Here is a 57,362-nt window from a genome sequence, read left to right as displayed (position 1 = left end):
GCCATTGCGCCACCTATATTCACTTCGCGGAGTGAACCGCGAAGGGTAATTGTTAATACGAGGCTATTCATGATGGCGGATAAATAGCAGACTATTTATCCGCTGAGATGAGATATTGATTATTTGACGTCAGCGACGGCTTTAATCAGATCCTGATATTTGGCACCAAATTGATCGCGTACGGGCTGCGTGGCTTTGAAATAGTACTCGGTATCAATGTCATGGAACTGCACGCCACCGGCCTTCATTTTATCCAGAGATTGCTGAGTATATTCATTCCACAGCACGCGCTGTTCTTGCTGTGCTTCTTTCGCCAGCTTCAGGATAAGATCCTGATCCTCTTTAGAAAGTTTGTCCCATTTGGTTTTGGAGTACAGGAACAGTTCAGGAATAATGAAGTGGCGGCTCCAGGTATAGTTTTTCACGACAGGCAGGTAGTTGTGTGCGACAAACGTTGGTGGGTTATTCTCGGTGCCGTCAATGACGCCGGTTTGCATGCCACTGAAGACTTCACTAACGCCCATCGCGATCGAGTTGGCGCCCATGGCTTTTAGCGTGGCGAGCGCGACCGGACTGCCCTGGACGCGAATTTTCATGCCCTTGAGGTCTTCCGGTTTCACCACTGGCTCTTTGGTGATTAAGTTACGCGTTCCCGCGTCCATCCAGCCCAGAAAAACCAATTTTGATTTACTGCTTTGGGTAATTTTGTCACCAATTTCCTGGCCGATTTTTCCATCCAGTACTTTATGCATATGATCTTCATCACGGAAAATATAGGGCAGCGTGAAGACTTCTATTTCCGGTAAAATCGCGGCAACGGGCGTCATTGATACACGGATAATATCAATCGCGCCGATCTGCGCCTGCTCAATCATCTGCTTCTCATCACCCAATACGCCGCCGGGGAAGGTTTTAATTTCCAGCCTGCCACCTGTGGCGGCTTTTAATTTCTCTCCCATTTTCTGAACTGCGACGACATTAGGGTAACCTTCAGGGTGAACATCAGAGGCTTTAATTTGTTGTGCCTGAATCGCGTGGCTCATCAGGAGTGCAGTAGAACCCAGACAAACGCCGATCAATGTTTTCGACAGCTTCATTGAATTATCTCCAGAGGTGGGGTGGAATTATCGATAATCAAATGGTGATGTTAAAAATATAAACCCATGAAAAATAGAGTAATGAATAACGGGTTTAATGATGAGAAGACGGCGACCATTAGATATTGTTGTGGCGCTCGTCGGTATTCTCTACGAGTTAAGCTAACCTATTATACAACTTTGTAGAATGACTCGTGTCACAAAAGAAAAAGCTAATATGAAATACTGTTTTATATGGATTTTATACCTATCATCCTAATAGATAGATGCATAACATTATGTTTTTAATTGTCTTATCTTCTTTCTATGTATCTAATTGTTTCAATAAACTTATCGTCAGTCATTGTGAAATGGTGTGATAACTTAATGTTGATCACAAAAAGCCGATAATAAAAATTCGATCATAAAACCTGGGATATCCCGCCGTGTTTTAGCGCTATCTCGCCTGAGATATTCCGTAATGCACTCCTTCTTTCTTGTTTTTATGCTTTTTCTGCCGATATGCAGGCAATACCCCCAAAAACCCTGTCAGAACGCAAGAAAAGTGCGTTATCTGGTGTAAATAATAATGAGAACGACTATCAATTCGTTCAGGGTTTGGTATCATTTCAGGCTGCGTTATTGCGGCATCATACCTGTGGGTATGTGCGGGTATTGTACAGAACACATGATTGTACAGAACGAATGGTGGAGGCACAGCGTGAAGACGGCTGTCAGTAATACAACTCAACAGGTGTTATCAACCTGGCAAAAAAAACGTGGCGCGTTCAGCGCATTTTCCCGTAGCGTGCTGGTTATCCTGCTGTGTACGGCGGGACTAAGTGGAAATGCGTTTGCGGCTCCTGCAACGGCACCGTTATCAACAGAGAATGCTGCTACTGCCTCTCAGCCTGCTGTGGCGTCTCCTGCTGCCCCTGTGACTGCTGATGTACAGGCACCTGCGTCCGCACTCGCGCTGCCTGCCAGTGCGGCACCGGGCACCAATAACCTGATGAAAACCGATTTATCCGTCTGGGGTATGTACCAGCACGCTGATGCCGTGGTGAAAACGGTGATGATCGGCTTGCTGCTGGCCTCCGTGATTACCTGGGCGATCTTCTTCAGTAAAAGTGTTGAGATGTCTGGTGCGAAACGCCGACTGCGCCGTGAGTATCTGGCGCTGGAACAGGCGAAAACGCTGGATGATGCGCTGGAAACGGCGGACGCGTTCAAAACTGGCAGCGTTGCACAGCAACTGCTGGTGGATGCGCAGAACGAACTGGAACTTTCCGCACGTTCTGATGACAACAACGGGATTAAAGAACGTACCGCATTTCGTCTGGAACGTCGCGTGGCGGCTACTGGTCGTCATATGGGGCGTGGTAACGGCTATCTGGCAACGGTCGGTGCGGTTGCGCCGTTCGTGGGGCTGTTCGGTACGGTATGGGGCATCATGAACAGCTTCATCGGTATTGCACAGACGCAAACCACCAATCTGGCGGTGGTCGCACCGGGGATCGCAGAAGCCCTGCTGGCGACGGCGATTGGTCTGGTTGCCGCAATTCCTGCGGTGGTTATCTATAACGTCTTTGCACGTTCGATCGCCAGCTACAAAGCGATGGTCGGCGATGTGGCTGCACAAGTGCTGCTGCTGCAAAGCCGCGATCTCGACGTGGCTGCCAGCAACGACAACCGGGCGTCTTCAGCAGCGCATAAACTGCGGGTGGGTTAAGTCATGGCGATGCATTTGAAGGAGGACGTGAGTGATGACGGTGAAATGCATGACATTAACGTCACGCCGTTCATTGACGTCATGCTGGTTCTGCTGATTATCTTCATGGTGGCGGCACCGCTGGCAACAGTGGACATTCGTGTCGATTTGCCTGCGTCATCGGCAGCGCCGCAGCCGCGACCGGAAAAACCGCTTTATCTGACGGTAAAAGCGGATAAGCAAATGTTTCTGGGAGAAGAGGTCGTTAGCGAGCAGTCGCTGGCTCAGGTGCTGGACGCGAAAACCAGTGCTAACAAAGAAACGACGATCTTCTTTCAGGCAGATAAAAGCGTCGATTATGAAACCATCATGAGCGTGATGGATTCACTGCGTAAAGCGGGCTACCTCAAGGTTGGCTTGGTTGGTGCGGAAACCGCTGCCGCTAAATAACGGCTGAAGGTTGTGTGTTAAGAAGGAATGCGGGATGAATGTCCAACCCGCATTCCTTTTTTTACGTCTATAGATTGATGTCGAGATGATGGCAGGATGCTGGGCGTTAAGCCTATGCCCGCGAGTCAGGGTGACGCCAGTGAATCCGTGTCGGGATGTAGCGTCGATCTTCTTCAAGCGGCTGCTGTGCAATCAGGCTGGTTACCATCTCAAAGCTGTTGCGTGCCAGATTTTCACAATCCTGCGCCACGGTGTCGATTTTCAGCGGTAAACAATCAAACAGATAGTGATCGTCAAAGCAGCATAGTCGGATGCCGCTTTCCATCAGGTTATGTTGGTTCATATAACGCAGCACGCCTTCCATTAGGCCACAGGCGGCGACAAACAGCGCTTTTGGCGGACGACCCAGCGTTGCACACAGTTGGGCAAACATTTCATAACCCGCGCTGGGGTGATAGCTGCCATGAATAATCCATTCCGGCTTGCTGTCGATGCCTGCGCGTGCCAGCCCGAGCTGGAAGCCTTCCAGACGGTGGCGAGTTGGAGAGATTCTCGGCTGGCCGCCAAGGAAATAGAACTCGTCACGATGTTGGCGAGCGATACGTTCGACCATTTCTGCCGTGGATTCTACCGCTTCGGAAATCACCATCGGCAGCGTGGAATCACCAATCACCCGGTCAAATTGTATGACAGGTAACTGCTGATTAATTTTCTGATATTCGATATCGCTCAATAGGCTGGAGGCGACAATCAGACCATCGACCTGACGCTGAACCAGACTGTTCACCGCCATCATCTCCTGACTGGCGTTTTCGTCGGTGCAGGCAATCAGCAACTGTAGCCCTGCTTCTCGGCACAGCATCTCCAGCTCGCGGGAAATCACGGCAAAGCCGTAGTTGGTCATTTCTGGCACCACCAAACCCAGCGTGTTGCTGCGTGAGGAACGCAGCGAACGGGCGTGAATGCTGGGCTGATAACGCTGCTCATGCGCGACGGCCAAAATGCGATCGCGGGTTTCATCAGAAACGCGAAACTCTTTGCTACGTCCGTTAAGTACCAGACTGGCGGTGGATTTTGATACACCGGCCAGCGCGGCGATGTCACTGATTGTTATGCGTTTAGTCGGTTTCACCGCGAGGTCTGCTATCAGAAAAAAGGAAAGTTATTCTATCACGCATGGCGCTAACAGCCAGTGCTGTAGCGTTAATCGCCCAGAGCCGCTGAACGTCATGGTCGCTTCACTTTCTGGGAAATAACGCGCAGACATCACGGCCTCACCGTCGTTGATGAAGATTTCAACGCTGGAGCGATCGCACAGTATCTGCAATTGGCTCAGCTCGCCGCGCCAGTAGCGGTGCTCGGGTTCGCCAGTGCGGCGGTTGCGACGGCTCAGCGTGACGCGTTCTCCATCCCAGCAGAGAACCAACTGAGAGGCGAGGCTGAGCTGGAATTCTCCCTGAACGGTGATAAGGATTTCCGCGCTGTTGGCATGGAGCGGAGAGGCGTAGTCTGCGGCACCGTGCCAGGTGTAATGTTGCCTGCGTAGCTGCTGCAGTTCATGCGCGGGACGTTGATAAACGCGATCGCCACGCAGCGTGAGTTCGCGTGGGCAGGTCATGGTATGGATCCAGCCGTATTCGATCGTCGGTTCAAAAAATTCATTCTCATCGGGAATCGACATCCAGCCGAACAGCAGGCGTCGCCCATCTTCACTCAGCGTGGTTTGTGGGGCATAAAACTCGAAGCCGAGATCCAGTTCGTGGAAGTCCTGATGCGGGTAAGCACCATTGTCGTAATTGAGTGAGCCGATAACATAGCCAGCCTGAAAGGTATTCAGGTAGCGCTCTTCTTCGGCGGGAACGCCTTGCGGACAACAAATCAGTACGTCTTTTCCATCTAACGGTAACAGGTCCGGGCATTCCCACATGTAGCCAAAATCCCCGAGTCCGCCTAGACGGGAACCGGCGATCTCGCCGATCTTTTCCCATGCCAGCAGATCGTCAGAACGGTAGAGCAGCACTTTCCCCTGTAGGTCGAGATCCTGTGCACCGAGCACCATGTACCAATGGTCGTCATGACGCCACACTTTGGGATCGCGAACGTGTCCGGTGTAGCCGTCAGGGAGAGTGAGAACCGCTCCCAGCTTGTCATATTCACCGTTAGGATTCTCACGGGCGAGGCACTGAAACGCGGTACGCGAGCCGTCGTCGTATTTCACGTTACCCGTATACATCAGCATGATCGCACCCTGATCCACCACGGCAGAGCCAGAGTAGCAGCCGTGGCTTTCATAGCTTTCGCTCGGCACCAGTGCGACGGGCTCATGTGTCCAGTTCACCAGATCGGCAGAGCTCCAGTGCCCCCAGAACTTCGCTCCGTGGGCACAAGACAAAGGATTCCACTGATAAAACAGATGGTAACGCCCCTTGTGATGAATAAATCCGTTCGGATCGTTGAGCAGACCAACACAAGGGGACAGATGCCATTCCGGGCGATACGGGTCTTCCTGTTTCCGTGAGTGACCTGACATCAGGGCGTGCGCCATGCGCTTTAATAAGTGGACTTCCTTCATTATTCGCTATCCGTTTTATATTTCAGCAATAAGGACAGGGTAAAGGCGGCACCGAACGCAATGAACATCCCAATCAGGTAGTTAAGCATCGATCCTCCTTGCACAATGGCCAGACCTGGAAAACCGGTCAGCCCGACGGCCGTCATATTGACGTGATTGAAGACGACCCACGCGCCACCAAGCGCACCGCCAGCCAGTGCAGCCAGGAACGGTTTAATGAAGCGCAGATTTATACCAAATATCGCGGCTTCAGTGATGCCCAGCAGGCAAGACAGCCCTGCGGGAACGGCAATCGCTCGGGTTTTGGCATCACGCGTTTTGAAGTATACCGCCAGACACGCGCCGCCCTGTGCCACGTTCGCCATCGCCCAAATTGGCAGCAGGAAGTTGACACCGATATTAGGGTTGCCCAGCAGGCCGGCTTCAATGGCATGGAAGCTGTGATGAACACCAGTGATGACGATGGCGGAATAGAGACCGCCGAACAGCAATCCGGCCAGCCAGCCCGCGTGAGTAATCAACGTGCTGAGTAAGAAAGAGATGCCGTCGCCCAGCGCGCGCCCAGCCGGACCGATGATCAACATCGCAACGAAACCGGAAATGATGACCGTAAGGAAAGGCGTGACGATGATATCCAATGCGTCAGGGACGATTTTACGCAGGCGCTTTTCCACGATGCTCATGAACCAGACGGCCAGCAGGACCGGAAACACGGTACCCTGATAGCCGATCATGGCGATGTCCATGCCGAAAAAATGCATGGTCTGGAAGCCACCCGCGACGCCCCAGGCGTTGGTCAGCGCTGGGTGGGTCAGAATGCCGCCCAGCGTCGCGCCCAGATAGGGGTTACCGCCGAATTCCCGCGCGGCAGTAAAACCGATCAGGATGGGCAAAATGATAAATGCAGCGGAGCTGAACATATCCAGCATCACGAAGATTGCGCTGCTGGCATCGACCCAGCCGTAGGTCTTGATCATGCCGAGCAGCCCCATCAACAGACCGGAAGCGATAATCGCCGGCATGATAGGGACGAAGATGTTTGATAGCAGGCGCGCCAGACGTTGCAGTGGGTTCAGCTTTTTCGCTGCGATGGAGGCCGCTTCGGACTTGCTCGATTCGCTGATGCCTGCCGCTTTGATGAACTCGGCATACACCTTGTTAACCAGTCCCGTACCGAAAATAATCTGCATTTGTCCGGCGTTCTGGAAGCAGCCTTTCACGCCGTCAACGTTCTCGATGGCTTTCTTGTCTGCCAAATTGTCGTCATTCAGTACCAGACGCAGACGAGTCGCACAGTGAGCCGCGCTGGCGATATTCTCTTTTCCGCCAAGAAGGGGGATGAGCGCGGCGGCGGTTTTGTTGATATCCATGTTATTCCTCTTTTTCAATCGGATATGCAGTGTCTTTGGCGTCGATTAGCGTGTAATCGACGCCAAGGCCGGGCAAGGGTTAGAACCAGGTTTCCATCTGGATACCGAAGTTCCATTCGCCGCCTGCTTTAAAGCCGGTGGAGCCAAACGTATCTTCACTGGAGTAATTATCCAGTCGTTTATCCCAGTCCATGTAGCTGGCAAACACGCGCAGTTCAGGACGGCTAAAGAAGTTACCGATATCGCCAACCTTGAACGTCGGTGCGAAGGTCAATTTGTAGAAGCCGCCGCTCACCTGATTCAGGCTGCGATAGCCGCGCGGATCGAGGTCCATGTATTGATAGCTGCCTTCATAGGCCAGTGCAAAGTTTTCGGTGATTTCCTGAATCAGGCGCGCATTAAACGTCACCCATTCGTAGCTATCGCCGTTGACGTAACGGTCTTTACTGGTTTGCGCCAGAATGGATGGAGCAAAGCTCCAGGTTTTGTTCAACGCGGTCGTACCGTAAGTCGCAAACCGCCAGGTGTTGGCGTCGTTGGTCAGGTTGCCGTCGGCACCGATGTTCTTCACTTCGCCGCCCAGTCCGTGACCGTAGAGGATCGCGGTTTTCGATGTCCCGTCGCGTAAGCCGTAGAAGCTGTCGCCGTGGTAAGCCACCATGGCGTGATAGCCTTTATCGCCCGCATTGGTATTGGTAACGAAGGTGTTATCGCGGCTTGTACCGGTATTTTGTTTTACATCGTTGTTCTTCGCGGTTAACCCGCTCAGCATGAACTGGAAGGGCCCGATGTAGTTATTCGCGGTAAAGACGTAGTTTTTGATGTCGTTATCCAGCGAGGTAATTTCGCCGAGGCTGCGGCCATACAGCGAGAAGTTACTCTTGGCGCTATCCGCCCATTTCACGTCATAGATCCCGCCACCGGTGCCCGCGAGGAAAACCACGTCGCTGTCCAGCCAGTGAATATCGAAGTTATCGCGATCGAAGCGTTTACCCGCCCACAGCGTGGTGTCCTTAAAGGCGCCGGTGAAGGTCGGTAATGAACCCAGCTCGACGAAGGCTTCGCGGATATTCAGGTCGCTGGTGGTTGCCGTCCAGTCGTTATAGCTGCGCTGGCCGTCCGCCATCATCACCTTGAAGCGAGTGGTCGCGCCGTTATCCAGCTTCTGTTTGTGTTCCAGTTTGATCTCGACGTAGGTGTCGTCCTCATTGCCTAAACGACCAATATGTCCGCCAGTCTGACCCGCAGGGGACATGCCCGGCCCGATATCGGTTTTGGAACTGGTGGCGGAATCATTGATCGACAGGCCGGAACGCGCGTAGCCGTGGAATTCAAATCCATCGGCGAATGATTTTTGCTTAGCCAGCGCCGTCGTGCGCTGCTCCACCTGCTGGGTTTTCTGTTCGGTTTGCGTCGTGCGAGTGGCGAGCTGTTGGGTTTGCTTTTCCGCGGCGTCAGCTCTGGCCTCGGCGGCCTGAGCACGGGCTTCCGCCTGTTGCAGTCGTTGCTCCATGGCGTTCAGGCGAGCTTCAATACTATCGGTGTTGGCAGCAGAAACATAAAACGGGGAGGAGAGTAATAATCCTATCGTCACAGCAAGGTGGCTTGGTTTCATTTTTTCGTTCTCGTCGTGAAGGAGATTTATTGTTTTTGGATTTTCCTTGTTTAGCTAAATTGCTAAACCGGTTTTTCATGAGGAAAATAAAAGCCAGCAGGAGGGTTAGCAAGAAATTTCACTCGCCCGATTCTGTAACTGTGATCCTGACTACAAAACCGGGCGGTAACCGTATTAAACGGAGGGATTAGGGCTGGGCTAAGGGAGTGCGTGCAATTGCTGAGCGTAGGGAAGTGCGGTCATTGCGCCTTTTGCTGTGGTGGCAAGTGCGCCACACCGCTGTGCCTGCGCGATAATCGGATCCCAGCTAAGCGGCTGTGACAGGTCGTCATACTGCGCCAGGCCATGCAGTAAACCGGCAACGAAAGCGTCTCCTGCCCCTGTAGTATCGACAGGGGTCACCGATGGTGCGGCAAAATGTCGTAGCTGGTGGCGATCGTGCAGCCAGACGCCTTCACTGCCTAGTGTCACTAGCAAGAGCTGTGTGGGGTAGCGCTGCATGAACTGCTGAATCCCTGCTTCAACGTCCGGTGTTGAACACAGAAAAGCCAGCTCTTCACGCGACAGCTTCACCACGTCGGCCAGCATCAGCGCCTGTGTCAGGCAGTCGCGCAGTTCCTGCTCGCTTTGCCAGAGATCGTCACGGATATTCGGGTCGAAGCTGACCCGCCCCTGCGCGGCTTTTATCTGCCGCATTGCCTCAAAGGCGGTACTGCGTGAGGGTTCCTGTGAGAGTGCGATAGAGCAGAGGTGCAGCCATTCTCCCCGGTTGAATATCGGCAGGTCTTCCGGCTGTAAAAACAGGTCGGCACTTGGGCGTACCATAAATGTGAAGGCACGTTCCCCTGTTTCATCAAGGCTCACGACCACGGTTGAGGTTCGGTGGAACCTGTCGTGCGCCATGTGATGGGTATCGACGTTTTCCTGTTCCAGCACTGTTTTGAGAAAATGGCCAAAAACATCGTCACCGACGCGACCGATAAACGCGCTGTTTCCGCCCAGTCTGGCAATGCCAACGGCGACATTCGCCGGTGCTCCACCGGGGCATTTCAGATAGCGTTCCGCATCTTCCGGGATGAGATCGACAACCGCGTCGCCCATGACCCAAATTCTATTTGCCATAACGTTACTCTTATCAACGAGAATTAGACTGTTTGCTAAAATAGAAGAATCGGTTTAGCTAAGCAATACTCTTCACTGTAGAGACGCACCCACATCAATAAAACGCACTTTTCCCCATCGCGTTGGTGAAAATTTATGCGATAGTCATCACGTTGCCATGGTCATCGGACTAAATAAAAGGGACTGTCATCCGATAGTTATTGAGCGTGGCTGAATTAATCTGGGATTCAAGCTGCAAAAAGGACGAATGGAGAAGGATATGCATTACCCCACCTCTTTCCGGGGCTACCCCGGTGCGTAATTACAACCTGCTTTGGGGAATATGGGCGTTATGGGCTTTGTTGGTCGCCGCCTGGCTTATTGATATTTATAGCGAATTCCCCCTTCGATATTACGGTCAGGGAGTGGCTGCCGTACTAGCCGCGAGTGTCGCGATCGCATTTTTCTATACTGTTAAAAGGAATAACACGATGTTTTCATTTGATAAAAACAAAAAAGACGCAAAAGAACCGCAAGAGCGCAGTGAAATAAACAGCTCCCCCGCGATCAGCCCATCGAACGAGTTGATTAATTCAGTGAACCCTGTACGCGTGAAAAAAGACACCTTCATTTCTCAGGGCGCACGCATGACGGGATCTCTGGTGGTGGATGGCAATATCACCGTCGAAGGCCGGGTAGAAGGTGATGTGCAGTGCGATAACACGATTAAAGTGGAGCACACTGGTCAGGTAAATGGCGAAATGAAATCGCAGCAGATCATCATCAATGGTCGCGTTGAAGGACGCATCGCTGCCAGCGTCGTTGCTATTCTGGCGCAGGGAAAAGTATTCGGCGATATCTTCACCGATGAACTCTCCATCGAAAAAGGCGGCGTCTTCACCGGCCAGTCCCACCCGCTGACCCCACCTACGCAGAATCAGGAAAAACTGACCTACGTGGACAAGAAAAAAGAGAAAGCCGCTAAGGCGCCCGCAGAACAAGAAAACGTTGTCGCACTAGCGGGTAATGTGCCAACGGCGTGAGGCTCGTTCTTAATATCTGAATGCCTGAGTACTCCCCGCGTCAGCGGGGTAAATCCCGCTTCTGGCTGGCGTGATGGGGGATTGCGTGTCAGTATTAAAGCACGCCGTTTTTGCATTCGCCGTCACGGTGATGCGCGATGCCAATCATTTTTGTCTTCCATACGTTACCGTAAGGAGGTGATATGAAAGTTGAAGCCGCAGAGTCGTCCGTCTTTGCCAGCCAGCAGGTGATGGCGAAGCGTTCCACAGAGCATGCTGAGAAAGCTGCACTGTCCGAACAGCTTCAGTCTTATCAGGCGGGTAGCGGTGCCGTTCCTGTTGGTCAGACGACGCGGTATGATTTCACCCGCATTAGCCCCGCCGAACTGTATGAAACGGTAGAAGGCCTTGTCAGCAGTGGGCGGTTGGGGCGTGAAGAGGGTTCCGCGCTACTGGGTTTTATCTCGTCGCCGCGCGAAAATGTCGGCAGTGTGCCGCCTTCCAATGTCTTTCAGCCGATTAATGTTTTCGACACCATTCAGCAAGGTGTCGCGGGTGCATCATCCCGTAGCGAAGTGCAAAATACCGAAAGCCTGCAACGTGCGGCCGAGGCGCTGAACCGCTTTCAGGGGCAGGTCTCCAGCATTAGCGTTTACGTCTAGCGTATTTCAGTGCGCCGTAGTCTGATGACGTCTCCCTATCCCCGCGTTTGCGGGGATAGTTGTTTTATACCGCGCTCAGTGTGGGGTTCGAGCTTTGATTTCCGTCAGCAGCGTGATGAGCGCCTGCACGTTGTCGTCCTGCGTGCGCCAGGATGACACGCTGATGCGCAGTGCCGGACGCCCTTGCCACACCGTGCCGCCAAACCATGCTTTGCCCGACGCCTGCAACGCGTCTCGTATTGCTGTCGTCTGGCCGTTGGTTTCCCCACGCAGCAGAACCTGATTAAGCACCACCCGATTCAGTACTTCAAAACCCGCATGGCGCAGGCCGTCGGCAATGAATGCTGCCTGTCGGCAGTGTCGTTCGACCATCTCTGCCACGCCGTCGCGCCCCAGCGTACGCAGTGCCGCCCATACCGGAATGCCGCGCGGCCGGCGGGAAAATTCGAGTGTCAGGTTCTTCTGGGCATCGCGTGCTGCACTGGAATAGACGGCATCCGCGTTCATCGCTTCGGCCAGCGCATCCGCATCGCGGCAAATCGCCATCGCGCAGTCGTAGGGGGTATTCAGCCATTTATGCGCGTCTGTTGTCCAACTGTCGGCCAGTTCGATGCCCTCGGTGAGCGCCGCGTGGGACGAGGCTCTGGCCCACAGTCCGAAGGCACCATCAACGTGAACCCAGGCACCTGCCGCTTTAGCGATTGGAATGATCTGCGCAAAGTCATCGAATTCCCCCGTGTTTACCTCGCCCGCCTGCAAACAAAGAATGGTGCGGTCGTCCAGAGGAGGAAGCTGTGCCACATCGATCTGCCCAAACGCATTCACGGGCGCGATACGTAAATGGCGTAGCCCAAAGCCGAGTACGCGTAGCGCTTTCTTCACGGTAATGTGCGTCAGTTCCGAAATCACGACCGTAATTTCAGGCGCACCGTTCAGTCCATCGTTGTCAAAATCCCAGCCCTGTTTTGCCAGCAGAGCACGACGTGCGGCGGCCAGGCAGGAAAGCGTGCAGGCGGTAGCGCTGGTGCCGAAACCCACGGCGCTTTCTTTGGGCAAGTTCAGCGCATCGAGTACCCAGCGGCTGGCGAGACGTTCCAGCGTGGCGGAGACTGGTGAGTTATCAAAGGTGGAGGCGCACTGATCCCAGGCGATCATTAATCGCTCGGAAGCGGCGGCGACCGGCAATGAGGCACCGATAACAAAGCCAAAATAGTTTGGGCCATTGGAGGCGGTGGTAGCTGGTGAGCCGACCTCATCCAGCAGCGTCAGCGTGCTTTCGGGCGAGAAGCCCTGTTGCGGCAGCGCTTCATCAAAACGTGCCAGCGCGGCGAGGGCAGCGGCATCGGGGAAAACCCGACGCTGTGCATTCTCAGCCAGATAGCGTCGGCCGCGCTCGTCGGCATCAGCCAGTAATGTCAGTTCGCTCATGCTGTTTCCCTTATCAATAGGATGGTGTGTTTATCAAGAAGCGTTGCTCCGCTATCACTATGGCGTGGAAGCGGCCGGTGACGGCGCTGAGGCGTGCAGCGTCACTTTCCAGAAAAGCAGCGCCGTCAGGCTGACGGCTGCGCCAAGGAGGCACACGCCTGACCAGCCCGCAGCGTCATACGCCGCTGTCGTTGCCATCGCGCCAAGCCCGCTGCCGATGCTATAAAACAACATATAACAGCCAACCAGACGGCTGTGCGCATCGGGATGCGTCTTGAAAATCATGCTTTGGTTGGTGACGTGAATGGCCTGTCCGCCCAGATCGAGAACGATGATGCCGACCACCAGCGCGAGGAGAGAATAGGGGGCTAACCACAGCGGCAGCCACGATGTCAGCAGCAATAACAGGGCGATGCCGCTGACCCACTGTTCGCGGCCTTTATCGGCCAATGAGCCCGCTTTTACCGCCGCCAATGCGCCGAGAATCCCCACCAGACCAAACGCACCGATAACCGTATGAGAAAAGAAATACGGTTCGCGACTCAGCGGCAGAACCAGTGCGCTCCAGAAAATGCTCAGGGCAGCAAACATCAGTAAAGCGATGGTGCCGCGTATTTGCAACACCCGTTCTTGACGCAGCAGGGTCAGCATAGAGAGCAGCAACGCGGAATAGTGCGGGCGTTGCCGGGCAAGCAGCTGATGCGGCAGTGTGCGCCATAAAAGCACGGCAAGCAGGAGCATCAGCAGCGCGGAGAAAAAGTACACGCTGCGCCAGCCTGCGACATCGGCGATAAAGCCGGACAGCACGCGCGCCAGCAATAGCCCAATCACCACGCCGCCCTGTGCCGCACCCACCACGCGCCCGCGCTCCTGTGGTGCGGCAGCCGTCGCGGCATAAGCAATCAGCCCCTGAGTCATTGCCGTGCCGAGCATGCCCACGGCCAGCATGCCGATCAATAGAGCCAGGGACGTGGTGGATAGCCCAACGGCGATCAGCGCCACGATGAGCGCACCCAACTGGGCGAGCATCAAATAGCGTCGATTGAGGATATCACCCAGCGGTACTAGAAGAATTAACGCCAGCGCACAGCCAAGCTGTGTTGCGCTCATCACGCCGCCAACGGCAGCGATGCTGATGTGAAAATCTACCGATAATGCATCCAACAGCGGCTGTGCGTAATACACATTGGCGACGCTGAGGGCGCTGGCACAGGCAAACAGCAAAACTAACGCGCGCGGCAATGTCGTCTGCGTGCTGTAAAGATCGCACTCAGTGACGGATGACGTGGTATGAATAGGGCTGGTTTTCATAATATTAGCTTTTACTACTCATTGTTGGTTTCAAAATAAAACCAGTTGAAGCATAAACACTCTGGTTTTATTCTGCAACCAGAAACGCACGGTCAGCTTTTCAGCCTGTAGGTAAGGCAAGCTGAACAGGAAAAAGGGGAAGAAATCGTCATGGTGAAGCGCAAAAGTCTGAAAGAGGATGCGTGTCCCGTCGCCCGCGCGCTGGATGTGGTTGGCGATCGCTGGGCGTTGCTGATTATCCGCGATGCCTTCGACAATCGTCGCCGTTTTAGCGATTTTCAGCGTAGTTTGGGCGTTGCCAAAAATATTCTGACCGACCGCCTGCGCACGTTGGTTGACGAAGGTATTTTGTCCGTTCAGCCTGTTTCCGACAGTTCGGCTTATCAGGAATATGTCCTGACGCCAAAAGGCGAGCAACTGTTCCCGCTTGTTGTGGCGTTACGCCAGTGGGGGGAACAGCAACTGTTCGCGGAGGGGGAACCTCACTCGCTGTTATTGGACAGACACACTGGTCAGCCTCTGCAAGCTATGCTGCCGCATTCTGCGCAAGGCCAGCCAGTGGTCGGGCAGGATACATTCGTTCAGAAAGTGGATTGAGGTGCCGTCATGCAGAAAGAACCGAAAGAAACAGGCAGCGATCTTGAGGCAATCTCCCGTTATCTGAAGAAGCTACACGTTCTGACGTTATGCGTGGGTGAAAATTCGGAATTATGGTGTGCGAGTTGCTTCTATACTTATGACGATAAATTAATAGCCTTCTATCTGATGACAGAGTTGCAGACGCGCCACGGTGAAATGATGGTCAGGCTGCCACAGGTAGCGGGTACGGTCAGCGGCCAGCCGAAGAGTGTGATGCTGATTAAGGGCGTGCAGTTTCGGGGACAGACGGTGCTGTTAGAGGGAGATGAAGCCCAGCAGGCCAGAGCGCGGTATAACACGCGTTTTCCGATTGCCCGAGCATCGCAAGCGCCGATCTGGCGGCTCGATCTGACAGAAATCAAGATGACGGACAATGCGCTGGGCTTTGGTAAGAAACGCTACTGGCAGCGCGATGAGTAGGTTCAGTAGAGATAACATTTGTCATAAATAACGTTTGTCATTAATAACGTTTGTCATTAATAACAGCAGAAATCGAAAAAGATGAGATAGCGCAAGACGTAGAACAAGGGGGAAACCGATGAGCCGGGTATTGTTATTAGGTGCAACGGGGTTAGTGGGGCATGAGTTGTTACAGCTGTTGAAAGCCAATAATCGGGTCGAAACGATCTATGCACCGACCCGTAAGCCGCTGGCGTCTTCAGAGAAAGTGGTCAATCCGCACGATCCCGATCTGTCTGCCGCGCTGGCGCAATTGACCGATCCTGTCGACATCGCATTTTGCTGTCTGGGGTCGACGCTCAAGACGGCGGGCAGTAAGCAGGCGTTCCGCTACGTGGATTACACGCTGGTGGTGGAAGGATCAAAAGTGGCACTGGCGCTGGGCGCGACGCACCTTTTAGTGGTTAGCTCGCTGAGTGCGAATGCAACATCGCCTTTCTTCTACTCGCGGGTGAAGGGAGAAACGGAAAGATCGCTGCGGCAGCAGGGCTGGCAACATCTGACATTGGCGCAGCCGTCGATGCTGCTGGGGGAAAGAGAAGACAGCCGCCCGCTGGAAAGCCTGGCCGCTCCGCTGTTCCGCCTGTTCCCGGCAAAGTGGCGGGCAATTGAGGGAAAAACGGTCGCGCAGGCATTGCTGAATCAGGCGTTCTCGCCCGAACCAAAAGCGCGGGTCACCGTGCTGGAATCCGATCAATTACGTTCGTTGGGTAAGCTGCCGGCGCTTCAGTAGACTCTTATCAATTACCGTAGGCGGTGGACAACCTGATTGCTGCTGCCGCGCCAAATCAGTGCGGGATCTTTCAGATCTTGCACAAATTTTCCATCGACCAAGACGTTGATGAGATCGACCACCCGCTGCTGCTCCGGCGTCAGTTCCGCCAGCACGTAGCCCGTCCAGACCCAGATATCTTTGCCCGGGCATTCCGCGCGTATGCGTTCGACCAGCCGCAGGATATCAGGCACATTCCGTGGGTGAAGCGGATCGCCGCCAGATAATGAAATTCCCTGCCGGGGAATCACTGTATCCTGAAGATCGGCGATGATCCTATCTTCCTGCTCCTGCGTAAACGGCTGACCGGAATTCAGTCGCCAGGTGCTTTTGTTGTAGCACCCGACACACTCATGCACGCAGCCAGCGACAAACAGCGTGCAGCGGGTGCCGGGGCCGTTGACGACATCAACGGGATAATACTGGTGGTAATTCATACGGTAGAGCCCATGTTATGAAGCGGGCGTGTGCTAACGGTGCCGCGAAAGGTGGGCCGCATTGCGGCGGCCCGAAAGGGATTACCCCAGTTGACCGTTGCCTAAATGCTTGATTCTACGCTTAACTTCTTCCTGTTTACCGGCGTTGAACGGGCGAGCATCCGGGCTGCCGAGATAGCCGCACACGCGGCGCGTGACGGAAACGCGTGCCGAATCGTGGTTGCCGCATTTCGGGCAGGTGAAGCCTTTGCTGGTGCACTCGAATTCACCAGTGAAACCACACTCATAGCATTCGTCGATCGGCGTGTTGGTGCCGTAGTAAGGCACGCGGCTGTAGCTGTAATCCCACACGTCTTCCAGCGCTTTGAGGTTGTGTTGCAGGTTCGGGTATTCGCCGTAGCAAATGAACCCGCCGTTAGCCAGTGGCGGATAGGGCAGCTCGAAGTCGATTTTCTGGTAAGGGTTTACCTTCTTCTCTACATCGAGGTGGAAGCTGTTGGTGTAATACCCTTTGTCCGTCACGCCCTGCACGACGCCAAACTCGGCGGTATCCAGACGGCAGAAGCGGTCACACAGGTTTTCACTCGGCGTGCTGTACAGGCTGAAGCCGTAGCCCGTTTCGTCTTTCCACTGCTCGGTAGCATCTTTCAGACAGGCGATGATGGCGATGGCTTTGGCACGCAGCGTTTCGTCATCAAACACGTGCGTTTGGTTACCGAAGAGGGCATTAATCGTTTCATGCAGGCCGATGTAGCCTAGCGAAATGGAGGCGCGTCCGTTCTTGAAGATGTCTGCAATGCTGTCGTCTGCTTTTAAGCGCACGCCGCAGGCACCTTCCATATACAGGATGGGCGCAACGCGGGCTTTCACACTTTCCAGCCGTGCAATACGTGTCATCAGCGCTTTCTTCGCCAGCGCCAGACGCTGATCGAGCAGTGTCCAGAAGCGGTCTTCATTGCCTTCGGCTTCCAGCGCAATACGTGGCAGGTTCAGGCTTATCACGCCTAAGTTATTGCGACCGTCATGAACCTGCTGGCCGTTTTCCTCATAAACACCGAGGAAACTGCGGCAGCCCATTGGCGTTTTGAACGAGCCGGTGACGTTGACGACCTGATCGTAGTTCAGGATATCCGGGTACATACGCTTGCTGGCGCACTCCAGCGCAAGCTGTTTGATATCGTAATTCGGATCGCCTGCTTTGTGGTTCAGGCCATCGCGAATGGCGAAGACCAGTTTCGGGAAGACCGCCGTTTTGTGGTTTTTACCCAGCCCGGCAATGCGATTGCGCAGGATAGATTCCTGAATCAGACGCGATTCCCAACTGACGCCGAGCCCGAAACCAAAGGTGACGAACGGGGTCTGGCCGTTAGCGGTGTGCAGCGTATTGACTTCGTATTCCAGAGACTGAAAAGCGTCGTAGCACTCTTTTTCCGTGCGGGTCAGGGCATAGTTGTCTGCATCTGGAATCTGCCACTCTTCTGCTACGGCTTTATGTTTTGCATGGCTGGCGGTGACGAACGGCGCCAGAATTTCATCAATGCGGTTAATCGTGGTGCCGCCATAAATGTGGCTGGCGACCTGAGCGATAATCTGCGCGGTGACGGCGGTCGCGGTTGAGATCGACTTCGGTGGCTCAATTTCCGCGTTACCCATTTTGAAGCCGTTGGTCAGCATGCCGTTCAGGTCGATCAGCATGCAGTTAAACATCGGGAAAAAGGGCGAATAGTCGAGGTCGTGATAGTGAATCTCGCCGCGCTCGTGCGCCAGGACCACATCACGCGGCAGAATGTACTGCTTGGCGTAATGCTTGGCGACGATACCCGCCAGCAGATCGCGCTGGGTGGGAATGACTTTACTGTCTTTGTTGGCGTTCTCGTTCAGCAGCGCCATGTTGCTCTGCTCGACCAGACCGCGAATTTCCTGATTCAGCCGACCGTGGCGTTCACGTGCGATGTCTCTGTCGTGGCGGTATTCGATGTAGGTTCGCGCCAGTTTTTTGTAATTGCCGGACATCAGCAGGTTTTCGACGGCGTCCTGAATCTCGCGGATATCTACGCGCGATTTGTCCTGCATTTGTTGAGCGACCGCACAGGCCACAGTTGCGCAGTAATCTGCATCATTGACACCGGCTGCATGTGCCGCGCGTTCGACCGCCTCTTTGATACGCACTTCATCAAAAGGCACCTGGCAACCGTCCCGTTTAATCACAACTGGTTTCACGTTTTCTTCCTCTGGAAAGGTTATCCACAGGCAAAAGCCCTACCCGACAAGGGTTACAGAGGGCTGTGGATGACATTGTGGATAAACACTATATGTAGGTCGTGTTTATAGGATAGGCACTATATATTGAAATTGCGTAGGGGTGTTTGCGCTTTTATCGCTGCAAAATTGATGTAGAGCAAAGAAATTCCCACCTAGTAGATAAATCGAACTTGAACAACATTTGACCAGATTGAGTGCGGGGGTCGCGAAGGCTTACACGGCGTGCTCTGACGGTCTGTCGGGCATTTTTTTATGGTAAGTGAGAGGGGTGATACAGAAATATCTGAAATACCCGATACCGTTTTCGGCATTCGTCGTCATGCGTGACGCTGACTATCGAATGCCGACGAGGAGGTGCATATTACGGTTGAATATCGGGGAACGGAGGAAGCTGGCGGAAAGTATTCAGTAGCCCTTCCGACCAGGCTTTACGGATCGTCGTGAAGTAGGCATTGTTTTCCGTAATGCGTTGCTGTTCAGTGCTGGCAAAACTGCCGGTGCGGTAAATCATGACATCCAGTGGCAGACCGACCGACAGATTACTGCGCAAGGTGGAATCGATAGAAATCAGCGCACAGCACATGGCTTGTTCCAGAGGGGTATCCATCGTCAACACGCGATCGATGATCGGTTTTCCGTACTTACTCTCGCCGATCTGGAAATACGGGGTATCCGGCGTGGCCTCAATGAAGTTACCTTCAGGGTAAATATGAAACAGCCGATGTGTTTCACCGCCAATCTGGCCGCCTAGCAGCAGGTTGCAGCCGAAATTGGTATTGCTGCCGTTCTGCTGAACGCTGCTATCGCGGTGAATCACTTCTCGCACGGTTTCCCCGAGCAACATCGCGGCGTCATACATGGAGTTAACCTGCATGAGATTTGGCGTATGCTGCGCGTCAATACGGGCGTTGAGCAGGCTGATAATGCTTTGCGTTGTCGCCAGGTTTCCCGCGCATTGGATCACTAACACGCGTTCATTCTCATGCTGGAAAACATAGAGTTTCTTGAACGTTGCAATGTGATCGACGCCCGCATTCGTGCGGGAATCGGAGGCAAAAACCAGGCCGTCAGACAGACACATGGCGACACAGTACGTCATAAGGTACCTTTTCGTTAAAAATTCTACTGTTGCTGCTGTACCTGCTGTTGCCGTTCAAACAAGCGGACTTCAGCTTCTGAAAACATCTCTTCGCATCCCCCTCCCAGCCGCGTACCGCGAACCGGGCAGGCATCCATATAATCCATTCCTACGGCCAGCCACAGATGCTGATGGAGCTGTCGGGTACTGTTGGTAATATCAAATCCTTGCCAGTATCCGTTTAACCACACTTCCGCCCAGGCGTGCATGGCGACATGGTGGGTATCCTGACTGTACACGTAGCCGCTCACATAGCGTGCTGGAATACTCAGGCTACGGCAGCAGGCGAGAAACACATGGGTGTGATCCTGACAAACGCCTTTCTGCATGGCAAATGCCGCCGCCGCGGTATCCTGCACCTGCGTTGCGCCGGGAGTATACGGCATTTTCAGCCGTAATTCCGCCATCAGCGTATTCAGGCTTTCCTCCGCAGCATCTGGACGGTAATAGCGTTGTGCAAACGCTCGAATCTCGCCGTCAGCTTCGGTCAGCGGCGTCGAGCGTAAAAAAACTAACGGTGACAGCCCATCCTGTATTTCGGGACTTTCTGCTGCGCCGCTGTCGAGAAGATCGACAACACCTTCCGCATGAATCGTAATGTCCTGATGAGGGTGATCGAGTGTCAGCACATGCAGTACATTACCATACGCGTCGGTGGTTTGAACCGCTGAGGTGGGTAGTGTCAGCTTCCACTCCCGTATTTTCTGATGGGCAGAGTTTTGCGGCGTCAGGCGCAAATACTGGGTGCTGAACTTCACTTCTTCATCGTAGCGGTAGTGGGTGAGATGGTTGATGGTGAGTTTCATAGCGCCTCCAGATAGGTATGACGAATGCTGTCTGCCAGTTCGTTGATTTTAATAATGAAATTGTTGAGGTACGTGGATAAATCCTGCGCCAGAATGTCGTCCAGCGTGCTGAAACGTAGCTCGACGTGTAGCAGATGAGCGAGCCGATGTGGCACTTTGGCGCGTTGGCTGCCGATGGCTTCCAACTGAAGCACCAGATCGCCGATGCAGGCGTGCAGCGAACGTGGGACGTCCTCGCGCAAGACCAGCAGTTCGGTGACAGTTTCTGGGCTGATCGGCTGGCGATAGATGCTGTGGTACGCCTCGCGTGCGCTCACTGCACGCAGCAGGGTATCCAGACGATAATACTCGCGTACCGGGTCGGGATCGTTATTGAGCTGTTGGTGTTTCACCTTCAGCAGTTGTGCGGTCGCATAGGCGCGCTCAATCAGTGTGCCAACGCGAATGAAGCACTGGGCGTCATTACGCAGCAGGGTGCCGAACATCGCGCCGCGAAACAGGTGGGAGCGCTCCTTCACCCAGTCAAAGAACGCATCGATCCCGACATTATCTACCCCCTGATGCCGCAGATTACGAATATCGATGCGGGTTGCGTTAATACATTCCCAGACCTCGGAGGACAGGCTGCCGCGCACGGCGTGTGCGTTGTTCCAGGCCATTTCGATGCAGTTGTAGATGCTGCTGGGGTTCTGGCTGTCCAGCGCGAAGAAATTCAACAGGTTATTCATTGAAAAGCGGGTGTAGCGCTGCTGAAAGAGTTCGTGTGTGGCGGTCAGATTCAGGGGCAGAGCCAGATCGCGCTGCTGCTGGCTGTGGCGCGGCATCATCGAAAGCTTGTAGGTCACATCCAGTACACGGGCGAGGCTTTCTGCCCGTTCCAGATAGCGTGCCATCCAATACAGTTCACTGGCAGTACGGCTTAGCATGATTCATCCTCCTCCATGACCCAGGTATCTTTGGTGCCGCCACCCTGTGAGGAGTTGACGACCAGAGAACCTTCCGTGAGGGCGACACGCGTCAGACCGCCGGGAACCAATCGGATTTCTTCACCGCTCAGGGCGAAAGGCCGCAGATCGATATGTCGGGGAGCCAGACCGTCCTCGATGAACGTTGGGCAGGTGGAGAGCGCTAAGGTTTCCTGACCGATATAGTTGTTCGGGTTTGCGAGCAACCGCTGGCGGAACGTTTCGATTTCCCCACGCGTGGCCCGTGGGCCGACCAGCATGCCGTAACCGCCTGCGCCGTGAACTTCCTTCACGACCATGCTATCCAGATGATCGAGTACATAGCGCAGATCGCTGGGGTTGCGGCACTGCCAGGTCGGAATATTGTGGAGGATCGGTTCTTCAGACAGGTAGAAACGGATCATCTCAGGGACATAGGGATAGATGGATTTATCGTCGGCGACACCGGTACCGATGGCATTCGCCAGTACGACGCCGCCAGCACGATACACGGACAACAGGCCGGGTACGCCGAGCATCGAATCCGCGCGAAACGCCAGCGGGTCGAGGAAGGCATCGTCCACGCGGCGATAAATCACATCCACCTGGCAGGGGCCTTCCGTGGTGCGCATATACACGGCCCCCTCTTTCACGAATAAATCCGCGCTTTCCACCAGCTCGACACCCATTTGCTGCGCCAGAAAGCTGTGCTCGAAGTAGGCACTGTTGAAGCGCCCCGGCGTCATCACGACCACGGTGGGATCGTCAACGAGCGTGCTTTCACGCAGCGTCTGAAGCAGATAGCTGGGATAACGTTCAACAGGCGCGATATGTTGGCTGGCAAACAAATCCGGGTAGAGCCGCATCATCATTTTGCGATTTTCCAGCATATAGGAGACGCCGGATGGGGTACGCAGGTTGTCTTCCAGCACGTAGTAATGGCCGTCGCTGTTGCGCACCATATCAATCCCGGTGATGTGGGCGTAGATGTTGTTGTGTAGGTTCACACCCTGCATACAGGGCTGGTACTGCTCATTGGCCAGCACCTGTTCACTGGGGATAATCCCGGCCTTGAGTATGTGCTGATGATGATAAATATCGTAGAGAAAGGCGTTCAGTGCCTGTACCCGCTGACGGATGCCGCGATCGAGCAACTGCCATTCGTGGGCAGGAATAATGCGCGGTACGCTGTCGAAGGGAATTAAGCGCTCGGTGCCTCCTTCCTCGCCATAAACGTTAAACGTAATACCCACGCGGTGAAACAGCAGTTCTGCCTGCTCTTTCTTCTGTTTAATGGCCTGTTGGTCGGTTTGCTGAAGCCATTGCCAATAGGAATTGTAATGTTGACGTTGTTGGCCTTGTGACGAAAGCATCTCGTCATAATAAGGCGCAGATGGAAGTTGCATTTTTATCATTGTCATCCCCAGGCAGCACGCTTAATAGCGATAATAGGACAATGCATAAAATGCGCCATTTTGAGAAAAGCGTGATCTAGCCAGAGGGGAAGAGGATTTTTTCCTCTAATTGGTGCGTAGCAAGGAAAGTCTGCACTGAGGGGGGAGAATAAAGACGCTAAAAATCAGCAAGACGCAGCCATAATGGTGCGTCTTGAGAAGAGAACGATCAATGATGGTGCTTAGCGACGGACGGCGATCGCTTCGATTTCGATTTTCACATCTTTTGGCAGGCGGGCAACTTCAACGCAAGAGCGAGCTGGGAACGGAGCGTCGTGCTCGTTGAAGAAGGCTTCATACGCGGTATTCACCAGGGTGAAGTCGTGCAGGTCTTTCACAAATACCGTCGTTTTCACGATATCGGAAACTTTCAGGCCAGCGGCTTCCACAATTGCCTGTACGTTTTCCAGCGACTGACGCGTTTGAGCAGTAATGTTATCTGCTACCAGACCGCTTTTCGGGTTCACTGGAATCTGACCGGACGTGATGATCATGCTGCCGAGGTCGACGCCCTGAACATAAGGGCCGATGGCGGCAGGGGCGTGCTCAGTGCTGATAGTACGTGACATGGTATCTCCTTGATGGGGGCGTAAAAGGAACGCGGACGCAGCCATTATTCAAAAAAGCCCCGCCGCAGGCAATGTTCATCGCGGGGCAAAGCAGAAAACTAGCGATCTTGCAGTACGGCCTGACGCTCAAACTCTTTCTCGCAGTACTTACACTTCAGGTGAACATCGCCATCGCGCTGTTTAACGCTGAACGACGACGACACCGGTTCGCTGCGGCTGATGCAGTTGCTATTCGGGCAAGTGAGCACGCCAGTAATGTGTTCTGGCAGCGTCGGCACCAGTTTGCGCACCACGTCATAGTCATCAATCTGATTGACGGTCGCCTGCGGTGCGTAGATCGCCAACTGGTTCGCTTGCTCTTCGGTCAGGAAGATATTTTCGATCTTGATCAGATCTTTGCGCCCAAGGTGGTTGGACGGCAAGTTCAGGCCGATGGTGATGCGCTGGTCTGTCGCGGTCAGTTTAAACAGCGTCAGCAGTTTAAAACCTACCTGTGCGGGAATATGGTCGATCACCGTGCCACGTTTGATCGCTTCAACCTGTAATTTATTATCGTGTGTCATGATGGTTTCTTCCTCTTACAGAACCAGTTCGCGATTCAGGACCAGCGCCAACAGCGCCTGACGAGCGTAAATACCGTTGCCCGCCTGTTGGAAATAATAAGCGTAAGGCGTGGTATCCACATCGATGGTGATCTCATCGACGCGCGGCAGCGGGTGCAGCACTTTCAAATTCGGGCGGGCGCTGTGCAGGTCAGCCGCCCGCAGGACAAACTGGGATTTGATGTTGATGTACTCGGACGGATCCAGACGCTCTTTCTGCACGCGCGTCATGTACAGAATATCCAGCTCACCGACGACTTCGTCGATGCTGTTGTGCAGGCTGTAAGCAATATTCTTCTCTTTCAGCATGCTCAGAATGTAGTCCGGCATCGCCAGCGCGTCTGGAGCGATGAAATAGAAGCGGTTGCCTTCAAACTTCGCCAGCGCCTGCGTGAGTGAATGCACGGTGCGGCCATATTTCAAATCACCGACCATCGCGATGTTGATGTTGTTCAGGCGCCCCTGCGTTTCCTGAATGGTGAACAAATCGAGCAGCGTTTGCGTCGGGTGCTGGTTCGCACCGTCACCGGCGTTCAGTACCGGAATGCCGCCGGAAAACTCGGTCGCAAGGCGGGACGCGCCTTCCTGCGGGTGACGCATCACGATGGCATCAACATATTGGCTGATAACGGAGATGGTGTCGGCCAGCGTTTCGCCTTTTTTCCCCAGCGAGGTGTTGTTGCTGTCGGCGAAGCCGACGACGGAGGCACCAAGACGATGCATCGCGGTTTCAAAGGATAAACGCGTCCGGGTTGAGGCCTCGAAGAAACAGCTGGCAATCACTTTATGTTTTAACAGCTCAGGCTGAGGCTTGGCTTTCAGGCTGGCGGCAACACGCAGCGTCAGTTCCAAATCTTCCCGACTGAGGTCGTTAATCGAAATAATATGCTTTTGATAGAGCGGATTGACCATGGTGTCTTTCTCCTCACGAGTAAACAGGAAATGTCGTATCTGACTGCCCGAGCTGTCGGCAAAAATGCCTGATTCGCTTTTTGATGCCACAACGTGACGACCTGTAAAGGTTGCCGTCGTGGACGATAGGGCACAAAAAAAAGCCCCTCATTGAGGGGCTTTCTTAATGAAATAATTGAGCAACGGAAAGGAAAACGCTGGCTGGCTGCCGGATGGCAGTTGTGGTTGAGAACCAACATAAGCAGCGGATTTTTTGGTGTAACGGTGCATGACCCCTCCCGGCAAACTGTCGGGAATTATACGCGCCGACTAGGCTATTTCAAGCAGAAAACGTGGTTTTTTACGCATCGCAATCGGTTGCGGATAGGGTGCGGTATGCATAACGCTCGCGGGTGGAAGAGGGGAGACTGAGAAGAGTGATGGGCAGTTCACTTTTTCGTATTAACGCGCTGGCGGGTGTCACATTTGGAGAGTATAAGGATTATAAAACAGAGTTTCATTTTTTCTATCAACGAGGTTTTTATGATTACTGGCAATGTCCACCACCTTGAACTGGTTCCTTATCTGCCTGCCAAACTGCGTGAAGCAATTGAATACGTGAAGAAAAACATTACGGCGGATACCCCGCTGGGCAAGCATGATATCGAGGGCAACAGCGTGTTTGTGCTGATCTCCAACGACAGCACCGATCTGCTGGAAAAACGCCGCGCCGAGTATCACGCCAAATATCTGGACATTCAGATTGTGCTGTCCGGCGTGGAAGGGATGACGTTCAGTAACCTGCCTGCGGGCAAGCCGGATACCGATTGGTTGGCGGATAAAGATATTGCCTTCCTGCCATCGGGTGAACAGGAAAAACAGTTTGTGATGCAGGAAGGGGATTTTGTCGTCTTCTTCCCAGGTGAAGTACACAAACCGCTGTGTGCTGTTGGTGAACCGGCACACGTACGCAAAGCTGTAGTGAAAATCGACGCGTCGCTGGTGTAGGATTTTTGTGAACAAGGAACGTTCAGCCATAAAATGGAAGAAAATGATGCCTCAGATGCCTCTCGGTGGTTTTCCCCTTCTACAGAGTGGTAAAGGAAAAACTACGTAAATACCGCAAGGCATAGAAAAAAATAGCCAGTCAGTTGCTTAACTGACTGGCATTATTAAGAAAATGATTTTCTTGCTAGAAAACCTTATGACCTTTCGATTATAGGTATATTATTACTTTAATTTATGTAGGATGTTTTCCCTGGCATTGGCCTGTCACAGACTTTTTATTCTATTTCAGTTTTTATAAACAGGTGCATATCAGGTACGGCATATTTTATGTAGGGTAATTTTAATGTAGGGTAATTTTAATGTAGGGATACACTGATGACACAAATTACGTTACCTGACAGACTAATCGCAATGTTTGAAAGCGATCCTCTTGTCGGCTGGGCAATAAAAGACACAAATTCCCGTTTTGTTTATGTCAATAACACCTTTAAAACCTGGCAAACCATATCAACTCGTTATGATTATGAAGGCTTGAACATTAGGGATATCCCTGTTCCTGTCGCCGAATTTTCAGACATTTTTAATCAGCAGGAACGAGAGATAGAGCGTACTGGTAAGGCGGTGAGAGCCATTACAACGCATATTCAAGGCACGGAAAAAATAATGCAGCCTGCCTACAATATTCAGGAGCCAATCTATGATGAACATCGCAACTGTATAGGCACAGTTATCAGCGTCAGGCATGTTAGGATCATCACACCGACCTCGTTGCTAAATGGAACCATAATTCAACACTCCACCTTCGAGCCCCCTTCTACAATATTTACTGAGAAGGAATGGGAGGTTATTTACCTGCTTGTCTGTGGGATGATGCTTAAAGATATAAGCAGCATCCTCTCAATCACCGTCGATGCTGTTAACAGCAGACTCAGAAGCTGCTACAGAAAAACAGGTTTGAATTCAGTATCAGGCCTAAAGGAATACTGTAGAGATAACCGATTTGATAACTACATCCCGCTGTTCTTTCTGAAAAAAGGACATATCATTATCAGAGGTTAACCTGATGGACCCAGATTTGACTCCTGTTGAGTATTACTTTGATAACTCTTTGTTTGGCTGGGCAATAAAGGACTGTAACTCTCAGTATGTTTATGGCAATAAGATGGCATGTCAGTATTTCGGCGTAACAGAAAATAAACTTGTAGGCTGTCTCGACACTGACTTAACGCCCGATATCAGCGAGCACTACGGTCATATACTGTATGACGACCAAAAAATATTGACCACAAATGAAATGAGTATTGTCCTCAAAACATTTGATTACGGAAGACGAAATAGACTCAGGTCTTTTCTGGTGGAGAAGCGTCCTTGGCGGCTCAATGATGGCAATGACGGGATTGTTTGCACCTACATAGAAATCACCAATGTTTACTTTTCAACCTTTCTTATGCCATGCGAAAGGAAGCCCATTGTGTTCACCCGACCGGCAAATATTTTTACAGACAAAGAGTGGGAGGCCGTTCTTTTACTGCAGAGCGGGGTAAAGCAGAACCGTATTCCGGACATACTCGGTATAAGTTCCTCAACGCTTCGTAACAGGATAACGCGTTGCTGTGATAAAGCAGGAGTGGCAAACAGCACCGCCCTGATCCAACACTGCAACCAAAAAGGATGGGATAACTACATACCTCCTTTTTTTCTGATAAAAGGGCATGTATCGATTACCTGAGGGGCTGTGGTTCGAGCCTCTCATGTCAAAATTACGGGAAAGGACTCTAAGCCGAGCAGTTAAGGAGCAGTTGAACGATCCAACTACTGTGTAAGAATCCACAAACGTGCCTTGCTTTCGGATTTTTTATGTACATTGCTTAGGCTCTCGACCTTGTTTCCTGCTACGACGCTACCCGTAATCCTCTGACCTCTTTCGGTGATTTTCTTGAGCCTGAATTGATTGAGCCTGAATTGATTGCGCATTGTCCCGCACTCACTGGGGCTGCTAAATGCCCGGAGTCAGGCGAGAGAACATCGACACGGGATAATCCCACTGAAAAAGAGCCTTCCCACCTCTGATCTGTTTTTAAAACATATCAAAGGCAGGATAAATCTTAATCTTGCGCTAGCGTAGCGACCATCACCGCTTTGATGGTGTGCATACGGTTTTCCGCCTGATCGAACACGATGCTGTGCGCGGATTCAAAGACCTCGTCCGTGACTTCCATTCCACCGTGCAGACCGTATTGTTCTGCCATTTGTTGGCCCATCGTCGTCTGATCGTCGTGGAAAGCGGGCAGGCAGTGCAGGAATTTCACCTGCGGATTGCCCGTCGCAGCAATCATCGCCGCGTTCACCTGATACGGCTTCAGCAGCGCGATGCGCTCCTGCCAGGTCTCTTTCGGTTCCCCCATGGAAACCCAGACGTCGGTATAAATGAAATCTGCGCCTGCGACGCCCGTAGCGATATCTTCCGTCAGTGTGATGCTGCCGCCAGTTTGCTCTGCCGCGGCCTGACACTCTGCCACCAGACCAGCATCTGGCCAGCAGGCTTTTGGCGCAACGAGGCGTAGATCCAGCCCGGTCAGCGCTGCTGCTTCCAACATGGTGTTGCCCATGTTATTGCGCGCATCGCCCACGTAAACGAGCGTCATTTCTGACAGCGGTTTACCCGGCAAATGTTCCTGCATCGTCAGCAGATCCGCCAGTAGCTGCGTAGGGTGGAATTCGTTCGTCAGTCCGTTCCAGACTGGCACACCGGCGTATTGCGCCAGCGTTTCGACAATCTGCTGGCCATAGCCGCGATATTGAATGCCGTCGTACATTCTTCCCAGCACGCGAGCGGTATCTTTGATGGATTCTTTATGGCCGATTTGGCTACCGCTTGGGCCGAGATAGGTCACTTGCGCGCCCTGATCGTATGCAGCAACTTCGAAAGAGCAGCGAGTACGAGTCGAATCTTTTTCGAAGATGAGTGCGATGTTTTTACCTTGCAGGCGGCGGACTTCTGTCCCGTTTTTTTTATCGGCTTTCAGTTTCGTTGACAGGGCTAAAAGATTGGCAATTTCTGCGGGTGTAAAATCCATTAACCTTAAAAAATGACGCTTGTAGAACGGTTGCATGATGTACATCTCCATGTGGCTCAACATCATTGGTTGAATTAAAATTCACTTTATATGTGTAATTATTCAAATTCAAGTGGTGATATCAAACTTTGTGGTGGAGCAAGCCGCAGGGCTGTGGGACAATAAGCAATATTACGTCGATTAATGAGGACTGAGGCATGGCAAACCGCGAATTACTGGAAGAGCAACGGGAAGAGACACGCCTGATCATTGAAGAACTGCTGGATGATGGCAGCGATCCTGACGCGCTCTATACCATTGAACACCATTTCTCTGCTGAAAAGTTTGAAGTGTTGGAAAAAGTCGCTGTAGAAGCCTTCAAACTGGGCTACGAAGTGACGGATGCGGAAGAACTGGAAGTGGAAGATGGCGTGTTGCTGATGTGCTGTGATGCCATCAGTGAAGTTGCGCTGAATGCGGAACTGATCGACGCACAGGTAGAACAACTGCTGGCGTTGGCAGAACGCCACGGTGTGAATTACGACGGCTGGGGTACCTACTTCGAAGATCCAGATGGTGAAGGCGAAGAAGACGGGGATGATGAAGATTTTTATGACGAAGACGATGACGGCAAGCGCCACTAAGTCATTCATCTCAAAGTACACGCCTCACTGAATGCCGCAGGAATACCCTGCGGCGTTTTTATTTGCTTTTACAGCACCTTCAGCATCGTTACTTCACAGTCGGTGTGGCCTGTGTTGCCCATTGAGTGGGGAATCGGCTCGAAGCCCAATGATTCATACAGGCGGATCGCGCTGGTCAGGTGACCCGTCGTTTCCAGATAACAGCGGCGAAAGCCGTGCTGACGCGCAAAATCAAGCGCTTGTATCGCTAATTGGCGCGCCAGCCCTTTGCCCCGCGCGATGGGTAAGAAATACATTTTCTGCAATTCACACACATCTTCGTCACCCGCGACCAGTGGTGCAATGCCGCCGCCGCCCACGACACAGCCTTCGTATTCAATTACCCAGTAAGCGCTTTGCGGCTGGCTATAGAGGGCAAACAGCGCGTCCAGATTCGGATCGGACACGGTGTAGCCTTTATCAGCCGTCAAACCAAATTCAGCAGAAACCTGACGGATGACCCGAGCGATAGCGGCATCGTCCTGCGCAGTGATTGGGCGTACCTGAAGCTTGGCGGAGGTCGCGGTTGTCATAATACGTACTCTTGTTCTTACGGTTTACGAGGGGAATGATCCTGGCCGATTGTAATACCATTTCAGACCACATTGATGCAACGTCTATACCTGTCAGGCCGACGTTACGGATATGTGAGTTTCTCTATGGCTTTCCCTATTCCTTGTAATTTACAAGTATATAAACTTGTTTAATTGCTGTTAACTTTTATTGTTGTGATTAACAGGACATGCTTAAATAAGCCGCTTTTTGTATGCCCATAACGTGTCGAATGATGCGTCTATGAGGCTTATTTCTTTTAGGATGAAAGGTTTATGACAATCAATACTTCAGAAAATAACACGCAGCATCGCGTGAAGTTTCATGGTAAGGCCGGGGAATATTTTGCAATTTGGTTGGTGAATGCGTTATTAACGGTCATCACTCTGGGAATTTATTCTGCCTGGGCTACCGTACGTCGCCGTCGTTATTTTTACGGCAACACGGAAATTAACGGTGACCGTTTTGATTACCATGCAGATCCCATTCAGATTCTCAAAGGGCGTTTGCTGGTTATCGCTGGAATCATTCTGTTTTATATCATATTGGCGATGTCACCCACGCTCGGTACTATTATCGCACTGGCATTTGCGGCACTTATTCCAATTATTGTGATCCGTAACTGGCGTTATAACGCCATTATGTCCAGCTACCGTGGCGTCCGTTTTAACTATGATTGCCAGACTGGCCGCGCGTATTGGGTATTGCTGTTTTGCCCTATTCTGCTGATGCTGGCTTTTTATATCGCTCTGGTTGTTGTGGTCATGATCGGTATGCAGAGTAATAGCCCTATTCTGATTGGGTTCATTGCACTGGCGATTGCTATTCCAGGGTTTGCTGCGGTAAACGGCATCATGAAAATGATGCAGCTTGATTTCTATGTGAATAACCTGTCCTTCGGGAAAACCGCGTTTAAAGCGGAATTGACGAAAGCGGCATTTATTAAATTCGCCTTGGTTAGCTTGCTGATTTTTGTGCCTTTCCTGATCGCAGCGCTGTCGTTCATGAGCTCCTTCATTTTCACGCTGTTCCAAACCATTATGATGGGCGGCGGCAATGAAGATCTCATACTGATGATGCTACTGAGCAATGCCTTTAATTTTATTATGATGTTCATTGTGGCGCTGCTGGGCGTGCTGGTTTCCAGCAGCTATCTGGTAGTCGCACAGCGTAATTATCTGTTTAACCAGACGTCGCTGAATGGTGATGTGAAATTGCACTCTTCCATGCAAACGCTGTCTTACATGGGGCTGCTGATAACCAATAGTCTGATCACTATTTTCTCTTTGGGTTGGGCTGCGCCAGTAGCAGAGATTCGTCACGCTCGTTATATCGCGAATGCAACAGCGGTTGAAGGCGATCTGGCACTGCTGCACGTTCAGGCACATCAGGACACGGCAAACAGCGCACTGGCCGAAGAAGCTGTGCAGGCGCTCGATTTAGGCGTCGGTCTGTAAGTTATATACTCTAAATAATTCGAGTTTCAGGAAGGCGGTAAGGGAAGGAATCCCGATGAGCTTACTCAGGTAAGTGATTCGGGTGACAAATCTGCCGGGAGCAGATTTGAACGCTGCGTGCAGCGGCCCTTCAGGGCGAGGCCCACGACGGGCCGAGTATTTGAGCGTAGCCAACGCACATGCAACTTGAAGTATGACGAGTATAAGGCAGGAATATGAATATTGAGGGGCATTATCAATACCCCGGATTGGCGGCCCGCGTGGCCGCTTCTCTTCATTTAGCGGACAACGGTTCGATGATGGTGCTGAACACCGGGTCATCAAACACGACATTTTCGCTGGAGCAGGTTACGGTTTCCGATGCGTTGGGTTCCATTCCTCTGACGCTAACGTTTCCTGACGGTGGCCGCTTTGTGCCTGCCGACGATCCCACCTTTCGTGCATGGTATTCCGCCCGCCGCCGTCCGGGGCTTGTCCATCGTCTGGAGCGCCATAAGCGTGGCGTCATTCTCACGCTGTTCGCCACGATCCTGATAGTCATCAATTACGTTTATGTCGTGCTGCCGTGGGCGAGTTCCGCACTGGCGCTACGTATACCTACCGCCATTGAGCAGCAGTTGGGGCAACATACGCTGACGCTGTTGCGGCACAGTGATTTTACGCCTTCCAAGCTGCCTATTGAACGCCAGCAGGCGATGCAAACGCTGTTTCAACAGGTTATGCCTGCAGACATGCGGGAAGATAAAACGCCGCTGCGTCTGGAGATCATGTCTGCGCCTATCGGGCCGAATGCCTTTATGCTGGCAGATGGCACGCTGATTATCAGCGATGATCTGGTGACGCTGGCGAAAAGTGATAACGAGTTAGCTGCGGTGATGCTGCATGAAATGGGGCACCACGCCTACCGCCACCCAATGCGCATGGTTGTTCGTTCATCGCTGGTATCGCTGACGTTCATGTGGATGACGGGAGATGTCAGTGGCGTGGGGGATACCGTGTTGCAGTCTGCCGCTTTCATCAACGAGATGCAGTTTTCCCGTGACATGGAACGGGAAGCCGACGCGTGGGCAATAGCAGAAATGCAGCAGCAAGGGCGTTCGCTGCAATCGATGCAGGCGATGTATCAGGCTCTCGTCGCTAACGACCGCAGTCATGATGAAGTGGAATCGTTGGATTTGCCCGACTGGCTGAGCACGCACCCGGATATGGATGAACGACTGAAGGTGATTGAAAGAGAGATGAATAAGCACTGATTCTCAGCGTCCGATTCTCAACTCTTGATTCTCAACCCCGACCTAACCCCTGTCTAATGTCGATCGTGTGTGGTGATATCACACACGATCCTTTCCTCGCTAGAAATATGAGTAAAAATCCATTTTTTGCTGTTTTTATACGCGCCTATTTCACGCTGGGAGTATGGGGAATGTGGTAAAGCACTTAGGCAGGGAATTCGTTAAATATCATCCTATTAAAAACTGTCTGTAGAATCTTTCGTGATAAATAAAAAATTCAGAGAATAATCTCTTTTTATTATTAGTCCGCTCATGTTTATTGGGATTTTTCCTAATAGACATTAGAATCGCGGCTTCACGACTTCATGATTACCGCAGAGTTATTTATGATTAATCGAATACTATCAGGGGTGGTGGGCGCATTTCTGTTAATGCTGTCACCATTAACGCATGCACAGGCCAATTTCCCAGAGCCCAAAGAAGGCGACTGGATTGCGCCAGAGTTTACCTTCAACAGTGGCGAAAAATTAAAAGATCTGCGTATTCACTACTACACGATCGGCGATAAAACCAAGCCTGCCGTCTTATTGTTGCATGGAACGAACCAACCGATTAAAGCGCTGCTCGCAAATGGCTTTGGCGGGGAACTGTTCGGGCCGGGTCAGGCGCTGGATAGCAGCAAATATTTTATTATCATGCCGGAGAGCATTGGTTCTGGAAAATCTTCCAAACCGTCAGACGGCTTACGGATGAAATTCCCACAGTACGATTATAACGATATGGTGCAGGCACAATATCGCTTAGTCAAAGAAGGGATGGGGATTAACCACCTGCGCCTGGTGATGGGATATTCCATGGGCGGCATGCAAACCTGGCTCTGGGGTGAAAAATACCCGGACATGATGGATGCGCTGGTGCCAATGGCATCGCTGCCGAATGAACTATCTGGGCGTAACTGGATGATGCGCCGCATCCTGATTGAATCCATCAAAAACGATCCGGTCTGGAATAATGGTGATTACACGCAACAACCGCCAACGTTGAAAACGGCCAGCATTATGTTCAGTATCGCCACCACTGGCGGCACGCTGGCGTATCAGAGCAAAGCACCAACGCGTGCACAAGCGGACAAGCTGGTTGAAGATCGTCTGGCTGCGCCTTCTAACAGCGATGCCAATGACTTTATTTATATCTGGGGTTCGTCCGCGAATTATAATGCGGCACCGGAACTGAATAAAATTAAGGCTCCCGTTCTGGTGATTAACTCTGCGGATGATGAGCGTAATCCTGTTGAAACAGGCATCCTGGATAATGAGCTTAAGAAAATTAAGCAGGCAACGCTGTTCCTTATTCCCGCCAGTAAAGACACCAGCGGGCATGGCACAATGATGTCGGCGAAGTTTTATAAAGATGAGCTGCAACGTTTCTTAGAAAAAAATCAGTCTCAGAAAAATAATAAAAAATAAATCCTAATGACCGACAGGAAGTCTATTTTCTGTCGGTCATCGTCTTCTTTATATGTTTATTTATACGCTTCTTTATTTTATTACGGTTTTATAACGAATTTATTTCGGTTCGTGGGTTTAACACGTCTGGAAATATAACGACCATTACGTAAATAACTGAACGGCTCCGCTGTAGAGCTGGCGCTCACCCTCTCTTATTTCAGACCACAGGGACAATTTATGTTTCGTAAGATAAAGATCCGTACTGCACTCAGCATGATGGTGTTTTCGTTAGCGGCGTTACTGCTTTTTGTCGGCGTTCTAGGGTTGGTTGCGGTTCAGTCAGGAAATAAATCATTTGCCCGTGTGGATATGGAAGTGCTGCCAGGGCTGGTTGCGCTGAATGACAGCTCTGAACTGCTGTTGCGTGGTCGGTTGGATTTGCGTCTGTACGAATCATTAATGGGGAAAGGGGATGTCGAGGCGGCGAAAGTCGCACTGGGCCGTGCCCGAACTAAAGTTGATGGCGCCAGCGAAAAATGGCAGGAATACCTGAAATACCCGCAGTCCGACGAAGAGAAAGTGATTTCCGCGGATATGGCCGAGAAGCGCAATACGCTGATGCAGGACTTTATCGATCCGGCATTTGCGGCGCTTAACGCAGGAAATCTGGATGAATATCGTCAGCGCGCTGGGAAATCGACGGTGCTGTATGCCGCGTTTGATAAATCCTCTAAAGCGCTGGTGGCCTTTAAGCTGAAGAGCATTGATGAAGCCTATGCGGATTCGAATGGGCGTGTGAATCTGATGGAGACCATTCTGTACACGGCGATCGCCTGTGCACTACTGCTGGCGGCGCTGGCCTGGTCTGTCATGACAAATATGATTGTGAAACCGCTGAATCAGGCTATTTCCGTTTTTGATCGCATTGCTGAAGGCGACCTGCGTGCGCAGATTGATAGCAGCGGAAAAAATGAAATCGCACACCTGTTTGCCGCAGTGCAGCGTATGCGTGATGGGCTGGAAAACATGGTACGTGTGGTGCGTAACGGAACCGATGCGATCAGTGTCGGGGTTGAGGAAATCGCTTCCGGCAACATCGATCTCTCCAGCCGTACCGAGCAGCAGGCGGCCTCGTTGGATGAAACGGCGTCAAGCATGGAACAGATCATGTCGACGGTGAAAAACAACGAAGACAACACGCGTAAAGCCAACGATCTGGCGCAGAAAGCCTCTAATTCCGCGTCTCGCGGTGGAAATGTCGTCTCCGAAGTGGTGGATACCATGCGTTCCATCAAGCAGAGTTCTGCCAAGATCTCCGACATTGTTGGCGTGATCGACGGCATCGCCTTCCAGACTAACCTGCTGGCGCTGAACGCCGCAGTCGAATCGGCGCGTGCGGGTCAATATGGTAAAGGCTTTGCGGTGGTGGCTTCCGAAGTACGGATGCTGGCTGCACGCAGTGCGACGGCAGCAAAAGAGATCGGCACTATGATCGATGATTCTCTTAGCCGCATTGAAAAAGGCGCAGGTCTGGTTGAAGTCGCTGGCAACACCATGGACGAAGTGTTGATGGATGTGAAAAAAGTGGTCGATATCATGGATGAGATCACGCTGGCTTCCAGCGAGCAGAGCCGTGGCATTTCGCAGATCAATATCGCCATCAATCAGATGGATGGGGTGACTCAGCAGAATGCGTCCTTGGTATCAGAAGTGGCAACCTCGGCAAATGCACTTCAGGAACAGGTAGTTAACTTGCAACAGTCCGTTTCCCGCTTCCAGATCGCAAGAGAAAACATGGAGATGGATAATGTACTGCCCGGCCTGCGCCAGAACATTGCACTGGCCGATGCCCGCTAAGCGTTAACCGATCGCCATCGCCTGTTTTCGCTCATGCTGGTTGGGCAGCGAAGACAGGCGATTCATGTACGTACTCATCAATCTATAAATGGTGTGGAATCGATAAACGGCACGGGAACCGTTAACGTTAGCCAGACGCCGTTATCCGCCTGATAAAAAATGAACCCCTGCTGATGCATTTCCAGCGTCTTTATTTTCAGCACCGTAGGCTTGCCATGCCGTTGGCCGACGGTTATCGCTGTCGCCTCATCGGCAGACAAATGTACATACTGACGTGAACCGGGACGCAAACCCTGCTGATTGATTGAATCGATAAATCGGGTTGCGGTGCCGTGGTAAAGAAACTCGGGTGGGACTTTGGGCTCGTAACGCATATCGACCTGCGCTGACGAGTGTCCCTGTGCTGCGCGGATTGATAACCCATCCGCTGAAATAGAAAAACGCTTTTTGTCACTGTTATCGACGACGGATTGAATCACTTCTCTGGTTAGAAGACGCCCGTCTTTTGCCGCACAGCTAATCAGCTCGGCAATATTTGCCCATCCTCCGCTGTTCAACGTTAATCCAATGGCTTCGGGCTTGTGCCGTAAAACGTAGCTCAGAAATTTGCTGACATCAGCATGCTTCGTGTTGCTCATTGTGTTACTCCATTCCTACATCGTGCGAAGTGAATAGATTGTAATTGAAAGCCTTTTTATTCGAGCAAAAATAAAAAGCCCCGTTTTGCAACGGGGCTTTCGTACCGATCAGACTACCGTTTGGAAACCAGTTAGCGTTACAGTACGGCGATGACCGCTTGCTGTTCCAGCAATTTGGCTTTCGCTACGGCATAGCCGTCCATCTTCTCACAGTCATTTTTCTGAAAATAAGCAGTTAAATATCACCCTGATAATTATAATAAAATCAATGAAATTCATAACTGATAAAATAAATAAAGTGAATTGTTTATATGCTTGCTAATTAAATTATAAAGAAAGACAGGGGAATGCCGCAATAAGATCATTAATATGATTGAGAATAATTAAATATATAATTATTTTCTATTATTTTAAAATAAAATCAAAAAAATCATGATTATGCGTTTTTTGCTCTATATCAACATTGAATTATTCAAGAATGCATTCTATCGTTTTATTGCTATTTTAATAAAATCAGACCTGCCATAAAAAACTGTATCTATTACTGTCAATTAGGAGATTAATCATGTCAAGTGATACGTTTGCTGATCTGCAAAAAGTTTTTTTTGCTGCTTTTATTCAAGGTCTTGGCTATAACCTGAATCAACCTGCACAAGTTGTGCAACCATCACCACCGATCATCGGCGATGATGAAGATGATAATGACAAAATTCTTTGGAGTTATTTTAATACATTACCAACAAGCTCTCTTACACGGAACACTACGCTTGCATCAGGTACACAGTTTCTTTCCACTTATTCTGCAATAATGTCTTCCTTGCAGAGTCCTCCTAATAAATTCAAGGAGGAAATTGGTGAGTACTGTTTCGATGCTTTCAGCAATGCTGTTGAGAATGGTAATGCAGAAGCAACGCCTCGTGGATACCGTGATTGGGCATTCCTTACTAATAAATGCTCCAGTCATGCTAACTCTGGAGCATCCGCTTATGCTGCCATGCTTCTTGATCCCATATTTGCAGGCCAAAATAATGTTTTGCCCTATAAACCTGTTGGCAGAAAGTCAGTAGACTTTTTTCCTGACTATAACACGATGATGAAACAACTGAAGAAGGCACCGAGTCGAGAATTTACCACTGATCTTAGTATTAAAGATACAAGCTACACAAAGACCTGGAACGGTGGGGCACAGTCGGCGGTTTTTGGATTATGGTCAAACAGTTACTCTAATACTGAGATAAGCCAAAAATTCGCAAGCAGCAGTGTCCATCTTGAAGCAAGTTTTAAAAATCTATTGCCTTTCTCTGCAAATCCAGGAGATTGGTATAATTCTGCGACTCTTGGTATTGCATACAGTGAAGCAGGGACTCCGCCTTGGAGCCCAAATGGCTTGAAAACATGGAAAAATACATTTTCGGCAAGCGGAGATATGCAGCGTTTCACTACGCTTTTATTAATTGCCAACCAAATGAAGTTAGTTTATTCGACTGCTGCGACATTCTCTACAACCGAACAGAAGGAAATTATTAAAAATAGTCGTTCTGGTCTATGGCCGTTTTATCATAAATCATCCGAAAATGTCTCTGAAACCAGTGTGAATTTCGATACATCTGGGCGTCTGATGGTAACGGTTACTACCGAGAAAAATGTGCCAACTATCGTTGGAGCAATTATCGAACCAGTTGATAAGTACCTTGGTCATTTGAGAGACGCATCTCAATTGGAGCTTCGTCGCCTTATTCCGCGGGGTTAAATACAGTATTTAGGAATAGGGTACTCTTATTTGTTCAAAGTGCCCTATTTAAAATATGAGGATAATCATCAATTATGCGTAATTTTGACGATGTTCAACAGTATTTTATAGCGCGACAGATAGAAGCTATTGGCTTACCCAGCAATACAGTGAAGATATATCAGGGAGCAATTTCTCCTGCTCCTGATGATAATGCGCTTTGGGAATTGCTAGATCAATTACCATCCTCTGGAGTAATACAATACAATAACCAAGGCAGTTTCTTTGAACATTACTCCATTCTGGTTAATGCTTTGGTTGCATCCCCTAATATTCTTGATCCTATAGCCGCGGCTCAACGTAATCTTACCAACTGGGGTGAGCAACCACCAGCTTGGGAAAAAGGCTATAGATCTATGGAAAAGCAATTAAGTAGTGCCCCAAAAATCAGTTTTGAATTTGAATTACCAGTAAGCGCCTCTAGCAGTTTCTGGGGCATATGGCATAACTCTGATCCGATGGCTGGATTATCATCGGCTATTGCTTTATCTGCTCTTTCAGTGAAAGTGAGTTTCGGACACTTGCTCCACTTTACTCCCCAGCCTGATGATTGGTATACGGGGATCGCATTGAAAACGGCCTACCAAAATCCTAATAAAACCCCCCCTTGGCAACCTGATGATTTGATCTCATGGGACTCGATGTTCGGTATAACAGGTAGTTTACATCAGATAGTTACAGGTTTAATTTGTGTTAGCGATATAAAGGTTGAATATACGATTTCTGCCCACTTTACAGATCAGCACTTGAATGAAATTAAAGAGTACAATGGTGGTGGGGTGTGGCCGTACTACCTAAGCAATAAAAATGCAGTGACTAAATTTCAGATTAATACAGACGGTGATTTGCATGTATCAATCATGAGTACTAAAGGAATGCCGATTATCATCGGTGTAATCGCTAACCCGATGGCTAGTTGGATTGGTGGTCAGTAATCAGTTCCGCTATGTTTGCCCATCCTTCGCTGTTCAACGTTAATCCAATGGCTTCGGGCTTGTGCCGTAAAACGTAGCTCAGAAATTTGCTGACATCATCATGCTTCGTGTTGCTCATTGCGTTACTCCATTCCTGCATCGTGTGAAGTGAATAGATTGTAATTGAAAGCCTTTTTATTCGAGCAAAAATAAAAAGCCCCGTTTTGCAACGGGGCTTTCGTACCAATCAGACTACCGTCTGGAAACCTGTTAGCGTTACAGTGCGGCGATGACCGCTTGCTGTTCCAGCAGTTTGGCTTTCGCTACGGCATAGCCGTCCATCTTCTCACGCTCTTTGGCGACGACCGCTTCCGGCGCGCGCGCCACAAAGCCTTCGTTGGACAGCTTGCTTTCGATGCGGCCAATCTCAGCTTCGATTTTCGCCACTTCTTTCGCCAGACGATCCAACTCTGCTGCTTTGTCGATCAGGCCAGCCATAGGAATTAGCAGCTCGGCGCCGTCGATGAGTTTAGTGACGGAAACCGGACCTTTATCGCCTGCAGGCAGCACAGTGATGTTTTCCAGACGCGCCAGCGTTTGGATGAAGCTGCGGTTCTCTTCCACGCGACGCTGTGCTTCAGCCGTGGCGTCACGCAGTAACACTTCCAGCGGTTTGCCCGGCGCGATGTTCATTTCCGCACGAATGTTACGCACGGCGATGATCGCCTGCTTGATCCACTCCAGATCGTTCAGCGCCAGCGTATCTTCCTGCGCGGCATCGAACTCAGGGAACGGCTGCAACATGATCGTGTCGGCGCTAATGCCTTTCAGCGCTTTAACGCGTAGCCAGATGGTTTCGGTAATGAACGGAATAATTGGGTGCGCCAGACGCAGCAGCGCTTCCAGTACGGTAACCAGCGTATGGCGTGTACCGCGCAACTCTGCTTCTGAGCCGCCATTCATCACAGGCTTCGTCAACTCCAGATACCAGTCGCAGAACTGGTTCCAGGTGAATTCGTACAGAATACCGGCAGCAATATCAAAGCGATAGCCGTCCAGCGCTTCGCGATAGGCTTTCACCGTACGGTTGAATTCTGCCAGAATCCAGCGGTCAGCCAGCGACAGCACTTTCTCGCCTGCACCAAAGCCACAGTCCTGATCTTCGGTGTTCATCAACACAAAACGGCTGGCATTCCACAGCTTGTTACAGAAGTTGCGGTAACCTTCCAGACGCTTCATATCCCAGTTGATGTCGCGACCGGTTGAAGCCAGCGCCGCCAGCGTAAAGCGCAGGGCGTCTGTACCGTGAGGCTCGATGCCGTTCGGGAACTGTTTCTCGGTACGCTTGCGGATTTTTTCTGCCAGCTGCGGCTGCATCATGTTGCCGGTACGTTTTTCCAGCAGCGCTTCCAGCGAAATGCCGTCCACCATATCCAGTGGGTCGATGACGTTCCCTTTGGATTTGGACATCTTCTGGCCTTCCTCATCACGGATCAGGCCGGTCATGTAGACGGTGTGGAATGGCACCTGCGGTTTGCCGTCTTCGTCTTTGATGAAGTGCATGGTCAGCATGATCATGCGGGCAATCCAGAAGAAGATGATGTCGAAGCCGCTCACCATCACGCTGCTTGGGTGGAATGCTTTCAGGTCTGGCGTCTGCTCCGGCCAACCCAGCGTAGAGAACGTCCACAGGCCGGATGAGAACCAGGTATCCAGTACGTCTTCGTCCTGATTCAGAACGACATCATCAGCGAGGTTGTTTTCACTGCGTACTTCCGCTTCGGTACGTCCCACATAGACGTTGCCGTTCGCGTCGTACCAGGCCGGGATACGGTGACCCCACCACAGCTGACGGGAAATACACCAGTCCTGAATGTCACGCATCCAGCTGAAGTACATGTTTTCGTACTGTTTTGGTACGAACTGAATGCGACCATCTTCAACGGCTTCTACCGCCGGCTTAGCCAGCACGGCAGCGCGCACGTACCACTGATCGGTCAGCATAGGTTCAATGACGACACCGCCACGGTCACCGTAAGGAACGGTCAAATCGTGCGCCTTGATCTCTTCCAGCAGGCCAAGCTCATCGAATGCGGCGACGAGCGCTTTACGTGCGGCAAAACGTTCCAGACCCTGGAAGGCTTCTGGAATGTCGCTGCTGTAAACGGTGCTGGCTTCGCCATTGGTATCAAACACTTCGGCGCTCTGACGGATATCACCGTCGAACGTCAGGATATTTACCATCGGCAACTGATGACGTTTACCGACTTCGTAGTCGTTGAAGTCGTGTGCTGGTGTGATCTTCACGCATCCGGTGCCTTTTTCCATATCGGCATGTTCGTCGCCCACAATCGGAATACGGCGGCCAATCAATGGCAGGATCACTTCTTTGCCGATCAGATCTTTATAGCGCGGATCTTCCGGGTTAACGGCGATACCGGTATCACCCAGCATGGTTTCCGGACGGGTGGTGGCGACGACCAGATAGTCTTTCCCTTCGGCGGTTTTCACGCCATCGGCCAGCGGATAGCGCAGGTGCCACATTGATCCTTTCACTTCGCGGTTTTCGACTTCCAGATCGGAAATCGCGGTGCGCAGCTTCGGATCCCAGTTCACCAGACGTTTGCCGCGGTAAATCAGATCTTCTTTATACAGGCGGACGAAAACTTCCTTCACCGCGTTGGACAGGCCTTCATCCATGGTGAAGCGCTCGCGCTCCCAGTCAACGGAGTTGCCCAGACGGCGCATCTGACGGGTAATGTTGCCGCCGGATTCGCCTTTCCACTGCCAGATTTTGTCGATGAACGCTTCGCGGCCGTAATCGTGGCGAGTTTTGCCTTCTTCTGCGGCGATTTTGCGCTCAACGACCATCTGCGTGGCGATACCTGCGTGGTCGGTCCCCGCCTGCCACAGAGTATTTTTACCCTGCATACGCTGATAGCGAATCAACGTATCCATAATGGTTTGCTGGAAAGCATGACCCATATGCAAGCTGCCGGTGACGTTGGGCGGCGGGATCATGATGCTGAAGCTTTCTTTACTCGTGTCGCCGTGCGGCTTGAAGTAGCCTTGTTTTTCCCAGTGTTCGTAGAGCGGCTGCTCGATATCTTGCGGGTTATATTTCGTTTCCATTATGCTCAAAATTCAGTGAGTTGGCGGCGTAGCCGTGGTCAATTGGAAGCCGACGCTGCGATAAGTTTTATAGCGGTCGCGCGCCAACTGTTTCAAGGATTCTTCGTAAGGGACAAAGTCTATCACTTCATGGAAAGCGGTGGCAAAATCTGCGAACTGCGGCAACAGGCTAATCAGCAGATCCCGTGGCGCATTGCCACGCCGCTGCGGCCATGCTAGTTCGACCGGCGCACCGTGACGCGGCCCTTCGCCTGCCAGATTATGCGGCACGAACGCAGTAGGATCGCGTTGCCACAGCGCCTCGTCGAGCCTGATGGCCTGCTGCTCGTCTTCGCAGGCAATCAGCACGCGCTTTCCTGCTCGCCAACGTTCTGCCGCCAGATCGCATGCCAGAGCCTCATGGGCGCTGAGCTCACCGCTTTTGCTGTCGTGTTCGAGAAGATAGAACGTTGCGTTTTTCATTGTTCACACTATTGATTGCTAAGAGCCAGAAAGTGATAAGGGCCGGAAGTCCGGCCCATAAGACGACAATGACATGATAAGGCCATTGCCCTGACGCGAAAGCCTTATTCTACGTCGTTCTGTCCAGCGCGGTTAAGCAAGAACTGTGATAACAGCGCGACTGGACGACCCGTAGCCCCTTTGGCTTTACCGGAGCGCCAGGCGGTGCCCGCGATATCCAGATGCGCCCAGCTGTATTTACGCGTAAAGCGGGACAGGAAGCAGCCTGCGGTAATCGCTCCGCCCGGACGGCCGCCAATGTTTGCCATATCGGCAAAATTGGATTCCAGCTGTTCCTGAAATTCGTCGGTCAGCGGCAGACGCCATGCGCGGTCGCCAGACTGCTCGGACGCGCTCAACAGTTCGTGCGCCAGCGGATTGTGGTTCGCCATCAGCCCGGTGATGTGGTGCCCCAGCGCAATCACGCACGCGCCGGTCAGCGTCGCGACGTCAATAACGACGTCCGGCTCATAGCGTTCAACGTAGGTCAACGTATCACACAGGACCAGACGGCCTTCCGCATCGGTGTTCAGCACTTCGACCGTTTGGCCTGACATCGTGGTCAGCACGTCGCCCGGACGGTAGGCACGCCCATCGACCATGTTTTCACAACCCGCCAGCACACCGATGATGTTCAACGGCAGCGCCAGTTCGGCCGCCATACGCATCACGCCGTAGACCGTGGCTGCGCCGCACATGTCGTATTTCATTTCGTCCATGCTGTCGGCAGGCTTGATGGAGATGCCGCCGGAATCGAACGTCAGCCCTTTACCTACCAGCACGATCGGGCGGGTTTCCGGGTTTGGATCGCCTTTGTATTCGATCACGGACATCAGCGATTCATTCTGCGAACCCTGACCCACCGCCAGATAGGCATTCATGCCCAGCTCTTTCATCTGCTGTTCGCCAATCACGCGCGTGATGATGTTCTGGCTGTAGGTATCGGCCAACTGGCGCGCCTGCGAGGCCAGATAGGCGGCATTACAGATATTTGGCGGCATGTTGCCGAGATCTTTCGCGGCTTTGATGCCCGCAGCAATTGCCAGACCGTGTTGAATGGCACGTTCGCCGCTGGTCAGCTCGCGGCGCGTTGGCACGTTGAAGACCATTTTGCGTAACGGGCGACGCAGTTCGACCTTATTGCTTTTAAGCTGATCGAAGGTATATAGCGTTTCTTTTGCGGTTTCGACCGCCTGACGCACTTTCCAGTAGGTGTTACGTCCTTTCACGTGCAGTTCGGTCAGGAAGCAGACCGCTTCCATCGAGCCGGTTTCGTTCAGGGCATTGATCGTTTTCTGAATCACCTGTTTGTACTGGCGTTCATCAAGCTCACGCTCTTTTCCGCAGCCAATCAGCAGGATGCGTTCGGAAAGAATGTTAGGTACATGGTGCAAGAGCAGTGATTGCCCCACTTTGCCTTCTAATTCACCACGGCGAAGCAACGCGCTGATATAGCCGTCGCTGATTTTATCGAGTTGTTCGGCAATAGGGGACAGACGACGCGGTTCAAACACGCCGACGACAATGCAGGCACTGCGTTGTTTTTCCGGGCTACCGCTTTTTACGCTGAACTCCATGTACTCTCCTGAATCTTAAAGACAAAGGCGGGGGCAACGGCTAGAATGTGACACTCCGTAATACTTTCCCGCCGTTGCGTTAACATAACCTGTGTTAATCTTAACGACGTAGCGAACCTGTTTTAGTGACTAATAAGCAGGTTCTGATACAACAGCTCAAACGCAGTATGTTGTAATACAGTCTTAGCTAAGAGGGCTGCCAAAAATGAGTATAAATGGCGCGTTAGCGAAGAAACTATCGATTTTCCTGCAAAAAGACAAGTTTTCACAGGCGTAATTAAGCGTGATCATCATTCGATATCTGGTACGGGAAACCTTTAAGAGCCAACTGGCCATCCTTTTCATTCTGTTACTGATTTTCTTTTGTCAGAAATTAGTGCGGATACTGGGCGCTGCGGTTGATGGTGAAATCCCGACAAATTTGGTTATCTCCCTGTTGGGATTGGGCGTGCCAGAGATGGTGCAGCTCATCCTGCCATTAAGTCTGTTTCTTGGCGTATTGATGACGTTTGGCCGCCTCTATGCGGAAAGCGAAATCACCGTCATGCACGCCTGTGGGCTGGGCAAACGCGTGTTGCTAAAAGCCGCTCTGGCCTTGGCGGTGTTCACTGCTATCATCGCGACCATTAACGTCATGTGGCTCAGCCCGTGGTCGTCCCGGCATCAGGAAGAAGTGCTGGCGGAAGCGAAAGCGAACCCCGGTATGGCGACGCTGGTCGAAGGGCAGTTCCAGTCCGCACAGGGTGGCAACGCGGTGCTGTTTGTTGGCAATGTTAAAGGCTCGGAGTTTCAGCACGTCTTTCTGGCGCAGCTGCGCCCCAGCGGTAACGCGCGGCCTTCTGTCGTGGTTGCCGATCGCGGTCATATCAAACAAAACGAAGACGGTGCGCAGGTCGTGACGCTGGATAACGGGTCGCGTTACGAAGGCACGGCGCTTTTGCGTGATTTTCGTATTACGGATTTCACCAACTATCAGGCCGTGATCGGCCACCAGAGCGTGACGCTAAATAATAGCGACGTGCAGCAAATGGATATGCAAACCCTGTGGCATTCGGACGCGCACGATGCGCGCGCAGAGTTCCACTGGCGCCTGACGTTGATTCTTTCGGTGCTGATTATGGCGCTGATGGTGGTGCCGCTGAGTGTGGTGAATCCCCGTCAGGGCAGGGTGCTGAGCATGCTGCCTGCGATGCTGCTGTACCTGATCTTCTTCCTGCTGCAAAGCTCGCTGCGTTCTAACGCCAGTAAAGGAAAAATCGATCCGATGGTATGGGTCTGGCTAACCAATCTTATGTACTTCGGCATCGCGGTGATGCTTAACCTGTGGGATACCGTACCGATGCGCAAAGTGCGCGCTCGCTTTAAGCCTCGTACTCTTAAAACACAAGGAGCGGCCTGATGTTTGGTGTATTAGACCGCTATATCGGCAAAACGATTTTCACCACCATCATGACGACGCTGTTCATGCTGGTGTCGCTCTCCGGCATCATCAAGTTTGTCGACCAACTGCGTAAAGTCGGGCAGGGCGAGTATTCGGCGCTGGGCGCCGGGCTGTACACGCTGCTCAGCGTCCCCAAAGATATTGAGATCTTCTTCCCGATGGCGGCACTGCTCGGCGCATTGCTCGGGCTGGGCCAGCTCGCCACTCGCAGTGAACTGGTGGTGATGCAGGCTTCCGGCTTTACCCGCTTGCAGATTGCGACTGCCGTGATGAAAACCGCAATCCCGCTGGTGCTGTTGACGATGGCGATTGGCGAATGGGTTTCTCCGCAGGGGGAACAGATGGCGCGTAACTACCGTTCTCAGATGATCTCCGGTGGGTCGATGATCTCTACGCAGGGCGGGCTGTGGGCAAAAGACGGCAATGACTTTATCTATATCGAACGGGTTGCGGGCGATAAAGAGCTATCTGGCGTTAACATCTACCACTTCGACGATAACAACAAACTGCTCTCTGTACGCTATGCGGCCTCCGCTGAGTTTGAAGATGACAGGAGTGTCTGGAGGCTGTCGCAGGTTGATGAATCGGATTTGAGCGATGGGAAACAGATTGGCGGTAGCCAGACGCTTAGTGGTGAATGGAAAACCAACCTGACGCCGGACAAACTGGGCGTGGTAGCGCTGGAGCCTGATGCGCTGTCGATCCGCGGGCTGCATGATTACGCTAAGTATCTGAAACAAAGCGGACAAGAGTCGAGCCGTTACCAACTGAACATGTGGAGCAAGATCTTTGCGCCGGTCTCCGTGGCGGTGATGATGCTCATGGCAGTCTCTTTCATCTTCGGCCCGCTGCGCAGCGTCTCGGCGGGGTCACGCATCGTAATTGGTATCAGTTTCGGCTTCCTCTTCTACCTGCTGAATGAGATTTTCCGCCCGCTCAGCCTGGTTTATGGCATCCCGCCGATCCTGGGCGCCATCTTACCGAGTTCGGTGTTCCTGTGCATCAGCGTGGCGCTGCTGCTGAAACGCCGATAGCACCAGCTACACCAGAGAAAGCGCCGAGTGGATGATTCCCTCGGCGTTTTTTATTGCCTGTAGCAAATGTTCCCAGCAGAGCACATCAGCACATCCTATAAGGCAAAGCGGGGATAACACGTTGCCAAAGATGATTTTTTCAGCACTTAACCGAACGCAGAGTGGATTAACGTTGCGCGTGGGCCGTCAAACGGTATAATGCACCCGTTTTCCGCATACTACTTCTGTGCCGAAGTGGCGAAATCGGTAGACGCAGTTGATTCAAAATCAACCGCCGCAAGGTGTGCCGGTTCGAGTCCGGCCTTCGGCACCATTGTATGAAAATTAAGTCACCTCAGGGTGGCTTTTTTTATGTCCGTAATCGTCCAATAACGTCCATATCTATATGTAAAATAACGACTTTAGTTTTATTTCTCTCTCTGCAATTTTGTCTGTTTTATCCACAGTGGTCTTTTTTCGTCCATTGACATCCAGAGGATTTGGGGGTCAAGATAAGGGTCAATTCACTTCGATTATGAGTTGACCCCCAAATTATGGCGCTGACCGACGTTGTTGCCCGTACCGCCAAGCCCCGCGAGAAAGCCTATAAGCTCGCGGACGCGCACGGCCTGTATCTTTTAGTGAGTCCGAACGGCTCTAAGCGCTGGTATCTCAAATATCGCTTTGAAGGTAAGGAGAGCCGGATTGCGTTCGGTGCCTATCCGCTAGTCTCGCTGGCAAAGGCCAGAGAGAAGCGTGACGAGGTGCGATTGCTGCTGTTGGAGGGCATCCACCCAACGGAAAAGCGGGAAGAAGAAAAAGAGCAGGCGCAAGAGGCGTTGAATACTTTTGCGAAGGTCGCGCAGGACTGGCACCGAAACATTAGCCAAAACCGGTGGTCAGAAACACACGCCGGACGGGTATGGCGCGATATGGAACGAAATTTACTGCCTGCTATCGGGCATCGCCATATTGCCGACCTGAAAACTAAAGACCTGCTGGAGCCGCTGAAAGTCGTCGAACAGAACGGTCATCTTGATTTGGCGTCACGGCTGCGCCAGCGTGTCACCGATATCATGCGCTATGCGGTGCAGAACGATCTGATAGAGCGCAACCCCGCGCAAGACCTCTCCGGCGCGATAGCCGCGCCAAAAGCTACCCATCGGCCAGCCCTGAAGCTGAATAAACTGCCGGATTTTCTGGCAAGGATAGAACGCCACAAAGGGCGGGCGTTAACCAGGCTGGCGTTAAAACTCACGCTGTGCGTTTTTATCCGCTCCAGTGAGCTACGTTTCGCCCGCTGGCCGGAAATCGATTTTAAACGTGCCATGTGGACGATACCGGCTGAACGTGAAGCCATTCCCGGCGTGAAGCATTCGCAGCGCGGCGCAAAGATGCGCTCTGAACATCTGGTGCCGTTATCCCGACAAGCTTTAGCGCTGCTGGAAGAGATTAAGGCCATCAGCGGCGCTCATGAACTGATTTTCCCCGGCGATCATCGACCAACCAAACCGATGAGTGAAAACACCGTTAACAACGCATTACGAACCATGGGCTATGACACTACTACAGAGATTTGCGGACACGGCTTTCGCACCATGGCCTGTAGCGCACTGGTCGAATCCGGCCAATGGTCGCGGGATGCGGTAGAACGCCAGATGAGTCATCAGGAACGCAACGGCGTTCGTGCTGCCTACATCCACAAAGCGGAGCATCTGGATGAGCGCAGGCTAATGCTGCAATGGTGGGCAGATTATCTGGATGCGAACCGGAAAGAGTATGTGGTGCCGTATGAGTTTAAAAATACTTGATTCATTAGGGGTTAGCGATGAAAAAAACGAAAAAACCAGCGGTAGCGCTCACTTCTCTGATTGAAGAGGCAGAACAGCGTCATCAGAGGGTCTTACAAGGACTTGCCGATGTTGATGCAGGGCGTGTTGTTAATCACTTTGATATGCAGATGTTTATCGCCAGACTGAAGCAAGCATAATCGATAGAAATACGGGGCGTATCCTGTATCTAAAGCCCATGCATTAAGCTCCGCGCCAGCCCCTTTTTTGGGAGGGGCTGGCGCTCATTTTTCTTATGTAGATGATTTTTCCTGCTGTTCATAATACCCAAGTATCATTTCTGCCAGATCGTCTTCTACCGTATAGAAATAGCAAGCCGGGACGTGCAGCACCGATGCTAAGCGGCAGGCCAGCTCAAAATCCGGCGTGTGAATACCGCGCTCATATTGATTCATGCGAGCGCTGGCCGTCGCTTCATCAATTCCTGCAAGAATACCTAAGCGTTCCTGTGACAGGCCAGCCTTTAAGCGTGCGGCTTTTAAACGATGAGGTAGCATGAGAATCCCGATCTCTGACTGACTTGCCGCGATTCTCATCTGTGCGTCTTGAAAATATACTAAGTAATACTTAGTATTTAGTTTGTCTGTTTACTTGAAATATCAATGGGGAAGGTGATGACACCACATAACGACTGGCATCAGGCAGATGTTATTGCGGCATTACGAAAAAAAGGGACTACATTGTCGGCACTATCACGTTCGGCAGGGCTAAGTTCCTCAACGCTCGCCAATGTGTTTTCCCGCCCGTGGCCGAAAGGAGAATGGCTTGTGGCTACGGCGTTGAATGTGCATCCTGCGGAAATTTGGCCAAGCCGTTATTTTGATGAGTCAGGGGTATTGCGAGATCGAAAGGCAAGAAGAAAAAGGGGTAAGGCAGAGTAAGCGATTAGCAGGCATCCCCCACCTTTCCCCCACTTACTCAGGGATCACGGCTTCCCCCACCTGATTTTTATCACTCTGTTAAAAATGTTTATTTATTATCAAGTTAAGTTATTCCCCCACTTCGCGCCTATATATGCGTGGGAAGTGGGGGAAAATGCCGGATAGAGAGGCTCACTATCCGTTCGCCCCCACTTTCCCCCGTTTAATCCCCCACCTTATTCCGTTGCGATAACGGCGTAATCCGTTCCCCCTCAAAGGCGATCAGGCCATCTTTTTCCAGCTTGTCCAGCCAGCGGGTGAACTTCTTGTTCACATCAAAGCCCATTGCCCGCATGTCGTCACGCACCAATGAACGGGTGCAGCCTTCGCCGTTGGCCGTGCGAGAGCGAATAGCCTGCCACAGAGCAAAATGATTTTCCGTCAGCCGTGGGATACCGGCTAAATCGGGATCGCTGGCAGCCTCATCCTCCCTGACTTCACGGCCTTCATCGTTCAGCACCAGTGAGGTGATCTGATCGCCATCATCATCCACGTACAGATCCACGGCATTCAGGTCATAGGCGCGACGCGGCGGTTCTTCCGCATCCTTCATCTTGGTGCAACTGAGGATCAACGCGCCACCTTCACCTTCACGCCTGACGTTAAATTCTACGTCCAGCGCGGCACGGAAGGCGCTGGAGCCGCGTGCTCCTTTGTCCTGATCTTTACCTGAATGATGGATAATCAGCACCGTGGCCTGTGTCGCCGCCTTAATCGCGTCACATCCCTGAATGAATGCGCCCATGTCTTTAGCCGCATTCTCATCCGAACCGCCAAAACAGCGGGCGAGCGTATCCAGAATAATCAGGCGAACCGGCATACCGGAGGCGACTTTCACATCGCGGGCGGCACGTATCACCTGCTGCACGCTCTCCGGGCTGGCCGGAAAAATCGGGCAATCGACACGATACAGCGCATCAATCGGGCTACCGCCGTTAAGCGTCTGCTCCCATGCCCGGATACGGCGGGGAACGCCGATCCCGCCTTCGCCGACGACATAAATCACCGCCCCTTGTGTCACCGGCTTGCCTGCCCACGGCTTGCCAGTGGCGATGTGGCATCCCCACGATACCGCCAGAAAAGATTTATACGAGCCGCTGGCACCGTAAGCGCTGGCAACGGAGGAACTCGGCAGATAGCCTTTAATCAGGTAGTCCTGCCGCGTATCAAAACCGTCAGAGCCTTTGCGCAGGGGTAATGCGGTGTTGAAGGCCGGTGTAGCAGAATCGGTGCGCACTAAAGGCGTATACATCGTGTCAGGCTGATAGCGTTGTTTATTGAAGGCAGATTTAGTGGCCTCAAGCCCATATTGCTGGCGGTAATCATCCCAGTCACAGAGCGTTGTGGTGGGCGGTAACGACACCCATCCGTCCACCGCGAGCGCGGCTTTTTCCGCCTGCTCTTTACCGATATTGGTTGAGCCATCGGCATGCAGGTCATGATCGCCTGCCAGAATGATAGTGGCATTGGGATACCAGCCACGCAGGGCTTGTGCAACATTCATTAGGTTATTGGCCGACACTGCCGCAACCACTGCCGCCGTGGTGATCTGGCTGATGGTCAGGCCGGTGGCGTATCCTTCAGTGATCACGATGGTGTCCGGCTCTTTCGGGTAATGCACGGCGATGAAAGCGCCTTTCAACTGTGAGCCCGGCAGCAGGCGTTTTTCTCCGTCGTTGTTGATCAACTGTGCGCCGATCAGTTCACCGGAAACGCGATGCAATTTCAGCAGCAGGCTTCCCTCATCAAACAGCACGCCGCCGATGCGCATTTTTTGCTGTGCAGTCAGGCGGGCATGGACGATAGAGAATCCTTTTGCTTTCAGGTAGGCGCTCTCGCCGTTCCTTGAATGGGTCAGCATCTGCTTGATTTTATCGGCCAGCGGCGGGCGCTCAGCAGCTTTTTCCCTGGCTGGCGCGGTTGAGGCGGGGATCGTCAGCGCGGCCACCTGTTTTGCGGCGTCTGACAGGTCGCAGTTTTTCACCCGTGCGACCAGATCAAGGCCATCGCCATGACCGCACTGATTGCAAAACCACGTTCCCCGTCCTTCTTTGTCGTCAAAGCGGAAGCGATCTTTGCCACCGCAGGCAGGACAAGCGCCATGTTTACCGCCAGAAGGCACCGGAATAGCCAGTGCGGACAGAATGGCACGCCAGCGGTGGCGCGACTGTGCGGTAATGTCTGAAACGAACTTACTCATCGTCAGCCACCTCCGCTTGCAGTGCGTCATTCAACTGGTTCAGACGTTCCCACAGGATAAAGATCAGCAGCTCTTTCGCGAGTGCGTTGTCGAGTTCAATGATGGCGTAGGCCAGCGCCCGACAGTGATCGACGAGTTCTTCTAACGTCAGGGGAGTGGGGTCATACATGATGTACCCCCGCAGAAAAAAAGAAAGATTGCGGGTAGAGAAAGGGAAGGATCGTAGCCATAAGGCAGCCTCCGTGGTAAGCAGGGTATCACTACCACCTGAGACGCCAACCTCGATGGTGGTAGCCCAGACGGGGTTGGCGTAACCGGTTACCACGTAGCCCGGCGCTCCTTGCGGAGCCCCCGCCTGAGCCACCATTGACAGGTATGCGCAGGCATCGCCTAATAAAAGACACGTAATAAATCCGTGTCTTTTAGGCAACGTGGTAAATGTCGGAACGCCAATTCCGGCTACGGATTTTGCCGCAGCATCAGCAGTATATCGTAAATTGCCCGCCAGAAAAAAATAACAATGCATCATGGTTTAACCTCCCCGCGCTGGCTGATACGTGCCGCGATCCAGTCATTCACCTCACTTTCCACCCACGCTACCGAGCGAGCGCCGATTTTGACCGTCTGAGGGAATTCCCCCTGCTTCATCAGCAGGTAAATCCATGATTTCCTGAGACCGGTTTTTTTCATCACACCCGATAAGCGAATCAACGTGATATCCGTCATGATCAATCCTCCTTCCGGGTGTAAACCCGCTCGACATAGCGCCCCCGACCATCACCGTGGCCGAGATCCATAGAGGTTAATGCTCTGGCTTCACTGCGGGAAAAGCCCTGTGACAGGTAATAACGCATGGCATCCTGCGCCCATGCGTAGCGCAGGCTGTGTGGGGAATAGTGGCCGGTCAGCCCTAAGCGGGTGGTCTGCGTGCGCCAGAAGTTCATGGCGGTTTTCAGGTCGGGTTTATCGATCAATCTGCCATTACGCGCTTCGGCCACCTTTAGCGCTTCTTTTACTGCCCGTTGAATCGCTTCGCGATCGATAATCCGGGTTTCGCGTGGCCTGCCGCCTTTCGTGCCAAATACCACGGTCAGCGTCTGTTGATGGCGCTCAAGCTGCTTTTCCCATGTCTTCAATGAACTGGCGCATTGCACCGCTTCCTGAGAACGCAGCCCCAGCAATCGGGCAAGCTGAAGTGCGCAGGCCAACCCTTTATCACGCTGTTGCGCTGCAAGCAGAACGGCCTGATAACGTTCGTCCGGAATGGCGAACTTTGTCCCGGCACGGCTTGCCCCACTCAGCCCCAGCGCGTTATTGGTCAGGCGGTCGGACGCGGCGAGCTTTTCCCGTCCTCCCTGCTTAAACACCGTGCGCAGCGCTGCCATTTCGTTGTGCAGGGTACGAAGGGTAATCTGCTGTGACAGGCGTTCGGCGACATAACTTTCGATATGTCTGGCTTTGAGATACTTAACGTCACGCACCTGAATATTCAGCGCCAGCAGGTGACGACACAGCCTGTCCATGATGCGGATACGATCATGAACCGTCTTGTAGCTCCCGCCAGCCTGTTTCGCCAGCGTGGTCATTTCACGACTTAATTTACTCATGCAACTTACCTCTCATAATTCAACTGGATGCTTTTCTCTGGCGCATGGGAAAGGGCAGAAACAATCGCAATTGACCTGCCTTGAACGATACCTGTGCGCCAGAGCGGACAGCAGTTGAGGTCTTGGGAGGTGTCGGTGACGCACTCGGTGCGACCGCCTGCGGTTGCAGGATTTCCTCTCAGGCGGTTAGGCCTGCCTCGGTATCGGTTCAATCTCCTGTAAAAAAAGCGATCAGTCCGGCACAAACGGGTGTGTCAGATTCATGACGCTGTGGGTGAGGTGCATGTCTCAGGGGCTGATGGGGGCTTCGGCTGCGGCGTCACTTTCATCCGTTGACACGGAAAAAGTGACGCCGGTGCAGACGTTGCCGGCAGTCGCGTAGCAGATGCCTGACGGCATAGCAACGCGCAGCCAGCACGTTCACACGCGCAGACGCAAATCATTGAGACGAGTAAAATCGAAGTCGCGTGATAACGCGAACTTACGAGGATAAGCGCTGTTTAAGCCGCCTATGAAGTGAAATCACCACAACGATAAACGTTGCAGCTACGGCCAGTCTCCTAAGGTATGGAAGCCGCTCTCTGGCTGGGTATAGTGAAGCCCAAAGCAATGTTGGGCTTGAAGTAAAAGTGAGCTTCATCGTCATGCTCATAGCGGCTCTGACGACATCTGCTTTCAGAAGTTAAGCAGATTTACCACGCTTTTAATCGCGCTCCCTTCTTTTCAGGTTACAGAAGGGTATCGTGTGGTCGCCCGAAGGCGTCAGTCTCAGACCACGCTCCATTCCTTATGACTTTGGCAGTGTGACCACCCGAAGGCGCTTCTCACAGGTCACTCATATCATCCCGATACTGGAAACATTGGTGGCTGTCATCGACAGCAGGGTTTCACGGTCAAAAATACGACAAAGGTTTGCAGACTTCAAGCGCTTTGACTCTGCCTGAAAAGCGAGTAATCTAGCACCAAGTGCTATAGTTAAGGTTACAGGATGTCGACCTGATGCGTGTATTCAAAACCAAATGGTTCACTAAAGCGGCTAAATCCCACGCCATCAAGGATAGTGAGTTATGTGAGGCTATTGAGGCAGTGATGCAAGGGAAAGCCGACGATCTCGGCGGCGGCGTTTATAAGAAGCGGCTGAACCAGAATCGCGATCGCGCCATCATACTGGCGAAAGGTGGACAGCACTGGTTTTACACGTTCCTGTATGCCAAGCAGGATATGGCGAATATCGATAATCGTGAACTGGCCGGATTCCGCGAGTTGGCGAAGCACTACGCAACCCTTGCCGATGAAAAGATTACGGCACTGATTAAGAGTAAAGAACTGGTGGAGATTAGTCATGACCGCAAAAAGTAAATTTAAGAGTCCTGCATTTGAGGCTATCCATAGCGCGGCTTCTGGATTATTCAGCGTCGACGCTATTCCACAGGAAACCATGCGTAACTTTGACAAAGCGTGCCTCAACAGCGTGGACGATCTTCAGCCTATTGAGATCAAAGCGTTGCGTGAAAAGCTGAAAGTTAGCCAGCCTGTTTTCGCAAGCTACCTGAACACTAGTGTTTCAACGGTGCAGAAATGGGAAAGCGGCGTAAAACGCCCTAGTGGGTTGTCGCTGAAATTGCTTACCGTGGTGCAGAAACATGGGTTGAAGGTATTGGTTTGATGTTTTTTAATTATCCTGCCATGCTGGCTTTTAAGCTATATACAGCTTTGGTAGTATCATATTGGTGTCAAAAATGAATTATACTGATCTTGCTAATTATAAACAAAATAGGGAGTTTTATGAGTAGAATAGATTATAGTTCTTGGCCACGATTGTCGTTATCTGTATCAAATTTACGACTTGACAAAGAAAATCCAAGAATTCCAAGTTACATTACAATTAGAACAACAAAAGATATACTAAATTATTTATTCCAAAATGAACGAATTGAAAGGCTTGCACATAAAATTGTAGAAAAGGGGTTTATATCACACGATCCTATATATGTAGTTAAAGAGGGTGAAAACTACGTAGTGGTAGAAGGAAACCGCCGAGTATCTGCGCTGAAATGTTTGATTGATCCAGAATTAGTTCCTTCACCAGCTAAACGACGAAAAATCGAATTATATAAAAATCGTCTAGGCTCCGATTTGATAGAAAAAATAGATGTATTTGTTGCTCCATCAAGAAGAGCCGTTGAAAATGTTCTTTTTGAATTACATGCAGAAGGAAAGCTTCAGTGGAGTAGACAGCAAAAAAATAAATTTATTGCTAGTATTGGTATTGACAGTGGTGAGTCAATTCAGGATATTGCAGAAAGATTTAATGTTAAAGTTATAGAAATACAAGATTCGGTCCAAGAGTACCTTTTAGAGAGATATTTTACAGAGCTAGAGTTACCTACTGATATTGAAGATAAAGCGTTAATGTCAAAATTTAATATTAGTACTATATCTAGGTTGGTTAATTCAAAAATATTTAAAGAAAAAACAGGTTTTAGAATCGAAGAAAATAGATTAAGAACAGATACTTCTAAATCGTATTTCAACGCATTGCTGAGACAGTTTGTAATTGATATTGTTACAAAGAAAATTGATTCTCGTAAGTTAAATACAAGTAAGCAAATAGATTCTTATATTGAAAGCGAGATGGAGAAGATACCTGTAGGAATACATGATGGAAGTGTGGATTTTACTCCAGATAATAGTAATACGAAGGTCTCATCGGATGATGTTGAGATTAGTAAACCTCGAAGAAAACCTAAGGAAACCTTAATTCCCAAGGGAGTGAATTATATTACTGGAAGCGATAAGTTAGATATATTGATTCAAGAAGCACAAGGCATGCTTATTGATACGTATAAAAATTCGGCTGCTTTATTGTTACGTTCAATTGTTGAAATATCAGTAGTAAGAATTTTTGAAATTCATGGGAAAAAAGATCAGTGTCTGAACGGTAATGGAAGAGTTAAAAATCTTTCTGATAACATTAATGCTCTCGTGAAGAGAGATGTATGGTTTACTAATAAGGCTTATCTGGCCGACTTAACAAGATTTATATCTAAAGATAGTGCTAACTGGAATTCTTTAGACTCATTGAATCGTTATGCGCATGGTGAATATACCCTACCAGATAGGGATATGCTAAAATCAGTTTGGTTAATTGCAAAACCATTAGTTACAATTTGTGTTGAACATCAATCTAAGCCAA

Annotated in this window: 53 protein-coding genes, 1 tRNA gene and 3 pseudogenes (2 of these 57 running past the window's edge); 27 read left to right on the top strand and 30 right to left on the bottom strand. The window is 51.5% G+C overall.

Features of this window, described 5'->3' with window-relative positions; all coding sequences use genetic code 11:
- Both AB8809_RS21295 and AB8809_RS21290 read right to left on the bottom strand, forming a co-directional pair.
- On the bottom strand, window positions 1–5 hold the beginning of the coding sequence (locus AB8809_RS21295) for a TRAP transporter small permease (protein WP_012773060.1). The gene continues 502 nt to the left of window position 1, outside the view; 5 of the gene's 507 nt are visible here — the first part of the coding sequence; the start codon lies at window positions 3–5; the stop codon falls past the left edge of the window.
- A gap of 114 nt (window positions 6–119) precedes the next feature.
- Entirely contained in the window at window positions 120–1,097 is a 978-nt protein-coding gene (locus AB8809_RS21290) for a TRAP transporter substrate-binding protein (protein WP_012773061.1), read from the bottom strand.
- Window positions 1,098–1,797: 700 nt separating this feature from the next.
- Here AB8809_RS21290 and exbB point away from each other — a divergent pair.
- Window positions 1,798–2,808 (top strand): tol-pal system-associated acyl-CoA thioesterase, encoded by a 1,011-nt coding sequence (exbB, locus tag AB8809_RS21285; RefSeq protein WP_012773062.1) that lies wholly within the window; start codon window positions 1,798–1,800, stop codon window positions 2,806–2,808.
- 3 nt (window positions 2,809–2,811) lie between these two features.
- Window positions 2,812–3,237: a TonB system transport protein ExbD gene (exbD, locus tag AB8809_RS21280; RefSeq protein ID WP_010280259.1), complete on the top strand. Its 426-nt coding sequence runs from the start codon at window positions 2,812–2,814 to the stop codon at window positions 3,235–3,237.
- A 112-nt stretch (window positions 3,238–3,349) separates the two neighbouring features.
- Here the strand turns inward: exbD and AB8809_RS21275 are convergent, their stop codons facing one another.
- The 5 genes from AB8809_RS21275 to AB8809_RS21255 all read right to left on the bottom strand — a co-directional run bounded on the left by AB8809_RS21275 (window position 3,350) and on the right by AB8809_RS21255 (window position 9,916).
- Window positions 3,350–4,369, bottom strand: coding sequence for a LacI family DNA-binding transcriptional regulator (locus AB8809_RS21275; RefSeq protein WP_349856529.1), 1,020 nt, complete (start codon window positions 4,367–4,369; stop codon window positions 3,350–3,352).
- 30 nt (window positions 4,370–4,399) lie between these two features.
- On the bottom strand, window positions 4,400–5,809 hold the full coding sequence (locus AB8809_RS21270; protein ID WP_349856528.1) for a sucrose-6-phosphate hydrolase: 1,410 nt from the start codon (window positions 5,807–5,809) through the stop codon (window positions 4,400–4,402).
- Entirely contained in the window at window positions 5,809–7,179 is a 1,371-nt protein-coding gene (locus AB8809_RS21265) for a sucrose-specific PTS transporter subunit IIBC (RefSeq protein WP_012773065.1), read from the bottom strand. The genes AB8809_RS21270 and AB8809_RS21265 overlap by 1 nt, the downstream gene beginning before the upstream one ends.
- Window positions 7,180–7,258: 79 nt before the next feature.
- Window positions 7,259–8,794: a carbohydrate porin gene (locus AB8809_RS21260; RefSeq protein ID WP_349856527.1), complete on the bottom strand. Its 1,536-nt coding sequence runs from the start codon at window positions 8,792–8,794 to the stop codon at window positions 7,259–7,261.
- Between the two features lie 198 nt (window positions 8,795–8,992).
- Window positions 8,993–9,916, bottom strand: coding sequence for an aminoimidazole riboside kinase (locus AB8809_RS21255; protein ID WP_181845787.1), 924 nt, complete (start codon window positions 9,914–9,916; stop codon window positions 8,993–8,995).
- Between the two features lie 470 nt (window positions 9,917–10,386).
- Here AB8809_RS21255 and AB8809_RS21250 point away from each other — a divergent pair, with 470 nt between their 5' ends.
- A complete protein-coding gene (locus AB8809_RS21250; RefSeq protein ID WP_181845788.1) occupies window positions 10,387–10,938 on the top strand; it encodes a polymer-forming cytoskeletal protein in 552 nt (183 codons plus the stop codon).
- A 182-nt stretch (window positions 10,939–11,120) separates the two neighbouring features.
- On the top strand, window positions 11,121–11,579 hold the full coding sequence (locus tag AB8809_RS21245) for a hypothetical protein (RefSeq protein WP_012773069.1): 459 nt from the start codon (window positions 11,121–11,123) through the stop codon (window positions 11,577–11,579).
- Window positions 11,580–11,654: 75 nt separating this feature from the next.
- On the opposite strand, the gene AB8809_RS21240 is transcribed toward AB8809_RS21245, so the two are convergent.
- Both AB8809_RS21240 and AB8809_RS21235 read right to left on the bottom strand, forming a co-directional pair.
- On the bottom strand, window positions 11,655–13,007 hold the full coding sequence (locus AB8809_RS21240) for a pyridoxal-dependent decarboxylase (protein ID WP_349856526.1): 1,353 nt from the start codon (window positions 13,005–13,007) through the stop codon (window positions 11,655–11,657).
- A gap of 57 nt (window positions 13,008–13,064) precedes the next feature.
- Window positions 13,065–14,318: an MFS transporter gene (locus AB8809_RS21235; RefSeq protein WP_349856525.1), complete on the bottom strand. Its 1,254-nt coding sequence runs from the start codon at window positions 14,316–14,318 to the stop codon at window positions 13,065–13,067.
- A 150-nt stretch (window positions 14,319–14,468) separates the two neighbouring features.
- Here AB8809_RS21235 and AB8809_RS21230 point away from each other — a divergent pair, with 150 nt between their 5' ends.
- From AB8809_RS21230 to AB8809_RS21220, 3 genes are all read left to right on the top strand, one after another.
- On the top strand, window positions 14,469–14,915 hold the full coding sequence (locus AB8809_RS21230) for a helix-turn-helix domain-containing protein (RefSeq protein WP_012773072.1): 447 nt from the start codon (window positions 14,469–14,471) through the stop codon (window positions 14,913–14,915).
- A 9-nt stretch (window positions 14,916–14,924) separates the two neighbouring features.
- Entirely contained in the window at window positions 14,925–15,377 is a 453-nt protein-coding gene (locus AB8809_RS21225) for a YhbP family protein (protein ID WP_180778938.1), read from the top strand.
- A 118-nt stretch (window positions 15,378–15,495) separates the two neighbouring features.
- Window positions 15,496–16,149, top strand: a complete 654-nt coding sequence (locus tag AB8809_RS21220) for a hypothetical protein (RefSeq protein WP_180778937.1) — start codon at window positions 15,496–15,498, stop codon at window positions 16,147–16,149.
- 11 nt (window positions 16,150–16,160) lie between these two features.
- On the opposite strand, the gene nrdG is transcribed toward AB8809_RS21220, so the two are convergent.
- The 9 genes from nrdG to pyrB all read right to left on the bottom strand — a co-directional run bounded on the left by nrdG (window position 16,161) and on the right by pyrB (window position 25,312).
- Window positions 16,161–16,625 (bottom strand): anaerobic ribonucleoside-triphosphate reductase-activating protein, encoded by a 465-nt coding sequence (nrdG, locus tag AB8809_RS21215; RefSeq protein ID WP_012773075.1) that lies wholly within the window; start codon window positions 16,623–16,625, stop codon window positions 16,161–16,163.
- Window positions 16,626–16,706: 81 nt separating this feature from the next.
- Window positions 16,707–18,845, bottom strand: a complete 2,139-nt coding sequence (gene nrdD, locus AB8809_RS21210; protein ID WP_181829941.1) for an anaerobic ribonucleoside-triphosphate reductase — start codon at window positions 18,843–18,845, stop codon at window positions 16,707–16,709.
- 403 nt (window positions 18,846–19,248) lie between these two features.
- Window positions 19,249–19,986 (bottom strand): proteasome-type protease, encoded by a 738-nt coding sequence (locus tag AB8809_RS21205; RefSeq protein ID WP_012773077.1) that lies wholly within the window; start codon window positions 19,984–19,986, stop codon window positions 19,249–19,251.
- Between the two features lie 23 nt (window positions 19,987–20,009).
- Window positions 20,010–20,831 (bottom strand): transglutaminase family protein, encoded by an 822-nt coding sequence (locus tag AB8809_RS21200; protein ID WP_349856524.1) that lies wholly within the window; start codon window positions 20,829–20,831, stop codon window positions 20,010–20,012.
- Window positions 20,828–21,757, bottom strand: coding sequence for an alpha-E domain-containing protein (locus AB8809_RS21195; protein ID WP_180778934.1), 930 nt, complete (start codon window positions 21,755–21,757; stop codon window positions 20,828–20,830). The genes AB8809_RS21200 and AB8809_RS21195 overlap by 4 nt, the downstream gene beginning before the upstream one ends.
- Complete coding sequence (locus AB8809_RS21190; protein ID WP_349856523.1) at window positions 21,751–23,190, bottom strand: circularly permuted type 2 ATP-grasp protein; 1,440 nt, start codon at window positions 23,188–23,190, stop codon at window positions 21,751–21,753. Before AB8809_RS21190 ends, AB8809_RS21195 begins: the two co-directional genes overlap by 7 nt.
- A 221-nt stretch (window positions 23,191–23,411) precedes the next feature.
- Window positions 23,412–23,798, bottom strand: coding sequence for a 2-iminobutanoate/2-iminopropanoate deaminase (gene ridA / locus AB8809_RS21185; protein ID WP_012773081.1), 387 nt, complete (start codon window positions 23,796–23,798; stop codon window positions 23,412–23,414).
- 98 nt (window positions 23,799–23,896) lie between these two features.
- On the bottom strand, window positions 23,897–24,361 hold the full coding sequence (pyrI, locus tag AB8809_RS21180) for an aspartate carbamoyltransferase regulatory subunit (RefSeq protein WP_012773082.1): 465 nt from the start codon (window positions 24,359–24,361) through the stop codon (window positions 23,897–23,899).
- A 15-nt stretch (window positions 24,362–24,376) separates the two neighbouring features.
- Complete coding sequence (pyrB, locus tag AB8809_RS21175) at window positions 24,377–25,312, bottom strand: aspartate carbamoyltransferase (RefSeq protein WP_180778950.1); 936 nt, start codon at window positions 25,310–25,312, stop codon at window positions 24,377–24,379.
- A 522-nt stretch (window positions 25,313–25,834) separates the two neighbouring features.
- Between pyrB and AB8809_RS21170 the strand changes: the two genes are divergently transcribed.
- The 4 genes and pseudogenes from AB8809_RS21170 to AB8809_RS21155 all read left to right on the top strand — a co-directional run.
- Window positions 25,835–26,299, top strand: a complete 465-nt coding sequence (locus AB8809_RS21170) for a YhcH/YjgK/YiaL family protein (protein WP_012773086.1) — start codon at window positions 25,835–25,837, stop codon at window positions 26,297–26,299.
- Between the two features lie 375 nt (window positions 26,300–26,674).
- Window positions 26,675–27,358, top strand: coding sequence for a helix-turn-helix transcriptional regulator (locus AB8809_RS21165; RefSeq protein WP_012773087.1), 684 nt, complete (start codon window positions 26,675–26,677; stop codon window positions 27,356–27,358).
- 4 nt (window positions 27,359–27,362) lie between these two features.
- Entirely contained in the window at window positions 27,363–28,028 is a 666-nt protein-coding gene (locus tag AB8809_RS21160; RefSeq protein WP_181829939.1) for a PAS domain-containing protein, read from the top strand.
- Between the two features lie 143 nt (window positions 28,029–28,171).
- Window positions 28,172–28,252 (top strand): annotated as a pseudogene (locus AB8809_RS21155) (hypothetical protein); the annotation flags it as partial.
- Between the two features lie 152 nt (window positions 28,253–28,404).
- Here AB8809_RS21155 and argF read toward each other — a convergent pair.
- Window positions 28,405–29,412 carry an ornithine carbamoyltransferase gene (gene argF, locus AB8809_RS21150; RefSeq protein WP_181845804.1) on the bottom strand — a complete coding sequence of 336 codons (1,008 nt, stop codon included), beginning with the start codon at window positions 29,410–29,412 and terminating at the stop codon, window positions 28,405–28,407.
- A 161-nt stretch (window positions 29,413–29,573) separates the two neighbouring features.
- Here argF and rraB point away from each other — a divergent pair, with 161 nt between their 5' ends.
- On the top strand, window positions 29,574–29,999 hold the full coding sequence (rraB, locus tag AB8809_RS21145) for a ribonuclease E inhibitor RraB (RefSeq protein WP_012773090.1): 426 nt from the start codon (window positions 29,574–29,576) through the stop codon (window positions 29,997–29,999).
- Window positions 30,000–30,067: 68 nt separating this feature from the next.
- Here rraB and AB8809_RS21140 read toward each other — a convergent pair whose 3' ends face one another.
- Window positions 30,068–30,571 (bottom strand): GNAT family N-acetyltransferase, encoded by a 504-nt coding sequence (locus tag AB8809_RS21140; RefSeq protein ID WP_181829937.1) that lies wholly within the window; start codon window positions 30,569–30,571, stop codon window positions 30,068–30,070.
- A 294-nt stretch (window positions 30,572–30,865) separates the two neighbouring features.
- Here AB8809_RS21140 and AB8809_RS21135 point away from each other — a divergent pair, with 294 nt between their 5' ends.
- The 4 genes from AB8809_RS21135 to AB8809_RS21120 all read left to right on the top strand — a co-directional run bounded on the left by AB8809_RS21135 (window position 30,866) and on the right by AB8809_RS21120 (window position 36,584).
- Window positions 30,866–32,047, top strand: a complete 1,182-nt coding sequence (locus AB8809_RS21135) for a YjgN family protein (RefSeq protein ID WP_012773092.1) — start codon at window positions 30,866–30,868, stop codon at window positions 32,045–32,047.
- A gap of 215 nt (window positions 32,048–32,262) precedes the next feature.
- Window positions 32,263–33,300: a M48 family metallopeptidase gene (locus AB8809_RS21130; protein WP_180778931.1), complete on the top strand. Its 1,038-nt coding sequence runs from the start codon at window positions 32,263–32,265 to the stop codon at window positions 33,298–33,300.
- A 365-nt stretch (window positions 33,301–33,665) separates the two neighbouring features.
- Window positions 33,666–34,745: an alpha/beta fold hydrolase gene (locus tag AB8809_RS21125; protein ID WP_181829935.1), complete on the top strand. Its 1,080-nt coding sequence runs from the start codon at window positions 33,666–33,668 to the stop codon at window positions 34,743–34,745.
- 219 nt (window positions 34,746–34,964) lie between these two features.
- Window positions 34,965–36,584 carry a methyl-accepting chemotaxis protein gene (locus AB8809_RS21120; protein ID WP_194431487.1) on the top strand — a complete coding sequence of 540 codons (1,620 nt, stop codon included), beginning with the start codon at window positions 34,965–34,967 and terminating at the stop codon, window positions 36,582–36,584.
- 77 nt (window positions 36,585–36,661) lie between these two features.
- On the opposite strand, the gene AB8809_RS21115 is transcribed toward AB8809_RS21120, so the two are convergent.
- Window positions 36,662–37,222 (bottom strand): RNA 2'-phosphotransferase, encoded by a 561-nt coding sequence (locus tag AB8809_RS21115; RefSeq protein ID WP_012773096.1) that lies wholly within the window; start codon window positions 37,220–37,222, stop codon window positions 36,662–36,664.
- A gap of 565 nt (window positions 37,223–37,787) precedes the next feature.
- Between AB8809_RS21115 and AB8809_RS21110 the strand changes: the two genes are divergently transcribed.
- Together AB8809_RS21110 and AB8809_RS21105 are read left to right on the top strand one after the other, a co-directional pair.
- Window positions 37,788–38,972 carry a hypothetical protein gene (locus AB8809_RS21110; protein WP_012773097.1) on the top strand — a complete coding sequence of 395 codons (1,185 nt, stop codon included), beginning with the start codon at window positions 37,788–37,790 and terminating at the stop codon, window positions 38,970–38,972.
- Between the two features lie 74 nt (window positions 38,973–39,046).
- Window positions 39,047–39,946: a hypothetical protein gene (locus tag AB8809_RS21105; RefSeq protein WP_012773098.1), complete on the top strand. Its 900-nt coding sequence runs from the start codon at window positions 39,047–39,049 to the stop codon at window positions 39,944–39,946.
- On the opposite strand, the pseudogene AB8809_RS21100 reads toward AB8809_RS21105, so the two are convergent.
- The 4 genes and pseudogenes from AB8809_RS21100 to pepA all read right to left on the bottom strand — a co-directional run.
- Window positions 39,942–40,064, bottom strand: a pseudogene (locus AB8809_RS21100) (RNA 2'-phosphotransferase); the annotation flags it as partial. The gene AB8809_RS21105 and the pseudogene AB8809_RS21100 overlap by 5 nt on opposite strands.
- Before the next feature lie 137 nt (window positions 40,065–40,201).
- On the bottom strand, window positions 40,202–43,057 hold the full coding sequence (locus AB8809_RS21095) for a valine--tRNA ligase (protein ID WP_181845806.1): 2,856 nt from the start codon (window positions 43,055–43,057) through the stop codon (window positions 40,202–40,204).
- A 12-nt stretch (window positions 43,058–43,069) separates the two neighbouring features.
- The gene (locus AB8809_RS21090) at window positions 43,070–43,519 is read right to left on the bottom strand and encodes a DNA polymerase III subunit chi (RefSeq protein ID WP_012773101.1); all 450 of its coding nucleotides are present in this window, start codon (window positions 43,517–43,519) and stop codon (window positions 43,070–43,072) included.
- A 104-nt stretch (window positions 43,520–43,623) separates the two neighbouring features.
- Window positions 43,624–45,135 (bottom strand): leucyl aminopeptidase, encoded by a 1,512-nt coding sequence (gene pepA / locus AB8809_RS21085; RefSeq protein WP_010284628.1) that lies wholly within the window; start codon window positions 45,133–45,135, stop codon window positions 43,624–43,626.
- 283 nt (window positions 45,136–45,418) lie between these two features.
- On the opposite strand from pepA, the gene lptF reads away from it, so the two are divergent.
- The 5 genes and pseudogenes from lptF to AB8809_RS21060 all read left to right on the top strand — a co-directional run.
- Complete coding sequence (gene lptF / locus AB8809_RS21080; protein ID WP_349856522.1) at window positions 45,419–46,534, top strand: LPS export ABC transporter permease LptF; 1,116 nt, start codon at window positions 45,419–45,421, stop codon at window positions 46,532–46,534.
- Window positions 46,534–47,610 (top strand): LPS export ABC transporter permease LptG, encoded by a 1,077-nt coding sequence (gene lptG / locus AB8809_RS21075; RefSeq protein ID WP_181829931.1) that lies wholly within the window; start codon window positions 46,534–46,536, stop codon window positions 47,608–47,610. Before lptF ends, lptG begins: the two co-directional genes overlap by 1 nt.
- A 228-nt stretch (window positions 47,611–47,838) precedes the next feature.
- Window positions 47,839–47,923: transfer RNA gene (locus tag AB8809_RS21070), tRNA-Leu, on the top strand.
- Window positions 47,924–48,143: 220 nt separating this feature from the next.
- Window positions 48,144–49,400: an integrase arm-type DNA-binding domain-containing protein gene (locus AB8809_RS21065; RefSeq protein WP_285667985.1), complete on the top strand. Its 1,257-nt coding sequence runs from the start codon at window positions 48,144–48,146 to the stop codon at window positions 49,398–49,400.
- 44 nt (window positions 49,401–49,444) lie between these two features.
- Window positions 49,445–49,579, top strand: a pseudogene (locus AB8809_RS21060) (CopG family transcriptional regulator); the annotation flags it as partial.
- Between the two features lie 93 nt (window positions 49,580–49,672).
- Here the strand turns inward: AB8809_RS21060 and AB8809_RS21055 are convergent.
- On the bottom strand, window positions 49,673–49,936 hold the full coding sequence (locus tag AB8809_RS21055; protein ID WP_039507757.1) for a helix-turn-helix transcriptional regulator: 264 nt from the start codon (window positions 49,934–49,936) through the stop codon (window positions 49,673–49,675).
- A 117-nt stretch (window positions 49,937–50,053) separates the two neighbouring features.
- On the opposite strand from AB8809_RS21055, the gene AB8809_RS21050 reads away from it, so the two are divergent.
- On the top strand, window positions 50,054–50,320 hold the full coding sequence (locus tag AB8809_RS21050) for a helix-turn-helix transcriptional regulator (protein WP_180778923.1): 267 nt from the start codon (window positions 50,054–50,056) through the stop codon (window positions 50,318–50,320).
- 202 nt (window positions 50,321–50,522) lie between these two features.
- Here AB8809_RS21050 and AB8809_RS21045 read toward each other — a convergent pair whose 3' ends face one another.
- The 4 genes from AB8809_RS21045 to AB8809_RS21030 are packed head-to-tail and all read right to left on the bottom strand — an operon-like array spanning window position 50,523 to window position 54,166.
- Window positions 50,523–52,559, bottom strand: coding sequence for an AAA family ATPase (locus AB8809_RS21045; RefSeq protein ID WP_369986726.1), 2,037 nt, complete (start codon window positions 52,557–52,559; stop codon window positions 50,523–50,525).
- Window positions 52,552–53,088, bottom strand: a complete 537-nt coding sequence (locus AB8809_RS21040; protein WP_039524320.1) for an ash family protein — start codon at window positions 53,086–53,088, stop codon at window positions 52,552–52,554. The genes AB8809_RS21045 and AB8809_RS21040 overlap by 8 nt, the downstream gene beginning before the upstream one ends.
- Window positions 53,085–53,285, bottom strand: a complete 201-nt coding sequence (locus AB8809_RS21035; protein ID WP_014698606.1) for an AlpA family transcriptional regulator — start codon at window positions 53,283–53,285, stop codon at window positions 53,085–53,087. Before AB8809_RS21035 ends, AB8809_RS21040 begins: the two co-directional genes overlap by 4 nt.
- 2 nt (window positions 53,286–53,287) lie before the next feature.
- Window positions 53,288–54,166 (bottom strand): integrase domain-containing protein, encoded by an 879-nt coding sequence (locus tag AB8809_RS21030; RefSeq protein WP_198481866.1) that lies wholly within the window; start codon window positions 54,164–54,166, stop codon window positions 53,288–53,290.
- A 999-nt stretch (window positions 54,167–55,165) separates the two neighbouring features.
- On the opposite strand from AB8809_RS21030, the gene AB8809_RS21025 reads away from it, so the two are divergent.
- From AB8809_RS21025 to AB8809_RS21015, 3 genes are all read left to right on the top strand, one after another.
- Window positions 55,166–55,525, top strand: a complete 360-nt coding sequence (locus AB8809_RS21025; RefSeq protein WP_039522019.1) for a type II toxin-antitoxin system RelE/ParE family toxin — start codon at window positions 55,166–55,168, stop codon at window positions 55,523–55,525.
- Window positions 55,509–55,832, top strand: coding sequence for a DNA-binding transcriptional regulator (locus AB8809_RS21020; RefSeq protein WP_205947183.1), 324 nt, complete (start codon window positions 55,509–55,511; stop codon window positions 55,830–55,832). Before AB8809_RS21025 ends, AB8809_RS21020 begins: the two co-directional genes overlap by 17 nt.
- 119 nt (window positions 55,833–55,951) lie before the next feature.
- Window positions 55,952–57,362 carry the 5' portion of a ParB N-terminal domain-containing protein gene (locus AB8809_RS21015; RefSeq protein WP_205947182.1) on the top strand. 11 nt of this gene lie beyond the right edge of the window, so the window shows 1,411 of its 1,422 coding nt (coding positions 1–1,411); its start codon is at window positions 55,952–55,954; its stop codon lies off the right edge, out of view.

It is taken from the genome of Pectobacterium aroidearum (genome assembly GCF_041228105.1).
Lineage (GTDB): Bacteria > Pseudomonadota > Gammaproteobacteria > Enterobacterales > Enterobacteriaceae > Pectobacterium > Pectobacterium aroidearum.
The sequence above is the reverse complement of the archived record's forward strand: the minus strand, read 5'-3'. Positions and strand labels throughout refer to the sequence as shown.

Bases quoted from the DNA above. Each gene is read 5' to 3' on its own strand.
- AB8809_RS21290 (WP_012773061.1), bottom strand. From the start codon at position 1,097: ATGAAGCTGTCGAAAACATTGATCGGCGTTTGTCTGGGTTCTACTGCA.
- pepA (WP_010284628.1), bottom strand. From the start codon at position 45,135: ATGGAGTTCAGCGTAAAAAGCGGTAGCCCGGAAAAACAACGCAGTGCC.
- nrdG (WP_012773075.1), bottom strand. From the start codon at position 16,625: ATGAATTACCACCAGTATTATCCCGTTGATGTCGTCAACGGCCCCGGC.
- AB8809_RS21240 (WP_349856526.1), bottom strand. From the start codon at position 13,007: ATGAGCGAACTGACATTACTGGCTGATGCCGACGAGCGCGGCCGACGC.
- AB8809_RS21205 (WP_012773077.1), bottom strand. From the start codon at position 19,986: ATGACGTACTGTGTCGCCATGTGTCTGTCTGACGGCCTGGTTTTTGCC.
- lptG (WP_181829931.1), top strand. From the start codon at position 46,534: ATGTTTGGTGTATTAGACCGCTATATCGGCAAAACGATTTTCACCACC.
- AB8809_RS21110 (WP_012773097.1), top strand. From the start codon at position 37,788: ATGTCAAGTGATACGTTTGCTGATCTGCAAAAAGTTTTTTTTGCTGCT.
- rraB (WP_012773090.1), top strand. From the start codon at position 29,574: ATGGCAAACCGCGAATTACTGGAAGAGCAACGGGAAGAGACACGCCTG.
- argF (WP_181845804.1), bottom strand. From the start codon at position 29,412: ATGCAACCGTTCTACAAGCGTCATTTTTTAAGGTTAATGGATTTTACA.
- AB8809_RS21140 (WP_181829937.1), bottom strand. From the start codon at position 30,571: ATGACAACCGCGACCTCCGCCAAGCTTCAGGTACGCCCAATCACTGCG.
- AB8809_RS21040 (WP_039524320.1), bottom strand. From the start codon at position 53,088: ATGATGCATTGTTATTTTTTTCTGGCGGGCAATTTACGATATACTGCT.
- AB8809_RS21220 (WP_180778937.1), top strand. From the start codon at position 15,496: ATGAGCCGGGTATTGTTATTAGGTGCAACGGGGTTAGTGGGGCATGAG.
- pyrI (WP_012773082.1), bottom strand. From the start codon at position 24,361: ATGACACACGATAATAAATTACAGGTTGAAGCGATCAAACGTGGCACG.
- AB8809_RS21195 (WP_180778934.1), bottom strand. From the start codon at position 21,757: ATGCTAAGCCGTACTGCCAGTGAACTGTATTGGATGGCACGCTATCTG.
- AB8809_RS21025 (WP_039522019.1), top strand. From the start codon at position 55,166: ATGCGTGTATTCAAAACCAAATGGTTCACTAAAGCGGCTAAATCCCAC.
- AB8809_RS21260 (WP_349856527.1), bottom strand. From the start codon at position 8,794: ATGAAACCAAGCCACCTTGCTGTGACGATAGGATTATTACTCTCCTCC.
- AB8809_RS21065 (WP_285667985.1), top strand. From the start codon at position 48,144: ATGGCGCTGACCGACGTTGTTGCCCGTACCGCCAAGCCCCGCGAGAAA.
- AB8809_RS21200 (WP_349856524.1), bottom strand. From the start codon at position 20,831: ATGAAACTCACCATCAACCATCTCACCCACTACCGCTACGATGAAGAA.
- AB8809_RS21090 (WP_012773101.1), bottom strand. From the start codon at position 43,519: ATGAAAAACGCAACGTTCTATCTTCTCGAACACGACAGCAAAAGCGGT.
- AB8809_RS21105 (WP_012773098.1), top strand. From the start codon at position 39,047: ATGCGTAATTTTGACGATGTTCAACAGTATTTTATAGCGCGACAGATA.
- ridA (WP_012773081.1), bottom strand. From the start codon at position 23,798: ATGTCACGTACTATCAGCACTGAGCACGCCCCTGCCGCCATCGGCCCT.
- AB8809_RS21270 (WP_349856528.1), bottom strand. From the start codon at position 5,809: ATGAAGGAAGTCCACTTATTAAAGCGCATGGCGCACGCCCTGATGTCA.
- AB8809_RS21250 (WP_181845788.1), top strand. From the start codon at position 10,387: ATGTTTTCATTTGATAAAAACAAAAAAGACGCAAAAGAACCGCAAGAG.
- AB8809_RS21045 (WP_369986726.1), bottom strand. From the start codon at position 52,559: ATGAGTAAGTTCGTTTCAGACATTACCGCACAGTCGCGCCACCGCTGG.
- AB8809_RS21170 (WP_012773086.1), top strand. From the start codon at position 25,835: ATGATTACTGGCAATGTCCACCACCTTGAACTGGTTCCTTATCTGCCT.
- AB8809_RS21035 (WP_014698606.1), bottom strand. From the start codon at position 53,285: ATGACGGATATCACGTTGATTCGCTTATCGGGTGTGATGAAAAAAACC.
- AB8809_RS21055 (WP_039507757.1), bottom strand. From the start codon at position 49,936: ATGCTACCTCATCGTTTAAAAGCCGCACGCTTAAAGGCTGGCCTGTCA.
- AB8809_RS21230 (WP_012773072.1), top strand. From the start codon at position 14,469: ATGGTGAAGCGCAAAAGTCTGAAAGAGGATGCGTGTCCCGTCGCCCGC.
- AB8809_RS21245 (WP_012773069.1), top strand. From the start codon at position 11,121: ATGAAAGTTGAAGCCGCAGAGTCGTCCGTCTTTGCCAGCCAGCAGGTG.
- AB8809_RS21165 (WP_012773087.1), top strand. From the start codon at position 26,675: ATGACACAAATTACGTTACCTGACAGACTAATCGCAATGTTTGAAAGC.
- AB8809_RS21265 (WP_012773065.1), bottom strand. From the start codon at position 7,179: ATGGATATCAACAAAACCGCCGCCGCGCTCATCCCCCTTCTTGGCGGA.
- exbD (WP_010280259.1), top strand. From the start codon at position 2,812: ATGGCGATGCATTTGAAGGAGGACGTGAGTGATGACGGTGAAATGCAT.
- AB8809_RS21135 (WP_012773092.1), top strand. From the start codon at position 30,866: ATGACAATCAATACTTCAGAAAATAACACGCAGCATCGCGTGAAGTTT.
- AB8809_RS21120 (WP_194431487.1), top strand. From the start codon at position 34,965: ATGTTTCGTAAGATAAAGATCCGTACTGCACTCAGCATGATGGTGTTT.
- AB8809_RS21115 (WP_012773096.1), bottom strand. From the start codon at position 37,222: ATGAGCAACACGAAGCATGCTGATGTCAGCAAATTTCTGAGCTACGTT.
- AB8809_RS21095 (WP_181845806.1), bottom strand. From the start codon at position 43,057: ATGGAAACGAAATATAACCCGCAAGATATCGAGCAGCCGCTCTACGAA.
- AB8809_RS21130 (WP_180778931.1), top strand. From the start codon at position 32,263: ATGAATATTGAGGGGCATTATCAATACCCCGGATTGGCGGCCCGCGTG.
- AB8809_RS21235 (WP_349856525.1), bottom strand. From the start codon at position 14,318: ATGAAAACCAGCCCTATTCATACCACGTCATCCGTCACTGAGTGCGAT.
- AB8809_RS21020 (WP_205947183.1), top strand. From the start codon at position 55,509: ATGACCGCAAAAAGTAAATTTAAGAGTCCTGCATTTGAGGCTATCCAT.
- AB8809_RS21125 (WP_181829935.1), top strand. From the start codon at position 33,666: ATGATTAATCGAATACTATCAGGGGTGGTGGGCGCATTTCTGTTAATG.
- AB8809_RS21160 (WP_181829939.1), top strand. From the start codon at position 27,363: ATGGACCCAGATTTGACTCCTGTTGAGTATTACTTTGATAACTCTTTG.
- AB8809_RS21255 (WP_181845787.1), bottom strand. From the start codon at position 9,916: ATGGCAAATAGAATTTGGGTCATGGGCGACGCGGTTGTCGATCTCATC.
- AB8809_RS21050 (WP_180778923.1), top strand. From the start codon at position 50,054: ATGACACCACATAACGACTGGCATCAGGCAGATGTTATTGCGGCATTA.
- AB8809_RS21225 (WP_180778938.1), top strand. From the start codon at position 14,925: ATGCAGAAAGAACCGAAAGAAACAGGCAGCGATCTTGAGGCAATCTCC.
- pyrB (WP_180778950.1), bottom strand. From the start codon at position 25,312: ATGGTCAATCCGCTCTATCAAAAGCATATTATTTCGATTAACGACCTC.
- AB8809_RS21030 (WP_198481866.1), bottom strand. From the start codon at position 54,166: ATGAGTAAATTAAGTCGTGAAATGACCACGCTGGCGAAACAGGCTGGC.
- AB8809_RS21190 (WP_349856523.1), bottom strand. From the start codon at position 23,190: ATGATAAAAATGCAACTTCCATCTGCGCCTTATTATGACGAGATGCTT.